Source organism: Streptomyces sp. NPDC001480, from assembly GCF_042894725.1.
Classification (GTDB): Bacteria; Actinomycetota; Actinomycetes; order Streptomycetales; family Streptomycetaceae; genus Streptomyces.
Genome location: NZ_JBIAVX010000022.1, coordinates 57,216 through 109,776, shown reverse-complemented (window position 1 = coordinate 109,776; position 52,561 = coordinate 57,216). Strand labels below are relative to the sequence as shown.

Below are 52,561 nucleotides of genomic sequence, written 5' to 3'. Positions count from 1 at the left end.
CCTCGGCGCCCCACCGGTCGGTGCCCGGGGCGAGTTCACGCATCGGCGTCCAGGGCCCCGGGCGGCCCTCGGGGTCCCGCAGGACCACGTTCGCGGCCACGGCGTCGTGCCCCTCGCGGAACACGGTCGCGGAGATCTCGAACGTTTCTCCAGTCACCGCCTTGGCGGGCCTGTGGCCGCGCTGGACCACGGGACGGACGTCGAGCACGGGGATACGGCCGACGACGGTACCCCCGGCGGGCTCCTGTGGGGAGAACTCCTGTGGGGAGGACTCCTGTGGGGAGGCCGGTGGGGCACCGGCCGGAACCCCGGCGTCAGCACCGGCCGGAGCCCTCGGCTTGGTGCTCTTCTTGCCAGCTGTCCTGCTGGTCGGCTTGCCGTTTGTCGGGGGTGGTGACGAGTGGTGCGTGGCGGGCATGACCGCTCCTGTCCGCGTCAACGAGGGTGTGGGCGGATGACTGTGGGGAGGTGGGTCCTGCGGGTCTACCTGTGATGCGCCTGGGGAGCGTACCGGAGGAGCCTTCCCACCCTATTCAGGTACGCAATCCGGCACTTTGTTAACTACTCACGCGTATGTCTACACACAAGTCCGGCCTCGAAGACACGGGTACCCCCGGTACCGTCGAAGTCGACGACGAGACGCACAACGAAGTGTGTCTCACACGCACTGCGTCCGAGGTGGAAGTGTGAAGGCGATCCGTCGGTTCACCGTCCGTCCCGTGCTCCCCGAACCCCTCCGGCCGCTCAGCGACCTGGCGCGCAACCTGCGCTGGTCCTGGCACGCGGAGACGCGCGACCTGTTCCAGTCCATCGACCCCGAACGCTGGGCCGTCTCCGGGGGCGACCCGGTCCGGCTCCTCGGCGGTGTGCGCCCCGGCCGCCTGGCCGAACTCGCCGAGGACCGCCGCTTCCTGCGCCGCCTGGCCGCGACCGCGGACGATCTGGGCGACTACATGACCGGCGACCGCTGGTACCAGACGCAGCCCCCGGGCCTGCCGGCCGCCGTCGCCTACTTCTCCCCGGAGTTCGGCATCACGGCCGCCCTGCCCCAGTACTCCGGCGGCCTCGGCATCCTGGCCGGCGACCACCTGAAGGCGGCCAGCGACCTGGGCGTACCCCTGATCGGTGTCGGACTCCTCTACCGGCACGGCTACTTCCGGCAGAGCCTGTCCCGGGACGGCTGGCAGCAGGAGCACTACCCGGTCCTCGACCCGCACGAGCTGCCGCTCGCCCTGCTCGACGAGGCCGACGGCACCCCCGCCCAGGTCTCCCTCGCCCTGCCCGGCGGCAAGCGGCTGCACGCCCGGATCTGGCTGGCCCAGGTCGGCCGGGTGCCGCTGCTGATGCTCGACTCCGACGTCGAGGACAACGACCACGGCGAACGCGGCGTCACCGACCGGCTGTACGGCGGCGGCAGCGAGCACCGGCTGCTCCAGGAGATGCTGCTCGGCATAGGGGGAGTGCGGGCGGTGCGCACGTACTGCCGGCTCACCGGCCACCCCGAGCCCGAGGTCTTCCACACCAACGAGGGCCACGCCGGCTTCCTCGGCCTGGAACGCATCGCCGAACTCCGCGACCAGGGCCTGGACTTCGACGCCGGCCTGGAAGCGGTCCGGTCGGGCACCGTCTTCACCACCCACACCCCCGTCCCGGCCGGCATCGACCGCTTCGACCGTGAGCTGGTCGCCCGGCACTTCGGCCCCGACGCGGAGCTGCCCCGCATGGACGTCGAGCGGATCCTGCGGCTCGGCATGGAGACCTACCCGGGCGGGGAGCCGAACCTGTTCAACATGGCCGTGATGGGGCTGCGCCTGGCCCAGCGCGCCAACGGGGTGTCGTTGCTGCACGGCCAGGTCAGCCGGGAGATGTTCGCCGGACTTTGGCCGGGATTCGACCCCGAGGAGGTGCCGATCACCTCCGTGACCAACGGGGTGCACGCCCCGACCTGGGTCGCCCCCGAGGTCCTCCGGCTGGGGGCCCGCCGGCTCGGGGCCCAGCGCACCGAGGACGCGCTCACCGTCGACGGCACCGAGCGCTGGGACGCGGTCGCGGGCATCGCGGACCAGGACATCTGGGAGCTGCGGCGCACCCTGCGCGAGCAACTGGTGGTGGAGGTACGGGAGCGGCTGCGGGCCTCCTGGCGCCAGCGCGGCGCGGGCACGGCCGAACTCGGCTGGATCGACGGCGTCCTCGACCCCGACGTCCTGACCATCGGCTTCGCCCGCCGGGTCCCGTCCTACAAGCGCCTCACCCTCATGCTCCGCGACCGCGACCGCCTGATGGAACTGCTGCTGCACCCGGAGCACCCGGTGCAGATCGTGGTCGCGGGGAAGGCCCACCCGGCGGACGACGGCGGCAAGCGCCTGGTCCAGGAACTGGTCCGCTTCACCGACGACCCGCGCGTCCGCCACCGCATCGTCTTCCTGCCCGACTACGGCATGGCGATGGCGCAGAAGCTCTACCCGGGCTGCGACATCTGGCTGAACAACCCCCTGCGCCCACTGGAGGCCTGCGGCACCTCCGGCATGAAGGCGGCCCTCAACGGCTGCCTCAACCTCTCGGTCCTCGACGGCTGGTGGGACGAGTGGTTCCAGCCCGACTTCGGCTGGGCCATCCCCACGGCGGACGGCGCGGGCACCGACCCCGACCGCCGCGACGACATAGAGGCCGCCGCCCTCTACGACCTCCTCGAACAACGGGTGACCCCCCGCTTCTACGAACGCGGCCGGTCCGGTCTCCCCGACCGCTGGATCGAGATGGTCCGCCAGACCCTGACCCTGCTCGGCCCGAAGGTGCTGGCCGGCCGCATGGTCCGCGAGTACGTGGAGCGCCTCTACACCCCGGCCGCGCAGGCGAGCCGTGCCCTCACCCCGTCCGCGGCGGAGGAACTGGCCGCCTGGAAGGCCCGGGTGCGTACCGCGTGGCACGGCGTGACCGTCGACCACGTCGAGACGACGGCCACCACGGCCACCGCCGAACTCGGCACCACCCTCGCCCTGCGCGTCCGCGTCGGCCTCGGCGACCTCTCGCCCGACGACGTGGAGGTCCAGGTGGTCTCCGGCCGCGTCGACTCCGAGGACCGCATCACGGACGCCGGCCTGATCGCCCTGAAGGCGGCGGGCGGCCAGGACACGGACGGCCGCTGGCTCTACGAGGGCCCCCTCTCCCTCGACCGCACCGGGCCGTACGGCTACACGGTCCGGGTCCTGCCGACCCACCGACTCCTCGCCTCCGGAGCGGAGTTGGGGCTGGTGGCGGTGCCTTCGGAGGAGGGGGTTGAGGGGGCGGGGGTGCTGCTTCGGTGACGCGCTGACGCGCTGACGCGCACGCAAGCCGGTCCGAGTTCCCCCTGTTGATGCGTGCATGCCTGTCTGGGATGCACACCGGCAGGGGTGGATGTGGATCGGGAGACCGGTGGGGCGGTTGCCTTTGTCCGTTGCGTGCCTCCTGCATCTTCCGCCGTGACATCAAAGGCAAACGCCCGACAAATCCGTGCCCTTACTCTGTTCACCCGCTCCGGCACGACTGGGGACGCGCGGGTGTCGAAAGTGGAGGACAAGAACGGCAACGCCACCACCATCGCCTACTCCGGTGACTTCCCCGCCAAGATCACAGCCGCGTCGGGACGGACCCTGACCGTCAAACTCCGGCTCCGGCTACGACGGCGCCGGCAACGAAACCTCCGCCGCGAGCCCCACCGGAACCCGCACCACCGAGAACTGGACCCCCTTCACCCAGCTCGCCGCGTACACCCAGTCCGGCGCCACCACGAACCAGACCTACGCCGGCGTGGACAACACCCAGCGCCTGACCCGCGACAGCGCCACCCTCACCAACGCCGCGGTCGGCCTCACCGGGCAGAGCGCCTCCGGCACGGCCACCGGTTCTACATCAAGGGCGACCCAGCCGACTGCGTTGACGCAGTCGCCGACACAGGGATCAGCGTCTTCGCGGACAAGTGTCGCCGACCAAGGAAGCGGCCTATGAAGACTCCGCGAGCTGCATCCGAACCTTCGGTCTGCCTCCAAGGAGGGAGTTCCAGTGCACACGTCCTGCGAAACTATGTTGGCGCATAAGGGACTTGACGGTGTGCCGACCTGGTTGTCGTTCGGAATGGTCATCCTGGCCTTCGTCATCTTCGGAGTCACACAGGCACGCAAAAAGGAAGTAGAACCTGAGGTTCTTCAGTGTGCGGTGCCTGCAAAGGGTGTCCCCCATCGGCCGTGGCAGAGGCCGCCGCCACGATGACCACCGCGTCGACGGTGGAACGCCGACGTACACAGCGTGGAGACCCGTGCGGCCTCATGACCACCCGCCCCGTGCCAGACTCGGGCGCGTGGCGATCGATTACGACCTTGACTGTGCGACGCGGTCGACGGTGGACGAGGTCGCGGGTCGTCTGCTTGCCATCGGCAGGGGTGTTGGCGTGTTCGACGGGTCGGTCACCCGCGACGGGCTGATGGAGGGGACAGGCACCCGGCTGGACACCTGGGTTCGTGTGCTCAGGCACGGGCCGTGTCATCCGTGGCATCCCGTCGTCGCGGGGCTCGGCTTCACCCCGACGGTCACCGTGGCGTTCCGGATGGCCAAGGGGGTGGAGGTGAGCGAGCAACAGGACGATATGTTGCGGCTGGTCATGCCCCTGCTGGCCCAGGTCGACGGGGACGCCGTGATGCACTTCCAGTTCGAGGAGGTCTGGCTGCTGCGCCGCAACGGTCAGCTGACGTTGAACGAACAGGACGTCCTCTGGCGCCCTCAGCGGCTGGCCCTGGTGCCCGGCCCCTACCGCAGGCAGACCCACATCATGGACGACTGACCATGAATGACTGACCGCGGACGGAAAGCCGCCGACGGTGGATGGCCCCCACAGGAGACCCGAGCCCCTCGGCCGACTGGAAACGGGTGGTGCGTGGGTGGGAGGTCAGTCCTCCGCCGCCACCAGCCGCCGCAGCGCCACCCCGCACCGCCGCGCGTACGCGTGCTGCAACCCCCGCGTAGCCGCCCCGCCCGCCCGCGCGTACCACTTCGCCGCCCGGCTGTACGCCGCCACCGTCAGCCAGACCGTGCCGTCCCCCGTGCGGTCGACGATGAAGGCCTCCTCGCCGCACTCCGGGTGGCCGGGGAGGGTGCCGTAGGCCCAGCCGGCGCGGCGGTGTTCCTCGACCGTCCAGATGATGCGGCAGGGGGCCTTTATGACGCCGGCAAGGGTTACCGTGACGTCCACGTCAGGGGCGGCGCGGTCGGCCGTGGCGTCGAGGCCGACGCCTATCGCGCGGTGCATCTCCCAGGTGAGGACCGCCTCGGCGGCGCGGCGGAACACCGGCTCGCCCTCGCCTATGCGCGTGCGCACGTGGAGCGGGTGGAAGCCGGGCGGGCAGGCGGAGAGGTCCTCGCGGGTCGCGCCGACCGGCTCGTAGGTGAAGGACGCCGAAGACATGGGACCCAAGAGTAGGGCGGCCCCCGGGAGCGAGTTCGTCCCGGGGGCCGCCACTGTCAATTGGTTAGGCGTCAGCTGACGTTGACCGCCGACCAGGCCGCGGCCACAGCGTTGTACTCGGTGCTGCCGGAGCCGTAGAGCGCGGCGGCCGCCGAGAGGGTGCCGGTGCGCGCCGACTTGTAGTTGGTCGTCGACGTGAAGTACGTCGTCAGCGCCTTGTACCAGATCTGGAGCGCCTTGGCGCGGCCGATGCCGGTGACCGTGGAGCCGTTGGACGTCGGGGAGTTGTACGCGACCCCGTTGATCGTCTTCGCGCCGCTGCCCTCCGAGAGGAGGTAGAAGAAGTGGTTCGCGACGCCGGACGAGTAGTGCACGTCCTTGTTGCCGACGGAGGAGGACCAGTAGTCCGCCGAGCCGCCGTCCTTGCTGGGCTTGTCCATGTAGCGCAGCGGGGAGCCGTCGCCGTTGATGTCGATCTTCTCGCCGATGAGGTAGTCACCGACGTCGGAGGAGTTGTTGGCGTAGAACTCGACGCCCGTGCCGAAGATGTCGGAGGTCGCCTCGTTCAGGCCGCCGGACTCGCCCGAGTAGTTCAGGCCGGCGGTGTTGGCGGTGACGCCGTGGCTCATCTCGTGGCCGGCCACGTCCAGCGAGGTGAGCGGGTGGGTGTTGCCGTCACCGTCGCCGTAGGTCATGCAGAAGCAGCTGTCGTCCCAGAACGCGTTGACGTACGAGCTGCCGTAGTGCACGCGGGAGTAGGCGCCGACACCGTTGTTCTTGATGCCGCTGCGGCCGAAGGTGGACTTGTAGAAGTCCCAGGTCTCCTGCGCGCCGTAGGCGGCGTCGGCGGCCGCCGTCACGTCGGTGGAGGAGCTGGAGGCGGCGCCGGTGCCCCACGTGTTGGTGGTGTTGGTGAACAGCGTCCCGGTGCCGGAGCTGGTGCCGTGCTTCAGGTTGTACGTCTTGTGGCTGCCGCGCGAGGCGTCGGTCAGCGAGTACGTCGAGCCCGACAGCGAGGTGGTGAGGCTGACGGTGCCCGAGTACAGGGTCTTGCCGGTACCGGTCGCGTTCTCGATGCCCTGGTACTCGAAGAGCTTCTTGCCCGTGGCGGCGTCGGTGATGACGTGCAGCTGGTTCGGGGTGCCGTCGTCCTGGAAGCCGCCGACGACCGTCTCGTAGGCGAGGACGGGCTTGCCGGAGCCGGCCCAGATCACCTTGCGCGCGCCGTCGGCCGCGGTCTTGGCGGAGCCGAGGGTCTTGGCGGCGGTCAGCGCCTGCTTCTCCGCCTTGGACGCGGTGATCTGCGGCTTGAGCGAGGCCACCTTGATGGCCGACTTCACGGCCTTGGTGACGCCCTCGGTCTTGCCCGCCTTCGAGGTGTGGACGACCAGGTCGCCGCCGAGCACCGGCAGGCCCGCGTAGGTGCGCTCGTAGCGGGTGTGGACGGTGCCGTCGACGTCCTTGACGACGTCCTTGACGACCAGCTTCTCCTTGGCGCCGAGGCCTATGTGCTGGGCGGTCTCGGTGGCGCCGGCCTGCGCCTTCTGGATCAGGGTGGTGCGGGCGGCCGCGGACAGCGAGGTCGGGGCGGCGGCCAGGGTCTTGGCGGCGCCGGCCGGCTGGGCGGAGGCGCTGGTGGTCAGACCGGTGGTGAGGAGGGCTCCGGCCGCGACAGCGGTGGCGATGGCCAGAGTGGTGCGCTTGTGACGCGCGTAGAGGGGGCTCACTCAAGCTCCTTCTCGTGGGGGAGTCCGGGTCAGCGTGGGGTTACTGACCGGAGTGTGGCGTTGTGAAGTTGCTGTGTTGTGCGGCGGGTGAAGGAAGAGTGACACCAGGGCCGCGTACATGTCATGACCCTGAAGTGATGTTGGCTGAAAACCAGTTGTTCGGTGAATGTTGCGCCCATGTGAACGGGCGCCGCCCGGGGGAGTCGAACCTCCCGGACGGCGCCCTGCGCGTGGTGCCCTGGGCTGGGTCTACGGGAAGGTCAGCTTCCAGCTGTTGATCGTCCCGACGTCCTGTGCGGCCTGGTCCTGGACCTTCAACTTCCAAGTGCCATTGGCCGATTCGGAGGATGCGTTCACCGTGTAGGTGGCGTTCACGTTGTCCGCCGAGTCCGAGGAACTGAAGTTCTTCAGGCGGTACGAGGTGCCCGACGGGCCGACCAGATCGATCACCAGGTCACCGCGCCAGGTGTGGCTGATGTCGACCGTCACCTGGAGGTTGCTTGGCGCGTTTCCGCTCCTGCCCGAGACGGTGATGTTCGAGGTGACCGCGGGCCCGTTGTCCGGGATCGACACGGGTGTGGTGTTCTCGTACGAGGTGCCGCCACCACCACCGCCACCCGAGCGCGAGCCGACCGCGATGGCCGCCCAGGCGTCCTGCACCGCCTTGTACTCGGTGCTCGTGGTGCCGTACAGCTCACCGGCCGCCGCGAGGGTGCCGGTGCGGGCGCTCGCGTAGTTGGTGGTGGAGGTGAACTTGGTGGTCAGCGCCCGGTACCAGATCTGGAGCGCCTTGTCCCGGCCGATGCCGGTGACCGGAAGTCCGTCCGCCGTGGGCGAGTTGTAACTGACGCCGTTGATGACCTTGGCGCCGCTGCCCTCGCTCAGCAGGTAGAAGAAGTGGTTCGCGGGGCCCGAGGAGTAGTGCACGTCGAGGCCGCCGAGACCCGAGTACCAGCTGTCCTTGGACGCGCCGTCCTTACTCGGCTTGTCCATGTAGCGCAGCGGGGTGCCGTCGCCGTTGATGTCGATCTTCTCGCCGACGAGGTAGTCACCGACGTCGGCGGAGTTGTTCGCGTAGAACTCCACGCCCGCGCCGAAGATGTCGGAGGTCGCCTCGTTCAGGCCGCCGGACTCGCCGCTGTAGTTCAGACCCGCGGTGTTGGACGTGACGCCGTGGCTCATCTCGTGGCCGGCGACGTCGAGCGCGGTCAGCGGGTCGGCGTTGCCGGAGCCGTCGCCGTAGGTCATGCAGAAGCAGCCGTCGTCCCAGAAGGCGTTGACGTACGAGTTGCCGTAGTGGACCCGGGAGTAGGCGCCGACGCCGTTGTTCTTGATGCCGTTGCGGCCGAAGGTGGACTTGTAGAAGTCCCAGGTCTCCGCGGCGCCGTAGTGCGCGTCGGCGCCCGCCGTGGCGGCGTTCGACGTGGTGCCGTTGCCCCAGGTGTCGCTGGTCTGGGAGAACAGCGTGCCGGTGCCGGAGCTGCCGTGGTTGAGGTTGTACGTCTTGTGGCCGCCGCGCGCCCCGTCGGTGAGGGTGTAGTTCGAGCCCGACTGGGTGGTGGTCAGCGTGACCTGGCCGCTGTACTGGGTGTTGCCGATGCCGGTCTCGATGCCCTGGTACTCGTAGAGCTTCTTGCCGGTGGCGGCGTCGGTGATGACGTGCAGCTGGTTCGGGGTGCCGTCGTCCTGGAAGCCGCCGACGACCGTCTCGTAGGCCAGGACGGGCTTGCCGCTCGCCGCCCAGATCACCTTGCGGGGGGCGTTGGCGGCGGCCGGCTTGACGGCGCCGAGGGCCTTGGCGCGCTGGACGGCCTGCTTCTCGGCGCTCGTGGCGCTCACGGCCGGGGTGAGGCCGGCGACCTTGAGGGTGGCGTTCGTCGCCTTGACGACGGACTCGGTGGCACCGGACTTCGCGGTCTCGACGACGAGGTCGCCGCCGAGGACGGGCAGGCCGGCGTAGGTGCGCTCGTAGCGGGTGTGGAGCGTGCCGTCGCCGTCCTTGACGACGTCCTTGACGACCAGCTTCTCCTTGGCGCCGAGGCCTATCGACCGGGCCGTGTCGGCCTTGGCGGCACTGGCGTCGCGGAGCAGCTCGGCCCGCTGGGAGGGGGTGAGCCTGACCGCCGCGTGGGACGAGTTCGCCTTGCCCGAGGTGGACTTGGCCGGGGTGGCACTGGCGGCGCCGGACTGGACGGCCGCGGCGATCAGTGCGGTGACGCCGGCGAGGGCGACGGCGGCGGTGCGACGGGGGGTGATGTGGGAGGTGCGTCTGCGCGAGGAATTGCTTCTCAACACGGACTCCTTCTGCGTGGCCGCGGGTCACGCGACCAGGGGAGATCACAGCGGTGAAACTGTGGGGTTGCTGTGAAGCGACAGTGGGAAGGGTGGCAGCGGCGCGCGTGTCTGTCAGGAGCGCGTCAGGAATTTGGCCGGAATCGGTTCGTTGACCGGATATTCGCGTTCGATATACGAACTGTTCACTTCTGTCCCCCGTGCCACGTGCGCCACAGCGCCGCGTACGCGCCGCCGGCCGCCACCAGCTCCTCGTGCGTACCGAGTTCGGTGAGGCGGCCGTCCTCCATCACCGCCACCCGGTCGGCGTCGTGCGCGGTGTGCAGACGGTGCGCGATGGCGATGACCGTACGGTCCTTGAGCACCGCGGCCAGGGCGCGCTCGGTGTGCCGGGCGGTGGCCGGATCCAGCAGGGCGGTGGCCTCGTCCAGGATCAGTGTGTGCGGGTCGGCCAGGACCACCCGGGCGAGCGCGAGCTGCTGGGCCTGCGAGCCGTCCGTGGCGTGACCGCCCGCGCCCAGGCGGGTGTCCAGGCCGTCCGGCAGCTCACGCACCCAGACGTCGGCGCCGACCGCGGTGAGCGCGGACCACAACTGCTCGTCGACCGCGGCAGGTTCGGCGATGAGCAGGTTCTGACGGACCGTGCCGAGGAAGACATGGTGCTCCTGGGTGACCAGCACGACCTGGCGGCGCAGCCGTTCCGGCTCCAGCGCGGCGACCGGCACCCCGCCCACCGTCACCGTGCCCGAGCCCGGCGCGTCGACACCCGCGAGCAGCCTGCTCAGCGTCGTCTTGCCAGCACCGGACGGACCGACCACCGCCAGCCGCTCCCCGGGCCGCACGGTCAGGTCGACCCCGCGCAGCACCTCGCCGCCGCGCTCGTACGCGTACCGCACCGCGCGCACGTCGATCCGGTCGTCCGCCGGTTCCGGGCAGGCGCCCTCCGCCTCCGTACGGGGAGCCCGCGCCAGCCCCTCCACCCGGGCGAACGAGGCGCCGCTGGACTGGAGTTGCTCCACCCGCATGAGGATCTGGTCCAGCGGCTCCGTGAACTGCCGCAGGTACAGCGCGGCCGCCACCACCGCGCCGACCCCCACCATGCCGCGCTCGTGCAGCCACCCGCCGATCAGCAGCACGCCCGCCACCGGGACGGTGTACGTCACCTCGACCGCCGGGAAGAACACGGTCCGCAGGCGGAGCGTGTAGAAGCGGGTGCGGCGGGACTTCTCCAGGGCGTCCCGGCTCGCCGCGATCCGCCGCTTCCGCAGCCGGAACGCCTCGACGGTCCGGGCTCCGGCCGCGGTCGACGCCACGATCTCGGCGACCTCGGAGGTGGCCGCCCCCTCGGCGAGATAGCCGTCCCGGGCCCGGCGCAGGTACCAGCGCAGCGCCAGCCAGATCGGGGTCAGGCCGAGCACCCCGAACAGGCCCAGCAACGGGTCGAGGGCGAACACCGCGCCGAGCACGAACAGCGCCTGCGCGGTGCACACCAGCAACTCCGGGCCGACGTCCCGCAGCGTGCTGCCGACGGTCGCCACATCGGCGGTGCCGCGCGCGGTCAGGTCACCGGTACCGGCCCGCTCCACCGTCGACGCGGGCAGCCCCAGCACCCGGTCGACGTACTCCTCACGCACCCGGGCCAGCGTCCGCTCACCGAACCGGTGCCCCACGTACCGCGCCCAGCGGGCCAGCAGCAGCTGGGCCAGCGAGCAGAGCAGGATCCACAGCGCCAGCCGGTCCACCGCTCCGGCTCCGTGTCCCGCCCGCACCTCGTCGACGATCCGCCCGACCAGCCACGGCCCGGCGAGCCCCGCCACGGCCGCCAGCGCGTTGAGTACCAGCGTGGCGGCGAACGCCCGCCCGTCGGCCCGCACCAGCCGCACGGTCGCCCGCCGCACCCCCGCCCGGTCCGCGACCGGCAGCAGTCCCTCACCCGTCGTCACCGTACGGCCTCCTCGGCGGTCTCCCCGGCAATCTCCGGGGCGGTCTCCTCGACGTCCCGGGCCACCAGCGCCCGGTACGCCGGCTCCTGGTCGAGCAGCCGCCGGTGCGGCCCGCTCGCCACCACCTTGCCGTCGACCAGGAACAGCACCTCGTCCACCCGGTCCAGCACCAGCGGCGAGGTGCTCGTCACGACCGTCGTACGGCCCTCCCGCGCCTCCCGCAGCCGCTCGGCGACGGTGGCCTCCGTGTGCGCGTCCAGTGCCGAGGTCGGCTCGACGGCGAGCAGCACCTCCGGGTCGGCCAGCAGCGCCCGCACCAGCCGGATCCGCTGCCGCTGCCCGCCGGAGAGGCTGCGGCCCTGCCCGGCGACGGCCGAGTCCACCCCGTCCGGCAGCCCGCGTACGACGTCCTCGGCGGCGGCCGCGTACACCGCCCGGCGCAGCGCGGCCCCGTCGGTCGTGCGCTCGGCGGCGACGACCTCCCGCAGCGGCCCGGCGAACAGGTCCGCCTCGTTGTCGGCGACCAGGATCCGGGCCCGGACCTCGGCCAGCGGGACGGCGTCGAGCGGTGTCCCGCCCCAGGTGACGCCGGTGGGGCCGTACCGGCCCAGGCGGTCGACGACGGCGGCGGCCTCGGCGGGCCGGGCGGCGACCAGCGCGACGAACCGGCCCGGCGCCACCCGTACCCCGGACGCCGGGTCGTGCAGCTCCGCGGGACCGTCCGGCGCGGGCCGTGTGCCCTCGTCCGGCTCCGGCTCCAGCCGCAGCAGCCGTACGACCCGGCGGGCGGCCACCACGGCCCGGTTCAGCTCGTAGGCCATCTGCACGAAGAACGCCACCGGACCGATCAGCACCGCCACATAGCCGTACACGGCCACCAACTCGCCGATGGTCAGCTCACCCTGCGCCGCCAGCCGGGCCGCGAGCCAGGTCACCACCGCCAGGAACAGCGTGGGCAGGCCCACCCCGAGGGCCTGCACCCAGCTGGCCACGGCGCCCACCCGGTAGCCCTGCGCGCGCAGCCGCTGCGAGTCCTTCCGGAAGGCGTCCGCGAACAGCCCCTTGCCGCCGAGGCCGTTGAGCACCCGCAGCCCGCCCGCGAGGTCGCCGATGCGCGCCGCCAGCACGCCCTGACGCTCCCGGTACTCGCTCTCCGCACCCTGGAGCCGCAGCGTCAGCGGCCCGGTGAGCAGCGCGATCACCGGCACCCCGAGCAGCACCACCGCGGCCAGCGGCGCCGAGATCGACAGCAGTAGCCCGGCCACCACCAGGTAGACCACGATCGAGCCCGCCCCGGGCCCCACCACGGTCAGCGCCTGCGCGATCGTCTGCACGTCCCCCACACCGATCGTCACGATCTCCCCGGCCCCGGCCCGGCGCGGCAGCGCGGCCCCCAGCCGGACCGCGTGCCCCACGACGACCTTGACCGTGCGGAAGTTGGCGTCCATCCGCACCCGTGTCATCGTCCGGTGCCGCATGATGCTCAGCCAGGCGTTGAACGCCCCGACCACGAACAGCACCACCGTCCACCGGGCGAGCGCGCCCATGTCGCCCGGCACCAGCCCGTCGTCGATCGCCCGGGACATCAGATAGGGCGCCGCGGCCATCAGCGTCATCCAGACGCTGCCGAGCAGCGCCCCGGCGAGCGACCGGCCGGGCTGGCACCGCACCAGCCACCACAGGTACCACCAGCCGCCACGACAGTCGGGCGTCCCCGGATCCTCGTAGGCGTCGATCATCCGTCCCCCGTTCTCTCGGCCCCGTACTCAGGGCCCCGTTACGCCAGGCTGTCCCGCCACGCCCGGTGCAGATCCGCGAACCTGCCCGTGCCCGCGATCAGTTCGGCCGGTTCGCCGTCCTCGACGATCCGGCCGTGCTCCATGACCAGTACCCGGTCGGCGATCTCCACCGTGGACAGCCGGTGCGCGATCACCACCGCGGTACGGCCCCTGAGCACCGTCGACATGGCGCGCTGCACCGCCCGTTCGCCCGGGACGTCCAGCGAGCTGGTCGCCTCGTCCAGGATCAGCACCGCCGGGTCGGCGAGCAACGCGCGTGCGAACGCCACCAGTTGGCGCTGCCCGGCGGAGATGCGCCCGCCCCGCTTGCGGACGTCGGTGTCGTACCCGTCGGGCAGGGCGCTGATGAACTCGTGCGCGCCGATCGCCTTGGCCGCCCGCTCGATCTCCTCCCGGGTCGCGTCCGGCCGCCCGATGGCGATGTTCTCGGCGACCGTGCCGGAGAACAGGAACGCCTCCTGCGTCACCATGACCACCCCGCGCCGCAGTTCGCGAGCGGACAGCTCGCGCAGGTCCACGCCGTCCAGCAGGACCCGCCCGTCGGTGGGGTCGTAGAACCGGGCCAGCAGCTTCGCCAGCGTCGACTTGCCCGCGCCGGTCGAGCCGACCACCGCGACCGTCTGCCCGGCGGGGATGGTCAGGCCGAAGCGGGGCAGCACCTCGCCGCCGGTGCGGTAGGCGAAGCGGACGCCGTCGAAGACGACCTCGCGGCCGGGGTGCTCGCCCTCGACGACCGGGAGGTCCCTGGGCTGCGACGGCTCCGGCACGGACGGCGTCTGCGCCAGCAGGCCCGCGATCTTCTCCAGGGAGGCCGCCGCCGACTGGTAGGAGTTCAGGAACATGCCGAGGCGGTCGATGGGGTCGTACAGCCGGCGCAGGTACAGCACCGCCGCCGCCAGCACGCCCAGCGCCAGCGAACCGGAAGCGACCCGGTAGGCGCCCCACAGCACGATTCCCGCGACGGCCGTGTTGGCCACCAGCCGGGAGCCGACCACATAGCGGGCCATCTCCAGCAGGGCGTCGCCGTTGGTCCGCTCGTGCCGCCGGTTCAGCACCCGGAACTCGGCGTCGTTGACGTCCTCCCGGCGGAAGGCACGGACCGGCCGGATGCCGTTCATCGTCTCCACGAACTTCACGATCACCGCCGCGATCGCCGTGGACCGGACCCGGTACACCCGCCCCGCGCGCCGCTGGTAGAGCCGGATCAGCAGGTACAGCGGTACGAAGGAGGCCACCGCGACCGCGCCCAGGCCCAGGTCCAGCCAGAGCAGCATCGCCGCGATGTACACGAAGGACAGGACGACCGTGACGAGTTCCTGGAGGCCCTCGCTGAGCAGCTCCCGCAGCGACTCGACGTCCGTCGTGGACCGTGAGATGAGCCGCCCGGAGGTGTACCGCTCGTGGAAGTCGATGCTGAGCGCCTGCGCGTGCCGGAAGATACGGCCGCGCAGATCCAGCAGCACGTCCTGGTTGACCCGGGCGGAGGCCTCGATGAACGCGAACTGGAGCCCCCCGGAGACCAGCGCGCACAGCAGGTAGCCGACACCCACCGCGATCAGCGGCCCGTGGTCGCCGTGGTCGCGCAGCGCCGGTACGGCCCGGTCGAGGGCGTACGCCACCAGCAGCGGCCCGGCCTGCACCGCCGCCTGCTGGAGCAGCAGCAACAGCGTGGTGCCCGCCACCCGGGCCCGCATCGGGGCGAGCAGCGACCGCAGCAGGGCGGCCGTGGCACCGGGCGGGGTGGGCAGTACGTCGCGGTCGAAGGGGTCGTCGGCGGCGGGCGGGCGGGGGAGTTCCTCCTCCTCGTCGGGTGCGGGGGCCGACGTGGTGGGGGCGGCGGTCATCGTCCGTCCTCCTCTTCCCTGGGTTCGCCGGGCTCCGTGCCGGACATCAGGTGGGCGTACTCGGGGTTGGAGCGCAGGAGTTCCTGGTGGGTGCCGACGGCGGCGATACGGCCGCCCGAGAGCAGGGCGACCCGGTCGGCGAGCAGCACGGTGGAGGGGCGGTGGGCCACGATCAGCGCGGTGGTGTCGGCGAGGACCCGGCGCAGCGCGGCCTCCACGGCGGCCTCGGTGTGCACGTCGAGGGCGGACAGCGGGTCGTCCAGGACCAGGAACCGGGGACCGCCGACCACGGCCCGGGCCAGCGCGAGGCGTTGCCGCTGGCCGCCGGACAGGCTCAGGCCCTGCTCGCCGACCTGGGTGTCGGTGCCCTGCGGCAGGGCGTGCGCGAACTCGGCCTGGGCGACGGCGAGCGCCCGCTCCAGCTCCGGGGCACCGGCGTCGTCACCCGCTCCCATGAGAACGTTGTCGCCGACGCTCGCCGAGAACAGCGTGGGTTCCTCGAAGGCGACGGCGACCTGGGAGCGCAGCCGGGCGCGGGACATCGCGGTGATGTCCACGCCGTCCAGCGTGATCCGGCCGGACGTGACCTCGTGCAGCCGGGGGATCAGCGCGGTGAGGGTGGTCTTGCCGCTGCCGGTCGCTCCGACCAGGGCCATCGACTCGCCGGGGCGGATGTGCAGGTCGATGCGGTCCAGGACGGGCGGGGAGCCGGGCGGGGCGTCGGGGTAGCGGAAGCGGACGTCGTGGAACCGGATGCCCTCGTCCCCGGCGGCCGGCGCGGACCCGTCGGCGCCCTCGGACTCCGGTTCCTCGTCCAGCACCTCGAAGTACCGCTGCGTGGCCGTCGCCGCCTCCTGGCTCATCGCCAGCAGGAAGCCGATCGAGTCCACGGGCCAGCGCAGGGCGAGAGCCGTCGACAGGAACGCCACCAGCGTCCCCGCCGACAGCTGACCGTCCGCCACCCGTACGGCCCCCCACACCAGCGTCACCCCGATGGCCAGCTCCGGCAGGGTGACGATCACTCCCCAGATGGCCGCCAGCAGCCGGGCCTTGCGCAGCTCCGTCCCGCGCAGCGTGCCCGACAGCTCCCGGAACACCCGCGCCTGGCTGCGGTGCCGTCCGAAGCCCTTGATGATCCGGATCCCGAGGACGCTCTCCTCCACGACCGTCGTGAGGTCCCCGACCTGGTCCTGGGCGCGCCGCGCCACCTGCGCGTACCGCCGTTCGAAGACGAAGCAGGTGACCATCACGGGCACGGCCGGGCCCAGGATCACCAGTCCCAGCACCCAGTCCTGCATCAGCATGATCACCACGCCGACGAGGATCGTCACCGAGTTGACCAGCAGGAAGGTCAGCGGGAAGGCCAGGAACTGGCGCAGCAGCATCAGGTCGGTGGTGGCCCGCGACAGCAGCTGGCCGGAGGCCCAGCGGTCGTGGAAGGCCACCGGCAGCCGTTGCAGATGCCGGTACAGCCCCGCTCGCAGCTCCGCCTCGATGTGCGACAACGGCCGCGCCACCAGCCACCGCCGCAGCCCGAACAGCAGCGCCTCCGCGAGCCCGAGCAGCAGCAGGTACAGCGCGCCCAGCCACACCCCCCGCGGATCCCGGTCGGCCACCGGCCCGTCCACCATCCACTTCAGGACGAGCGGGATCACCAGCCCCGTACAGGAGGCGACGACCGCGACGAACGCGGCGGCGGACCACCGTGCCCGCGCGGGCCGTACGTACGGCCACAGGCGCAGGAGAACACGGACGGCGGAACGGTCTTGGGCGGTGGTTGCACGTGTCGTGGGCATCACCGCGAGCCTACGGACCGGCACTGACGACGCCCACCGAGTTTCGGCCGGGGGGAGGTCGTCCGTTAGTCCTACGACCTGCGCGTTCGGTGGGTCGTACCGTCGCATCAACCGATCGGATGATGCGGGCTCGAGCGTGACGGCCGATGCGGTCCGGTGCCCAGTGCGTGGACCCGCGCGCCCGCCGGGACACCTGGCATCGCCACCTGTACGCCAAACTCGGCGTCAACGACCGGGCGGCGGCGGTCGCGGCGGCCTACGACCGGGGCATCCTGGGCTAGTACCGCAGAGGCCGGCGCCCGCTCAGCCGGCCACCCTCAGCAGCAGCACCGCCCGCCCCGGCACCGTGATCTCCGTGCCCGCCTCGTGCACCACCGCCGGGGCCTCGCCCTGCTCCTCGCGCGAGGTGTCGACGACCACCTCGTACCGCTCCGCCCACGGCGGGCCGGGCAGCACGAAGGGGGTGGGGGCGTCGCCCGCGTGGAGGACGGCGAGGAAGCTGTCGTCGAGGACCGGAAGGCCCCGCTCGTCCCGGCCGGGTATGTCGCGTCCGGAGAGGTACATGGCGAGGGTGGCGGCGGGCGCGTACCAGTCGCCCTCGGTCATCTCCGTGCCCCGGGAGGTGAACCAGGCCAGGTCCCGCAGGCCGTCCGCCGACTGGGAGCTGCCGGAGAAGAAGGCGCGGCGGCGCAGCACCGGATGGCGGTGGCGCAGGGCGATCAGACGGGAGGTCAGATCGAACAGGGGGCTCCAGTCGGGGTCGGCCAGGAGGGACCAGTCGAGCCAGCTGATCTCGTTGTCCTGGCAGTAGGCGTTGTTGCTGCCGCCCTGGGTGCGGCCCAGTTCGTCGCCCGCCACCAGCATGGGGACCCCGGTGGAGAGCAGGAGGGTGGTCAGCAGGTTCCGCAGCTGGCGGCGGCGCAGGGCCCGTACGCCCTCGTCGTCCGTGTCGCCCTCCGCCCCGCAGTTCCAGGCACGGTTGTCGTTCGAGCCGTCCCGGTTGCCCTCGCCGTTCGCCTCGTTGTGCTTGCGCTCGTAGGACACCAGGTCGCGCAGGGTGAAACCGTCGTGCGCGGTGATGAAGTTGACGGAGGCGTAGGGACGCCGGCCGCCCCAGGCGTACAGGTCACTGGAGCCCGACAGACGGTAGCCGAGGTCGCGTACGTCGGGCAGGGCGCCGCGCCAGTAGTCGCGGACGGCGTCGCGGTAGCGGTCGTTCCACTCCGTCCACAGCGGGGGGAAGGCCCCCACCTGGTAGCCGCCCGAGCCGATGTCCCACGGTTCGGCTATCAGCTTCACCCGGCGCAGCACCGGGTCCTGGGAGATCACGGCGAGGAACGGGGAGAGCATGTCGACGTCGTGCATGGAGCGGGCCAGCGCGGCGGCCAGGTCGAAGCGGAAGCCGTCCACGCCCATCTCCGTCACCCAGTAGCGCAGGGAGTCGGTGATCAGGCGCAGCACCTGGGGCTGGACGACGTGCAGGGTGTTGCCGCAGCCCGTGTAGTCGGCGTAGCGGCGGGCGTCGTCCTGGAGGCGGTAGTAGCCGCGGTTGTCTATGCCCTTGAGCGAGAGCGTGGGGCCCAGCTCGCCCGCCTCGGCCGTGTGGTTGTAGACCACGTCGAGGATGACCTCGATGCCGGCCGCGTGCAGCGCCCGGACCATGCGTTTGAACTCGCCGACCTGCTGGCCCGTCGTACCGGAGGCCGCGTAGGCGGCGTGCGGGGCGAAGTAGCCGATGGAGTTGTAGCCCCAGTAGTTCCTCAGGCCGCGGCGCAGCAGGTGGTCCTCGTGCGCGAACTGGTGGACGGGCAGCAGCTCGACGGCCGTGACGCCCAGCTTCACCAGGTGCTCGATCGCGGCGGGGTGGGCCAGACCGGCGTACGTGCCGCGCAGTTCCTCCGGTATGCCGGGGTGCAGCTTGGTGAAGCCGCGTACGTGCAGCTCGTAGATGACCGAGTCCGCCCACGGGGTCTTGGGGCGGCGGTCGTCGGCCCAGTCCTCGTCGTCGTGCACCACGACGCCCTTCGGGACGTGCGGCGCCGAGTCCCGGTCGTCGCGCACGGTGTCCGCGACATGCTGCTCCGGCCAGTCCCGTACGTGCCCGTACACCTCCGCCGGCAGAGTGAACTCCCCGTCCACCGCACGCGCGTACGGGTCGAGGAGCAGCTTCGCCGGGTTCCAGCGGGCGCCGATCCACGGGTCCCAGCGGCCGTCCACCCGGTAGCCGTACCGCTGACCGGGCATCACGCCGGGGACGAAACCGTGCCAGATCTCGTGCGTCAGTTCGGTCAGGCGAACGCGCGTCTCCCGCCCGCCCTCGTCGAACAGGCACAGCTGGACCGCCTCCGCACCGGCCGCCCACAGCGCGAAGTTGGTGCCGGCCACACCGTCCGGACCGACCCGGAAGCGCGCGCCCAGCGGGGTGGGCGCGCCCGGCCAGACCGGCACGGTGGGCGGCGCGGCGCGCCGGCTGCCGTTCACCACTGCGGCGCGCTGTTCCGCCACTACCTGCTGCTCGGCCGAGCTGGTCACGGGTCAGCCTCCTGCGGCTCGTGGAACGACGTGGAAACGGGCACGCGGGGTCCCGCCGTGTGCCCCGTCGCGTCGTCCTCCCCACTGTTCTGCCCAGCGCTAGCGTCGCACTCACGTTTCCCCAGGGCGGTGACGATCGTTGAGCCCCCCGTGAGGCATCCACAAGGGCGCGCACGGCGCGCGGGCGTCGCGTTGGCCGCGGTACTGACATGGGCCGGACTGCTGGCCGGAGCCACCGGCTGCGGCCCGGACATCACGGACGACATCGGCATCGACCGGGTCCTGGGCAAACCCCCGGCCCCCAAGGACACCATCCGCGTATCCCCGGACGACGGCAGCAAGGACGTCCGCTCGGACCAGCGGCTGCGGGTACGGGTGCCCGGCGGACGCCTGGAGTCGGTGACCGTACGCCGCTCCCAGGACGCCCAGGAGACCCCGGTGCCCGGCCATCTGACGGCCGACGGCACGGCCTGGGAGCCGGACGAGCCCAAGCTGGCGCTCGCCGCCAGGTACACCGTCGACGCGGTGGCGCTGGACCGCGACGGGCACCGCTCGGCCCGGCACACCACCTTCACGACGTACGTCCCCGACGAGCGGTTCATCGGATACGTCACCCCCGAGAACCGCGCCACCGTCGGCACCGGGATGATCGTCTCCCTGACCTTCAACCGGGAGATCGAGAACCGGGCCGCCGTCGAGCGGGCCGTCCGCGTCACCGCCCAGCCCCCGGTGGAGGTCCGCCCGCACTGGTTCGGCAAGGGCCGCCTGGACTTCCGGCCCGAGCACTACTGGAAGCCCGGCACCCGGGTCACCGTCGACCTGCGGCTGCGCGACGTGGAAGGGGCGCGCGGGGTGTACGGATTGCAGTACAAGACGGTCGCCTTCACCATCGGCCGCAGCCAGGTCTCCCTGGTGGACGCGGCCGAGCACACCATGCAGGTGCGCAGGGACGGCGCACTGCTCGCCACCGTGCCCATCACGGCCGGCGCCCCCGAGCACACCACCTACAACGGGAAGATGGTGGTGATGGAGATGCTCGACGTCACCCGCATGAACAGCCGCACGGTCGGCTTCGGCGGCGAGTACGACATCCCCGACGTCCCGCACGCCATGCGGCTCACCGACTCCGGCACCTTCCTGCACGGCAACTACTGGGCCCCGGACGCCCCCGGGAACGTCAACGTCAGCCACGGCTGCGTGGGCCTGAGGGACGTCAAGGGCGGCGGTTCGGACACGCCCGCGGGCTGGTTCTTCGACCGCAGCCTGGTCGGGGACGTCGTCGAGGTCGTGCACAGCAATGACAAAAAGGTCGCTCCCGACAATGGCCTCGGCGGGTGGAACATGGGGTGGAAGGAGTGGAAGGCGGGCGGCGCGGTCGGTTGACGTACCGTTCAGTTGATGTTGCGACGAAATGGTGACCTTCGGCTGACACGATCCCCAAAACCTTGCGGTTAATATGCGCCGATGCGTGCGTGGGGCGCGCCGGGGTGCGGGTCCGACCAGGCCCGGGGAGGGGAGAAAGACTTGAACGTGCGGCCGATATCGGGGGCGTCGGTTGGGGGCCGACGGGGCCGGAGGAAGTGGCCGGTGCTCATAGCCGGCGTCCTGCTGATGTCCGTCACCGCGTGCGGTGGGGGCGACTCGGACTCGGGGGCCGGGTCCGGGTCCGGGTCCGGTAAGGGCAAGGGCTCCTCCGGGCAGAGCAAGCAGTCCGAAGCCGTGGTGACCATCTCGCCCAAGTCCGGTGCCACCGAGGTCGACACCAGCGGCGCCCTCAAGGTCAGCGCCGGCAAGGGCAAGCTGACCGAGGTGGAGGTCAAGGACGACAAGGGCACCGCGGTCTCGGGCACCATCACCGGTGGCGGCACCGGCTGGAAGCCCTCCACCCACCTGGCCGCCGCCACCAAGTACACGGTGCACGCGGTCGCCAAGGACTCCGAGGGCCGTGCGGCGGCCGAGGACTCCAGCTTCACCACGCTGACCCCGAAGAACACCTTCGTCGGCTACTTCACTCCCGAGGACGGCTCCACGGTCGGCGTCGGCATGCCGTTCTCCATACGCTTCACCCGGGGCATCACCAACCCCGGGGACGTGCGGAAGGCCGTCCAGATAAAGACCGAGCCGGCCGTCGACGTCGAGGGCCACTGGTTCGGCAACGACCGTCTGGACTTCCGGCCCGAGAAATACTGGAAGTCGGGCACCAAGGTCACCGTCAAGCTGAACCTCGACGGCGTCGAGGGCCGCGACGGCGTCTACGGCAAGCAGTCCAAGACGGTGAAGTTCACCATCGGCCGCAACCAGGTCTCCGTCGTGGACGCCAAGAAGCACACGATGAAGGTCACCCAGGACGGCAAGGTCGTCAAGACCATCCCGGTCACCACCGGCAAGCCCGGCTACGACACCTGGAACGGCCAGATGGTCATGAGCGAGAAGCTCACCGTGACCCGCATGAACGGCGAGACGGTCGGCTACGGCGGCGAGTACGACATCAAGGACGTCCCGCACGCCATCCGCCTGACCAACTCCGGCACCTTCATCCACGGCAACTACTGGGGCGGCGGCGCCTTCGGCAACTACAACGCCAGCCATGGCTGCGTGGGCCTGCGCGACGTCAAGGGCGGCTACGACAGCGGCGTTCCGGCGGCCTGGTTCTTCAACCACTCGATGCTCGGTGACGTGGTGGTCGTCAAGCACTCCAACGATCGCACCGTGGACCCGGACAACGGGCTCAACGGCTGGAACATGTCGTGGGACAAGTGGAAGGCGTGAGCCCCCGCTGACCGACGTACGGGCCCGGTGCTGTGACGGACGGCACCGGGCCCGCTCGCGTCGGTCCCCGTGCCGTGCCGAGTGTGATGGACCGCACCGGAGCAGCCGCCGTTAGTCCCCGTGCTGCGTCTGCCCGGGGACAACCCCCGGACCCGGCCGAGTGTGATGGACCGCACCGGAGCAGCCGTCGTTAGTCCCCGTGCTGCGTCTGCCCGGGGACAACCCCCGGACCCCCGGCCGAATGTGATGGACCGCACCGGAGCAGCCGTCGTTAGTCCCCGTGCTCCGTCTGCCCGGGGACAACCCCCGGACCCCCGGCCGAGTGTGATGGACCGCACCGGAGCAGCCGCCGTTAGTCCCCGTGCTGCGTCTGCCCGGGGACAACCCCCGGACCCCCGGCCGAGTGTGATGGACCGCACCGGAGCAGCCGCCGTTAGTCCCCGTTAACCTGCCTGCATGACCGTCTCTCTCGAAGTCGCCGAAGGCGTCGGCACCCTCCGTCTCGACCGCCCGCCCATGAACGCCCTGGACGTCGCCACGCAGGACCGGCTCAAGGAGCTCGCCGAGGAGGCCACGCGCCGCGACGACGTGCGCGCCGTGGTGATCTACGGCGGCGAGAAGGTGTTCGCGGCGGGCGCGGACATCAAGGAGATGCAGGCCATGGACCACACCGCGATGGTCCTGCGCTCCCGCGCCCTCCAGGACTCCTTCACCGCCGTGGCCCGCATCCCCAAGCCGGTGGTCGCGGCCGTCACCGGATACGCCCTGGGCGGCGGCTGCGAACTGGCCCTGTGCGCCGACTACCGCATCGCCGCCGACAACGCCAAGCTCGGCCAGCCGGAGATCCTGCTCGGTCTGATCCCGGGCGCGGGCGGCACCCAGCGGCTGCCCCGGCTGGTCGGCCCCTCCAAGGCCAAGGACCTCATCTTCACGGGCCGCATGGTGAAGGCCGACGAGGCGCTGGCGATCGGCCTGGTGGACCGGGTGGTCCCGGCCGCCGAGGTGTACGCCGAGGCGCACGCCTGGGCCGCGAAGCTGGCGCAGGGCCCTGCGATCGCCCTGCGCGCGGCGAAGGAGGCGATCGACACCGGCGTGGAGACCGACCTCGAGACCGGTCTCGCCGTCGAGCGGAACTGGTTCTCGGGCCTGTTCGCCACCGAGGACCGTGAGCGGGGCATGCGCAGCTTCGTGGAGGAGGGGCCGGGCAAGGCCAAGTTCCTCTGACCCGGATCCCCCGATGGGGCGGTTTACAGGAACCTTAAAGCAACCTTAAGCCTGTCTTGTCGGGGGTTTCCGGCGCTTGCCCGGGAGTGTGTCGTAGTCGCAGGTCGGACTGGGTGGTGACGGCTCCATGCTGCCCCTGGCATATGCCGACCGGCTTCTGTGGGACGGGAGCGCGCGGGGGGCGTATTCCTCCGGAACGGCCCCGGAGGGCGCCCCGGACGGCCATGATGGGGGCATGGCGGGGCTGGAGGGCATCGAACAGCCGCGGGGACACGGCCGTGCGACCGCGGCGCGCTGGTCGCCCGCGGTCGAGGACGAACAGGCGCTCAAAGCAGTCGAGTTGTTCGGCAATCCGGCGGAGGCCGAGGTTCCGCTCCCGTCCCGCCCGGAGTCGGCGGCCACCGCGCGCCGGCTCGCACAGGTCGTCGTCCTGCGGCAGTGGGCGCTCACCCCGAAGACGGCGGAGGACGTCGTCCTGCTCGTCTCCGAACTCGTGGGCAACGCCGTACGGCACACCGGCGCCCGCGTCTTCGGCCTCCGCATGCGCCGTCGCCGCGGCTGGCTCCGCGTCGAGGTCCGCGACCCCTCCCGGGGGCTGCCCTGCCTGATGCCGGTTCAGGAGATGGACATCAGCGGCCGGGGCCTGTTCCTGGTCGAGAAACTGTCCGACCGCTGGGGTGTGGACCTCCTGCCGCGCGGCAAGACCACGTGGTTCGAGATACGGGTCGCTGACCGCTAGGTTCGGCCGATTCCGGGTGCGACCGCGACCCGGAAACCTTCCCCCCCATCGGGCTGATGTGCGCGTTTCTTACCGTGCGCCTCTTGAGGCGAGGTGGTCCGGGCGGGCGCGGGGCTCGCCGTTCGGGCGGACGAGGGGCTTTCGCGACCAGGCCCTGGGTCCGGCCTGCCGGCTCCGCCGACGCCCCGGAAACACCCTCACCCGAATGAGGCTAATGTGCGCATTTCTTACCATGCGCCCCTTAAATGGTGTGGGTGACCACCACCAACCGACGCGGGGCGCTCCGGGCGGGCGCCGGGCTCGTCGCCGGGGGCGCGCTCGCCGTCGGCTGCGGGGAGACCGGCGCCCCCGCACACCCCGCCGCGTCCGCCACGCGGCCGCGTGCTCCCGGTCGTTCGGCGGCCACACCCCCGCCGGCCCCGCCCCCGCGCGCCTTCCCCCGGCACCCGGTCCAGATCACCCACGGCCCGCGCACCGATGCCGCCGTCGCCCTGACCTTCCACGGCCAGGGCGAGCCCGCCCTCGCCCGCCGCCTGCTCACCGAGGCCGAACGGCAGGGCGCCCGGATCACCGTCCTCGCCGTCGGCAGCTGGCTCGACGAGCACCCCGACCTGGCCCGCCGGATCCTGGACGGCGGCCATGACCTGGGCAACCACACCCAGCGCCACCTCGCGATCAACGCCATGTCCGAGGCGGGCGCCCGCGCCGAGATCACCGCCTGCGCGGACCGCCTGAGGCGGCTCACCGGATCCATCGGCACCTGGTTCCGGCCCTCGCGCGCGCCCACCGCCTCCGCACTGGTCACCCGGCTGGCTCAGGAGGCCGGCTACCCGCACGTGCTGTCGTACGACGTCGACTCGCTGGACTACACCCGGCCCGGCGCCCCCGCCATCACCCGCACGGTCCTGGACCAGGTCCGCGCGGGCTCCGTGGTGAGCCTGCACTTCGGTTATCCCGACACGGTCGTCGCCCTCCCCGCCGTACTCCAAGAACTCGGCCGCCGCGGGCTGCGCGCGGTCACCACCACGGAGCTGCTGAGCTGATGCATCCCACCCACGCCGCCCGCGCCCTGGCCGCCGCTTGCGCCCTCGCCGCCCTGACGCTGCTGTCCGCGTGCGGCGGAGGCGGGCAACACAAGGAAGAGACCCCGGACAGCACGGCGCCCGTCCGGCCGTCCGTGCAGAAGGCGCAGGCCGACGGGCTGCCCGGGATGCCTCCCGTGCTCGACCCGGCCGATGTGTACGCCGCCGACCGCCCGGGCCGGCTCTCGCCGGTGGTGCGGGACTTCCCGTCCCGGGTCTACGTGCCCAACACCAACTCCGACACCGTCTCCGTGATCGACCCGAAGACGTACCGGGTCATCGACACGATCCCGGTGGGCCGGCAGCCCCAGCACGTGGTGCCCTCCTGGGACCTGAAGACGCTCTGGGTCAACGACGACAAGGGCAACACCCTCACCCCCATCGACCCCCGGACCGGGAAGGCGGGCAAGCGGGTCGACGTCCACGACCCCTACAACCTGTACTTCACGCCGAACGGCCGGTACGCCATCGTCATGGCCTCCCTCGACCGTGAGCTGGTCTTCCGCGACGCCCACACCATGAAGAAGGTGAAGGCCCTCCCGGTCGCCTGTGCCGGCGTCAACCACGCGGACTTCTCCCTCGACGGCCGGTACTTCATCGTCTCCTGCGAGTTCAGCGGCGACCTGCTCAAGGTGGACACCGAGCGGATGGAGGTGATCGGCAAGCAGAAGCTGCCGCTCGCCGGCGCCATGCCGCAGGACGTCAAGGTCTCACCCGACGGCAAACGGTTCTACGTGGCCGACATGATGGCGGACGGCGTGTGGGTCCTGGACGGCGACACCTTCGCCAAGCCCGGCTTCCTGGCCACCGGCAAGGGCGCCCACGGGCTGTACGTCAGCCGCGACTCCCGCGAGATGTACATCTCCAACCGGGGTGAGGGCAGCATCTCCGTCTTCGACTTCACCAAGGACAGGCTGACGAAGAAGTGGCGCCTGCCCGGCGGCGGCAGCCCCGACATGGGCGGGGTCTCCGCGGACGGCAAGGTCCTGTGGCTGTCCGGCCGTTACGACTCCGAGGTGTACGCCATCGACACCGGCACCGGCGACCTGCTGGCCCGCATCCCGGTCGGCAGCGGCCCGCACGGTCTGGCCGTCTACCCCCAGCCGGGCCGCTACTCGCTCGGCCACACCGGCATCTTCCGCTAGGGCCTGTCCGGCTCCTTGAGTCTCCACCCGCTGGAGGGTCCAGACTCGCGGTGTGAGCGCAGACCGCACCACCCTCTTCACCATCGGCGAGCTGGCCCGGGCCACCGGCCTCACCGTGCGGACCATCCGCTACTGGTCCGACGAGGGCGCCCTGCCCCCGGTGGCCCGCTCCTCGGGCGGCTACCGGCTGTACGACGCCGGGTCCGTCGCCCGCCTGGAACTGATCCGCACCCTGCGTGAGCTGGGGCTCGGGCTCGGTCATGTGCGCCGGGTACTGGCCGGCGAGACGACGGTCGCGGAGGTGGCGGCCGCGCACGTCACCGCCCTGGACGCGCAAATCCGGTCCCTGAAGGCGACCCGGGCGGTGCTGTCCACGGTGGCGCGACGCGGATCGAGCGCGGAGGAGACGGCCCTGATGAACCGGCTGGCGCGGCTCTCGGCGGCCGAGCGCAGGCGGATCATGGAGGAGTTCGTGGCGGAGATGCTCGACGGACTCGACACCTTCGACCCGGAGATCCGGGAGCGGATGCTCCGCTCGGCCGTGGACCTGCCGGACGACCCGACGTCCGAGCAGGTCGACGCCTGGGTGGAGCTGGCCGAGATGATCCATGATCCGGAGTTCCGGGCGCAGATGCGCAAGGCGACCGAGTTCAACGCGGCCGACCATGGGCCGGAGGCGCCCGCGGGCGCCTCGCTCTGGTTCGTCAAGCGCCTCATCGAGCTCGCTGCGGACGCGCGCGGCCGGGGGATCGCCCCCGAGGCTCCCGAGGCGGACGCGGTGCTGCGGGAACTGTTCGGCGACGCCGACCGGAGTGCCGTGCGCGAGCGCCTGTGGACGGTCACCCACGACCGGCTCGCCTGTTACCGGGAACTGCTGGCCCGGGTGCGGGGTGAGCCCCTGCCCGCGCACCGGGAGGAGTTCGCCTGGGTGGTCGCCGCACTGGACGCTCACGGGGCCGGTTACGCTGACCAGCGGCAGTGAGCCAGCAAGACCAGAGAAACGCGACAAAAGGGGCGGATCGGTGGCGGACATCGAGGAAGCACGCAAGCAGTTCCAGCGGATCGATGCGGACGGTGACGGTTTCATCACCGCCGCCGAGTTCAAGTCCGCCCTCGCCCAGGGAGGCGACTGGAACGTCACCGACACGGTGGCCGAGGCCGTCATCAAGACCCGAGACCTCAACGGCGACAAGGTCCTGTCCTTCGACGAGTTCTGGGCCTACCTGAACAAGTGACGCGAGCCTGAGGGGGGGCGCCCGGCCGGGCGCCCCCCTTTCGGCTACCGGACCGCCCGGCTCACCGCGGCCAGCACCGCGCGCACCGAGGCCGTCTCCGGCGAGGGACCCTCGCCCGCGCCCCAGGCCGTGGCGCCGTTCACCCGGCACTCGGCGTAGGCGACCGTCCTCTCCGCGACGGTCCTCCCCACGGGCGCGATCGGGTGCCCGGCCCGCTCCAGCACCTCCACGTCGAACCCGGCACCGGCGAGCGCGTCCAGGACACCGGACAGCGGGGCCGTCCCCGCGTGGTCCCCGACTCCCCGCGGGCCTTCCACCATGTACGTCGCCCGGAAGAGGTCGTAGAGCTCCTTCGGTGCCACCTCCTGTCCGGTGTCGTCCGTGACCTCCTGGACCACCCGCGAGAAGTCCGGCCGCATGCGCTCGGGCAGGTCCAGTCCGTGGTGCGTGCGCAGCAGATAGGCCATGCCGCCCTTGCCCGACTGGGAGTTGACGCGGATCACGGCCTCGTACGAACGGCCCACGTCGGCCGGGTCGATCGGCAGGTACGGCACCGCCCAGGGGGCCGAGTCCTCCGCCAGGCCCGCCCGCGCCGCCCGCACGGCATGGCGGGCCAGGCCCTTGCTGATCGCGTCCTGGTGGGTGCCGGAGAACGCCGTGTACACCAGGTCGCCCGCGTACGGGTGCCGCGGGTGCACCGGCAGCCGGTTGCAGTGCTCGACCGTCTCCCGGACGGTGTCGATGTCCCGGAAGTCGACCATCGGGTCCACCCCCTGGGCGTGGAGGTTGAGCGCGAGGGTCACCAGGTCGACGTTGCCGGTGCGCTCCCCGTTGCCGAACAGGCAGCCCTCCACGCGCTGCGCCCCGGCCAGGACGGCGAGTTCGGCGCAGGCGACGCCGGTGCCGCGGTCGTTGTGCGGGTGCACGGAGAGGATCACCGAGTCCCGGCGGGACAGGTTGCGGTGGGCGTACTCGATCTGGTCGGCGTAGACGTTCGGGGTGGCGATCTCGACCGTCGCCGGGAGGTTGTGCGTCACCGGGCGGTCCGGGCTCGCGTCCCACAACGCGGTCAGTCCGTCGCAGAGTTCCAGGACGAAGTCGGGCTCGGTGAGGTTGAAGGTCTCCGGCGAGAACTGGAAGCGGAGACCGGCCCTGTCCCCGGCCCGGCGGGCCATGTGCTCCGCCGCCTCCCGCACGGTGCGCCACACCTCGCCCCGGTCCCGCCCGAGGACCACCTCGCGCCACACCGGGGAGGTCGCCACGTACAGGTGCACGACGGCCCTCGGCAGCCCCTCGATCGCCTCGAAGGTCCGGTCGATCAGGTCTCGCCGGGCGGGGGTGAACACGACGGGCGTCACGTCGTCCGGCACGGTGCCCGCGGTCACCAGGTGCCGGACGAAGTCGAAGTCCGTGCGGCTCGCGGACGGATAGCCGACCTCGATCTCCTTGAAGCCGACGGAGACCAGCAGGTCGAACAGGCGGCGCTTGCGCGGGGTGTCCATCGGCTCGGCCAGGGCCTGGTTGCCGTCACGCAGGTCCACGGGGACCCAGAGCGGGGCGCGCTCGAAGCGGGCGGACGGCCAACTCCGGTCCAGGCTGGGTACGTTCACCCGCTCCTGGAAGGGACGGTAGCGGTGGGACGGCATCGGGCTCGGACGCTGGGGGTTCCAGGACGGATGAGGGGCGGTCGTGGTCATCGTCTGCTGCTGCCTTCGGCTCGGTCGGACGGTGACCGGCAGCACGGCGACCCGCGGCGGGGTGCCGGTCGCGTCAGGCCCCGCCGCGGCAGCCGAGGAGAAGGAGACCGCGAAGCGTCATGCGGGGTACGCTAGCGACTCCTCAGCTCCTCAGACAAGTGAGAATCTCCCCGCAACCCTCCTACCGCGCAGACAAGTTGGTGCATCACCGATGACGCTAGGTCCGCTGGGCCCCGTCCGCCCCAGCCCGTTGGTCGAACAGGCGGCCCAGCGGCTGCGCGCGCAGATCACCGGCGGCCACTGGCCGGTCGGCACCCGGCTGCCCGGCGAGACCACCCTCGCGAAGGAACTCGGCGTCGGCCGCTCCACCGTCCGCGAGGCGCTGCGCGCCCTGGCCGGGGCGGGCCTGGTGCGGGCCCGGCACGGCGCAGGGGTCTTCGTCATCGCGACCGAACCCGCCGAGGACTGGCCCACCAGGCTGCGCCGTGCCCAGGTGAGCGACGTCTACGAGGTCCGGACGGCCGTGGAGGTGCAGGCGGCCCGGCTGGCCGCGCGCCGCCGCACCCCGCAGGACGTCACCGCGATCGAGGCGGCGCTGGCGGGCCGCCGCGCCGCCGCCACGGCGGACGACGCGGCCTTCGTCGACGCCGACATCGCCTTCCACGCGGCCGTGGTCGCCGCCGCCCACAACCCCGTCCTCACCGACCTGTTCACCGAGTTCACCCCTGTCCTGCGCGCGGGCCTGGTCGACCTCCTCGCCCTGACCGGCGTCCGCGCCCAGGACCCGAACACCGGTGACGACGCCCACGAGGCCCTGCTCAGGGCCGTGAGGGACGGCGACGCGGAGACCGCCGCACAGGTGCTGCACGCGGAACTGGAGGACCCGTTCGCGCACTGACGGGCCGGCCGGTGCTTCCGCGGTGGTGATCCCACGGTTGCCGTAACCCGTGGAATAGCCCACGCGCCCCCGTGGTTGTCGCCGCACGACAAGCGCATGCGCGTGCATCAACCCGGAAGGGTCTGTCATGAAGATCGGCATCATCGGCGCGGGCAACATCGGCGGCAACCTCACCCGGCGGCTCACCGCCCTCGGTCACGACGTCTCCGTCGCCAACTCGCGCGGTCCGCACACGCTCACCGAACTGGCCGAGGAGACGGGGGCGACCCCCGTACCGGCCGAGGAGGCGGCGCACGGCGCGGAGGTCGTGGTCGTCACGGTTCCCCTGAAGGCGGTCCCGGGCCTGCCCAAGGGGCTGCTCGACGGGGCGGCGGACGGCGTCGCCGTGATCGACACCGGCAACTACTACCCGCAGCAGCGGGACGGCCGTATCGCGGCGATCGAGGACGACGGCCTCACCGAGAGCCGCTGGACCGAGCGCCAGATCGGGCACCCCGTGATCAAGGCCTTCAACGGCACCTACGCCCAGGACATCCTCGACCGCCCGCGTCCGGCCGGTGCCCCCGACCGCATGGCCCTGCCGGTGGCCGGGGACGACGCGGCGGCCAAGGCGAAGGTCCGCGCGCTGATCGACGAACTCGGCTTCGACACGGTCGACGCCGGCGGCCTCGACGAGTCCTGGCGCCAGCAGCCCGGCACCCCGGTGTACGGGCTGCGAGAGGGCGTGGACGGCGTGCGGAAGGCGCTGGCGGAGGCGTCCCAGGAGCGGCCGGCGGACTTCCGGGGGTAGGACTCCGCTGACTCGGGTCGGGAACTACCGACCCACCACCCGGGCCACGAACGCGTCCAGCACCCCGGCCCCCACCTCCACCGGACGGGTCCGGTCCTGCCAGTCCACGATCGTGTGGGAGCGGGCCGCCGTCCGCAGGGACAGCACCCGGTCCCGGGAGCCCTTGCCGTCGCGGAGGTCCAGCGCGGCGAGGGCGGCCCGGGCCCAGTCCCTGGCGCAGGCCAGCCAGGGAGCGGCCGGGGCGCGCAGCGCGGCCGGGACCGTGTCCGGGGCCGAGGCGAGGACGGTGAGCCGCTCGCGCAGGGCCCGCTCGGCCTTCGGTCCGCCCCGCCAGTACGCCGCCGTCAGCGCCGCCAGCTGCGGTGCCTGCCCTGCGTCCAGTCGTGAGGCCCGGTTGACGTCGGCGAAGGCGCGCAGCGCCGTCAGGGCCCGCCCGTCTCCGCCGGCCAGCACGGCCAGGCCCGCGTCGAGCGCGTCGGCGGGCCGGTAGGCCGTGGGGTTCCAGGCGTACGCGGCCATCGAGAACAGCGCCGGGTCGGAGGCGGCGGCCTGGGGCATCGGGTTGGCCAGCAGGCCCGCGACCGCTCCGGGCAGCCCCGCGTCCCGGCCGGTGTACGGGCCCAGCAGCAGGTGCTGCGCGGTGTAGTCGTTGACCGGGTAGTTGTCCCACACCAGCACCGCGTGCCCGTACCGCCGGCCGGCCTCGCGGGCCTGGTCGGCGTGGATGCTCGGCGAGACGATCCGCGGGCCGGTCCACATCACCGAGACGCCCCGGTCCAGCCGGTCCGCCAGCGCGGACTTGTACGGACCGGCCGCCGACCCGTCGTACTCGGTGGGCACCGTGAGCAGCGGGGCGGCGCCCGGGTGGGCGTCGAGGAACTCCCGCCGCACCCGGTTCAGCAGGTCCGCCTGCGCCCGCCCGACCGCGCCCCGCCCGCTGCCGTACACGGTCGCGTCGCGCGCGCAGTTCCAGCGGTCGATGTCGATGTCGTCCAGCGGCACGGCGAAGGCGCGCACCCCCGCGTCCCACAGCTGCCGGAACTTGCCGACCAGCGCGGCGGTGTCCGCGGCGGAGGAGTAGCAGACCGACAGGCCGGGGGAGAGGGCGTACACGAGCAAGACGTGGTCGGCCTCCGCCCGCCCGGCCAGGGCGCGCAGCTCGGCCAGCCGTGCCTCGGGGTAGCGCTCGCGCCAGCGGGCGCGCAGGTAGGGGTCGTCCTTGGGGCCGTAGACGTAGGTGTCGAGTTTGAAGCGGGCGGCGAAGTCCAGCTGTTCCAGGCGCTCCCGCTGGGTCCAGGGCTTGCCGTAGAAGCCCTCGACGATACCGCGGGCCGGGGTGGCGGGCCAGTCGCGGACGCGGAGGGCGGGCAGCTCGGTGCGGGCCGCCGCCGAGCCGACCGGGCGGACCAGCTGGGCGAAGGTCTGGGCGGCGTGGAACGCGCCGGCCGCGTCCGCCCCGGCGAGGACGGCGCGGGGCCGGCCGTGGTCGGTGCCGACGGCGAGGACGTATCCGCCGGCGGTCAGCTCGCCCGGCCCGTCGGCCCCCAGCGCCGACAGCTCCTTCGGCGTACCGCCCGTCGTCACCGTGACCAGCAGCTCCCCGGACCTGGGCGCGTCCCCGAGGCGGACCTGACGGGCGCCGCCCGCGCGCAGCGCCCGGGTGACGGCGTCCAGCGTGGAGGCGTCGGTGCCGGCGTCGGAGCGCACCGCCACGCCGCGGCCGATCCGCACGGAACCGGCGTCGCGGCGCACACTCCGCGGCGCGGGCCACAGGGCGGGCGGTCCCGCCGGGTCGCCGCCCGCGCGCGTCACGGCCGAGCCGCCGCCCGCCGAAGCGGCCGGGACCGCCGCCGAGGCGCCCGCCGGGCCGTCCGGGCCGCCGCAGGCACGGGCGGACACCACGATCACCAGACCGAGCACGAAGCCCAGCAACAGTTGCGACGGGACGCGGAACTGACGCACCCGGGCCCCCTCCACCGTCTGTCTGAGCATTGCCATCGACCATGCCATTGACAGTGAACTACCACTTGGGGCACGAATTATGACGGAACGACAGTTTCCGTTCGGGCGGTTTCCGTTTTGTCGGTGCGAGATCATACGCGTCCGTGTGACGTTGTGTCGGAATCATTGGCGAACACATCGGCAAGAGGGCATTGTGCGCCAAATGGCGTAGACACTGCCGCAAGCAGGTTCTATCCAGATATGCGCGGGGCGCACGCGAGCCCTGCTCCGGCACAGGAGGTCGCACATGCTGGTTCCGGACGATCCGATCACCCACTGGATCGTGCTCCTCGACATCGAGGACTTCAGTCTGCGCCCGGAGACCACGCAGGCGACGCTGCACCAGAGCATGCACCAGGTGGTCGCGTTCGCGCTGCGACGCGCCGGACTGGACCTGGACACCTGCCCCTGGCAGGACCGCGGGGACGGCATGCTGCTGCTGATCCCCGTCGGCACCAGCCCCACCCGGCTGCTGCGTGAGCTGGTGCGCGGCCTGGAGGACGCCCTGGTGGCGCACAGCGGCCAGTACAACCACGACCACCGGATGCGGCTGCGGGTCGGACTCAACCAGGGGCTGGTGATCCAGCAGGGGCAGCTGTGGACCGGCAACGCCATCAACGACCTGGCCCGGCTGGTCGACGCGGGCCCCGTCAAGCAGGTGCTCGCCCGGGCCGGCCGGGCCCACCTGGTGGTGGTCGTCTCGGAGGACGTCCACCAGAAGGTGGTGCTGGGCGGCTACCCGGGCATCGACCCGGCGGCCTACCTGCCCGCCGACTTCGTCACCAAGCACGGCGAGCCGCGCCGGGGCTGGGTCACCGTACCCGGCTACCCGGCGCCGCCCGGACTTCCCGCGGACTCGGGGGAGCCGCCACGTGACAGCAGACCCGGGGACACCCCCGGCACGGGCGGCCGCGCGGGAGCGGCAGGCGGCGGGACCGAACCGGGGAGCCCGGTCCCGCCGCCGGCGCCGTACATCAGCGGCGTGACGAACAGCCAGATAGCCGTGGGGGACGGCGCGACGGCCGTCAACGGGCCCTATGTCAACGGTCCCTACGTCCACGGTGACTACGTGAACGGCGACAAGACCGTGTACCACTACGGACACCCGGCCCCGCCGCACCGCACCCGTCCCGCGGACGGCTCATGAGCACTCCCTCCGCGCCCCCGCCCACCACCGCACAGCCCACGACGACCACCGCACCCACCGCGAGCACGGGAGCCCCGCAGCCGCAGAGCGGGGGCGCGCCCCCGCCGAACGGCGGCAGCGGCGCACCCCCGCCCGCCCCGGGCAGCGGCGGCGACGGGGGCGCCCCCCAGCCGGGCAACGCCCAGTCGGGCACCCCCCAGTCGGGCGGCGCCCAGCAGGGTGACAACCAGCAGGCCGCGCCCGCCGACAGCACCGCCGACGCAGGCAACACCGCCCGCGACGCCACCGCCCGCGCCGGTCAGGGAAGCCTGCGCGCCGGACTGCTGCGCACCGCCTGGACCCACATCGGCGGCGACCGCGTCGAGGGTGACAAGATCGTCATCCACGCCGACGGGGAACGCGGCGTCGTCCTGCGCGCCCTGGCCGCCGGCGTCGTGGACACCGTCCGGCGCACCTTCCAGGCGCCGCCCCGCTGGGACGACGTCGTCGCCGACGCCTGGCGGCGCCGCTCGGTCGTGCTGCGCGGTCCCGGTGGCGCCGGCAAGACCGCCGCGGCCGTACGACTGCTGATCTCCGCCCAGGCCAAGGCCTTCTACCTGCTGGACTCGGTCGCCGAACTCACCCGGCTGACCGAACTCAAGCAGCTCGGCCGCGGCGCGGGCCTGCTGCTCGACCGGCCCGTGGACCTCGGCGAGTTACGCGGCTCCCAGCTGGCCGGCCTGGAGGACCTGCTGTTACAGGCCGAGGCCCACCTGGTGCTGACCGCCGGACCGGAGGCCGAACTCGGCCAGGGCGTCGGCGAGTACGTCCAGCGAATAGGCCGCCCCGACATCCTGCACGACGTGCTCCTGGCCCACCTGGCGCACCGGCTCGGCGAGGACGACGCCGAAGAGGCCCTCGCCGCGGCGGGCCTGCGGGACCTGTGCGAGGAACTCCTGGACCTCGGTGCCTCCTGCCGTGACGCCGCCCGGCTGGCCGAGGTCATCGGGCACGAGCACGGCGCCGGCCTCATCGACCTGGAGCGGGTCCGCGCCCGGATGGACCAGACCGGCGGCGAGAGCCCCGAGGAATGGTTCGAGGGGCTCGGTGACACCGGGCTGCGCACCCACGCCGTCGCACTCGCCGTCCTCGGCGGACTGCCCCAGGAGTACGTCGCCATGGCCGCGAGCACCCTCCTGGACCGCTTCCGCAGCGACCGCGGTGTCCTGCGGGCCAGCGTCGAGCACGGCCCCGTGCCCCTGCGCCAGGACCCCTTCAGCCAGTCCCGCCGGATGCTCGACGAGAAGCTGCGCGCCCGCACCGTCACCGCGGTCACCCGGGGCGACAACGGCTGGCTGCCCTGCACCGTCGCCGAGTACCGCGACCCCGACTACCCGGCGCGGATCATCCGGCACGCCTGGTCGCAGTACACCATCCAGGGCGAACTCCTCGACTGGCTGGCCGATCTGGTCGACAAACCCTCGCAGCAGGTGCGCAGCTTCGCCGGGACCGCGCTCGGCCTGATCGCCACCGAGTCCTTCGACGCCGTCAGCGCCCTCGTCCTGCCCGGCTGGATCCGCGACCAGGCAAGCGGTGAACAGCGCCGCGAGGCCGTCGCCTACGCCCTGCGCGTCTGCGCCCGCGACCCCGACCTGCGGCCCGGGGTGCGCGCCCTCGTCGAAGGCTGGTACCTCGGCGGGCCCTGGGAGTTCCAGGCCGCCGCCGCCCGCGCCTACGGCCTGTGCCTGGGCGGCGCCGACCTGCCCACCGCCCTCCAGGCCCTCACCCGGCTCGGCACCGTCGACTCCGTCCAGGTCGCCGTCGCGATCGGTGACGCCGTCGCCGACCTGATGGAGGAGGACGTCCGGGCCAACGCCCCGGCGGTGCTGCGCGCCCTCGCCGAGATGGCGCTGGAACCGAAGAGCCGCCACACCGGACACCTCGCCTTCCTGATCCTCGCCAACGCCCTGGTCACCGACGAACCCCCGGCCGGCGGCCTGCCCGGGCGCAGCCGCCCCACCCTGCTCAGACTGGCCGCCGACAGTCCGCCCGGCGGGGAACTGCGCCGCCTCATCGGCTACCTGTGGGCCGAGGCCATCAGCGGCGAGGTCTACTCCGAACCGTCCGGGATCGTCCTGGACGCCTGGGCCACCCAGGCGGAGAGCGACCCCGAGCTGCTGGCCGACCTCGTCCGCGTCCTGGTCGACGACGTCGCCGCCCGCTCACCGCGCGTCGGCCTGCTCCTCCAGCGCCACGCCGCCCACTGGACCGACCGCGACCGCTTCCGTCCCCTGCCCCGCTCGGCGGCCGTCATCGGCGCCGCGCTGCGGGCCGCGCCGTCCGCTCGACCCACTCAGCCAGGAGGTGACCGGTGAACGACCCGGTCTCGTTGATCGTCAACCGGACGCCGGTGCCCCGTATGGCGGTCGGCCCCACCAAGGCGACCGAACCGCACCTCGCGGTCGTGTACGCCACCGCGTCCGGTGAGGTCGAGTGCTTCGAGGGCCGTCCGATGACCCCCTCGCAGCAGGTGTTCTCCAAGTACCGCATGCGCTACGAGATCGATCTGCGCCCCCGGCAGCGCAGCGCCGTCCTCGGCCGCAACCCGCTGGTCTCCCGCGACGGCGTGCACGCCTTCGAGGTGAAGGTCGACTTCGCCTTCCGCGTCGACAGCTGGGAGGGCGCCAAGGCCGTGGTGCGCTTCGGCATCGACAACCCGCTGCCCCTGGTGCACAACTACCTCACCAGCCTCTTCCACGGCGCCGGACAGCGGTTCGCCATCGAGGACTCCTTCGGCCTCCAGCACTACCTCAACCAGAAGTGCGCCCAGCAGGTCACCCTCGCGGAGGGCCTGATCGTGTACGGCTGCCAGGTGACCGTACAGCCCGACGACAAGTCCAAGCTGTACCTGGAGTCCCTGATCGAGGCCGGCCGGCGCGAGACCCTCGGCCAGGCCGAGCACGTACCCAACATGGGCGAGGTCCTGCGCCAGGGGCAGCTCGACTCCAAGAAGCAGGAACTGGAGATAGAGGCCACCGCCCGGCAGGCGGCCGCGCTCCAGAGCACCCTCACCACCAGCGAGGGGCTGATCCGGCACTACCTGATCACGCACCCGGAGGACGCCGCAGGCGCCTTCGAGATGATGCGCAAGCTGGAGGAGGCCCGCTTCGCCACCACGGAGCTCCAGAACCAGCGCGCCCTCGGTCTGCTCCAGCTGATGGCGGAGAAGAACCTCGTGCAGGCCGGCGACCTGGACGCGACGCGGCAGCTGCTGACCGACGCGGTCGGCCGGGCCACCGGCGGCGAGGCCCAGCTGCCGCCCGCCGGCACCCCGCAGCTGACCGGCGCCCGGCCCTGGGACGCCCCGCCGGCCCAGCTGAACGCCGCGCCCGCCGGTCAGGCGTACACCCCGACGCAGCCCCAGCCCCAGCCCACCTACGCCCCGCCCCGGCCCACGGCCCCGGCCGCCACCGCCCCCTACGGCGCGGGCCCCGGCTCCACCGTGGTCGGCGACCCCGTCCAGCCCTCCGCCGGACGGCCCGCCACCCCCGCCTACACCGCCCTGATCTACCTGGTCCTCGACGAGTCCCTGGACCGCACCTGCCTGGAGGAGCTCAACCGGGGCCTGAGCGACCTGCACTCCGCGCTCTCCGCCGCCCCGGAACTCTCCACCGCGCTCAGGCTGTCCGTCCTCGGCATGGCCGCCACCACCGAACCCCGGCTCCAGCTCGAGACGGTCACGTCCGGCACCCGCACTCCCATCCTCACCGGGCGGCCGGGACTGTCGTACGGGCACGCCTTCCAGCTGCTGACGACCGTCCTCGGGCAGGACGTCGGCGTGGTCAAGGGCGAGGGCGCGCAGGTGCTGCGGCCCATCGTCCACTTCGTCACCGGCGGAGCGCCCGAGGAGGGCGAGGGCTGGCGCGAGGCCCACCGCACGCTGACCGACACCACCGGCAACCCGGCGGCGCCGCACGTCATCGCGCTGGGCCTGGGCCGCGCCGACACGTTCGCGATCCGCGGTGTGGCCACCCGGCCCGAGTTCGCCTTCATGGCACCGCCCAACCAGGACGCGGTGTCCGCCGCGCACAGCTGCGCCGCCTTCCTGCGGGACAGTGTCGTCGGCTACGCCCGCCGGATCGCCGCCGGCGACCCGCAGTTCGCGGTCGGTCCGCCCGACGGCTTCCGGCGGGCCGAGGACGCGTTCTGACCCGCCCGGCCCGGTCCCACGAACCACACAGTCCCCACCACGCAAGAACGGAAAGACGATGATGGAAAGCAACCGGGGGCACTTGCTCCCCATCTACGTCCTCGCCGACGAGTCCGGCTCGATGACCGACTACATAGACGAGCTCAACGACGGTCTGCGCTCGCTGCACCAGGCGCTGCTCGGCGAACCGATGGCCGCCGCCAAGGTGCGCTTCTCGGTGCTCGGCTTCTCCGACGACGTGGTCGAGCGGGTCCATCTGGTCGACCTGCGCAGCGCCAACGAGTTCCCGCGGCTGCGCACCCGCGGCATGACCAGCTACCGCAACGCCTTCGAGGACCTGATCGTGCGCATCCCGGGCGATGTGAACGCCCTCAAGCGCGAGGGCTACCAGGTGCACCGGCCGGCCGTGTTCTTCCTCAGCGACGGACTGCCCAACCACCACGAGGACTGGCAGGACGCGCACCGCCGCCTCATCGACCGGGGCATCACCCTCGGCGCACCCAACATCATCGCCTGCGGCATCGCCGACGCCGACGCGCAGACCATCAACCAGGTCGCCACCCAGCCGCAGTTCGGCTTCATCGTCAACAAGGGCGTCGACGTCGGCAGCGCCATCGCCAAGTTCTGCGCGGCCCTCACCCAGAGCGTGGTCCGCTCCGGACGGTCACTGAGTTCGCCGTCCCCGGAACTGGTGGTGGACAAGCCGGAAGGCTTCACCGTCGCGATCGATGTGATCTGACATGGTCCCGTTCTCACGCCGCCGGTCCGACGACGACCCGAAGGAGCGGCGGCCCGTTCCGGCGCCGCCCGGCCCGGTCCCGGACCTGTACTCCAGGGAACCCGCCGGATCCGGCCCGGCCGACCGGCCCGGCGAGCAGACCTGGCCGCCCGGCCTGCTGCCCGTCCGGGCACCGGCGGCCGTGACCGCGCCCGCACCCCCGCCGAGCGAGCTCGCCGACGGCTGGCGGCCCCTGTCCGTGGACGGCGCCTACCCCGCCTTCGACCACAGGCCGCCCACGGGCGGGCTGTCGTACCGCCCCGACACCGTCTGCGACGGCTGGTCGACCAGTGCGCTCGACCTGCGGCTGGCCTCGGTGCGCGGCTACGCCCACCGGGCCGAGGGCAAGCCCCGCGAGGACGACGCGGCGGCGGCCTGGGACGAACAGACCGGGGCCGTCGTGTTCGCCGTCGCCGACGGTGTGTCCGACGCGCGCGAACCGCACATCGGCTCCCAGCTGGCCTGCCGCAGCGCGGTCGACGAACTGCTCGCCCAGGTGCGGGCGGGCGGCGGATTCGTCACCGACTGGAGCAGGCTGCTCGGCACCGTCCACTGGCAGCTGGTCGAGCAGGCCCGCCGCATCCTGCGGGCGCAGGACACCCCGAGCGTGGACGACACCGCCGCGCTGCTGGCCACCACCCTGGTCGCGGGGGTGGCCACGCCCACCGAGGACGGGGTGCGGGTGGTCCTGGTGTCGGTGGGTGACTCCGGGGTCTGGGTGATCAAGAACCAGGAGGTGTACCCGCTCAAGGGCGGGAAGTCGTTCGGCGCGGACGGACTGCTCTCCTCGGCCGTCCGGCCGATGCCGTACGTGCCCGCCGACTTCGATCCGTTCGAGTACCTCCTGGACCCGGGCAGCGTCCTGCTGGTCGGCACGGACGGCTTCGGCGATCCCGTCGGTGACGGACGGGGCGCCGTGGCCCAGTTGTGCGTCCAGGAACTGTCCCGGCCGCTGCCGCCGCTGGGCTTCGCGTACGCGCTCGACTTCTACCGCGAGACCTTCGACGACGACCGCACACTGGTGGCTCTGTGGCCGCGCGGAGGGGCGCCGGGAGCGGTGCGATGAACGACGTCAGAGTGCCCTGGACGTCCGCCGCCCAACTGGGCGACTACACCGCGCACCGGCTGGGCGGCGGCGGCCAGGGCATCGTGTACGGGGTGCCGGACCCGCAAGGGAAGTTCCCCGGGCAGTCCCTGGTCTACAAGGAGTACCTGCCGAACGTCCCGTACGACGAGGACGTGCTGTACGACATGGTCTGCTTCCGCCAGCTCCTCGACCCGGCCGAACGCGCCTTCCTGGACGACCGTCTGACCTGGCCGACGGTGCTGGTGTACCGGGACGACACGCCCACCGACCCGCGGCCCTCGCGGAACCCGCGGACCACGGTGACCGGCTTCCTCATGCGGCGCGTCGGCCCGGAGCACGAGCTGCACAGCCCCGTCCTGAACGGGGTCAAGCAGCAGGCGATGGAGTTCCTGCTCAACGACGACTCCTACAGCACCCACATCGGGCTGCCCGTCGACGACGCCCAGCGGCTGGAGCTGCTGCTCGATCTCGCCCGCACCGTCGAACGGCTGCACGGCCACGGTGTGGCGGTGGGCGACCTCTCGCCCAAGAACGTCCTGTTCACCCTGCGCGGGCAGGCGCGCTGCCTGCTCATCGACTGCGACTCCATGCGCTACGCGGGCAAGGACGTGCTCGCGCAGGTGGACACCCCGGACTACGAGGTGCCGGCCCCGGAGAAGGCCACCGCGACGGTCGCCACGGACTCCTACAAGTTCGGGCTGCTCGCCGCGCGGGTCTTCAGCCGCAGCCAGGACAGCAGGGACCTCACCCCGCTCAGGGCCGTCTCCACCCAGCTCGCGAACCTCGCGGCGCGCGCCCGGAACCAGGATCCGCAGCGGCGTCCCCGGCTCGCCGAGTGGATACCCGTGCTGGAACTGGAGCACGGCCGCGTCAAGCGCACCCCGCCGCCGGCCGCCGTCCCGCAGCCGAATGCGTGGCAGCCGCCGACCCAGACCGCGCAGACCCCCGTCGTCACCCCGCTGCCCCGCCCGCGGCCCACCGGCTCGGCGGCCAACCGATGGGTCGGCGGGCTGCTCGCCGCGGTGCTGATCGGGGTGGTCGGCGGCTTCGCGGCGACACACGTGGCGGGTTCGGCCGGCGCCGGCGACTCCTCGTCCTCGTCGGCCACGGGCACGCCCACCGAGCGCACGTACGTCGGAGGCGACCCGGCGACCGACGAGCCCTCCCCGGACCCCGGCGACGCGACCACGCCCTCCGGCCTGGCCGTGGCCTCCGGGGCCACCGTCGACTACTCCCAGGTCGCCGACGACGATGCCGCCGAGGACGTGGCCCAGATGTTCGCCCGCTTCTTCGGCGCGATCAACGAACACCGCTACGACACCGCGCTGAAGTACTACGACCCGGACACCAGCGTGGTCGACCTCGGCACCACGGCCGGCCGCGACAAGTGGAAGGGGGTCATGTCCACCACCAAGGACAGCGACTTCGTGCTGGGCGGCCTGTCCTCGGACGGCCCGTACACCCTGGCCACGCTGAACTTCACCAGCCACCAGGACCCGGGCTACGGACCCAAGGGCAGCCCCGACGACACCTGCGACCAGTGGTCGATCACCTACCAGCTGACCCATTCGGACGGCTACCGGATCTACCAGGCGTCCAAGGACGGGGTGAGCTACACGACCTGCTGAGGCCCCCGCCCGGGCTCATCCGCCGAACGCCTGCCGCTTCAGCTGGTCCGCCGACCGCACCAGCAGCGCCTGACGTCCCGTCACGATCCAGCCCTGGGACCGCCACTGCTCCAGGACACGGCTCACCGTGCGCCGTGAGGTCAGCAGCAGACCGGCCAGGTCGTCCTGGGAAAGGGCCAGTCCGATGCGGTGGCCCGTGCCGTCGGGGTCCGGGTGGCCACAGCGCTCGACCAGGTCCAGCAGGAGGACGGCGAGCCGGGCCGGCACCGGCTCGGTGATTCCGGCGCGCTGGAGGTCGGCCTCGCGCAGGCGTTGCGAGAGGGTCTGCTCCAGGGCCGCGGCGACGCCCGGGCGGGACCGGGCGAGCACCTGGAAGCGGGTGGCGGGCAGGTTCAGCAGGTCGGTCGAGGTGGCCGTGACCAGGGAGGCCGAGCGGCGCCCGCGCTCCACCGCGGCCTGCTCGCCGAGGAGTTCGCCGGGGCCGCGCAGCGCGAGCAGGGCGCGGTAGCCGGCGTGCGACTGGGCGACCACTTTCACCCAGCCGTGCAGCAGGACGACCAGGTGGTCCGAGTCCTCGCCCTGGGTCAGGAACTGCCGGTCCGTCGGCAGGGACATCCGCGTCGCCGCCCGCAGCAGCGCGGCCCGGTCGCCCGGGTCGAGGGCCTCCCAGAAGGGGGCGGGGTGGATGGTCACGGCGCCTCACCTCCCTCGACGTACACCGGTGCACCGGAACGGCATCAGTGTGGCCCCGCCGCATCCCCGTGAAACCTGCCCCGGCCGACGAATTCGAGCACGACGATCACACGACACCCGCGTGCCTCCTGTTCCCCCAGGGGCTACCGCTCAGTAACCGCTTGCCCCTACGCTGCCGCCAACTCCGTGACGACGAAGGGGATTTCACGTGCGTACGGTCAGACGGCTGGCGGCGCTGCTCGGTGCGGCCGCGATGGTACTGATGGGACCCGGCAACGCCCACGCGGCGTCGGGGAAGTTGTCCGAGACGACGGCGATCGGTACGCACAACGCGTACGACAAGTCCAAGTACACCTATTTCGCTCAGGCGTTGGACTCGGGAGCCTCGCTGCTCGAACTCGACGTCTACGCCGACAGCCTCAGCCACCGCTGGCGGGTCAGCCACAGCAACCCGCTGGGCAACGACAACAACTGCGAATACGCCAGCACCCCGAGCGACCTTTACAGCAAGCAGCGCAACCAGGACCTCGGCAGCTGCCTGGACAACATCGCCGCCTGGAACCAGCTCCACCCCGACCACCCGCCGATCGTCTTCAAGGTCGAGATGAAGGTCGGCTTCAACAACAACGCCGGCCTCGGCCCCGACGAGTTCGACTCGCTGGTCGCCTCGAAGCTGGGCAGCAGCGTCTACAAGCCCTCCGACCTGCTGGGCTCCACGTACTCCACGCTGGACGCGGCGGCCAAGGCGAACGCGTGGCCGAGCCGGGACGCCCTGAAGGGCAAGTTCCTCTTCGAGCTGATCCCCGGCACGGTGGAGGAGTCCAACCCCTTCGACAGCTACTGGACGGACGAGGAGTACGGCGACCACCTGCGGGACCTGCATGCGGCCGGGAACATCTCCGCGGCCCAGGCCTTCCCCGCGGTCCTCGGCGCGGCGAGCGGCGACCCGCGTACCAGCCGCTACGACGCCTCGATCCGGCCGTGGTTCGTGTTCTTCGACGGTGACGCGACCTCGTACGTCGACAACGGCTACGCCACGTCCTTCTACTCCGCGAACCACTACATCCTGATCATGACGGACGCCGCCGGCGTGTCCCCGGCCATCTCCTCGACCGATCCGACGGACGCCGAGGTCGCGGCCCGGCTGTCCCTGCTGGCCGCGGACCACGCCAGCATCATCACGTCGGACTGGTCGGCGAAGTCGGCATCGGTGCTGGGGTCGGTGACGGCCCGGGGTTGACCGGGCACATCCGGCAATTCGCGGGGTGGCGCCGGATCGGGCGTGCCAGGGTGGGGCATAACCCAGTCAACTCGTGTCACCCCACTGGCACTTCAGGAGTCCCCCCATGTTGCACGGCATCGACGTGAGCGCGTTCCAGTCCTCCTCGTACGACACCAGCGGCCTCTCCTTCGTCTTCATCAAGGCGACGGAGGGCCGTTCGTACGTCAACCCGAGGCTCTCCGCCCAGACGAAGCACGCCCGGGACGCCGGTCTGGTCGTCGGCTTCTACCACTTCCTGTGGCCCGGCGACCTCACCGCCCAGGCCGAGTACTTCCTCCGGCACGCCCCCGAGAAGGCGGGCGACATCCTCGCCGTCGACTGGGAGACGACCAGCGAGGGAACGCACGCGAGCAACGCCGACAAGGACCGCTTCATCCGGAAGCTGAAGGCGCTGCGGCCGCACAACCGGGTCGTGCTCTACGCGAACCGGAACTACTGGCTGAACGTGGACATCACCTCGTACACCGGTGACGGTCTGTGGATCGCCGACTACGTCACCGCGGGCAAGCCCCGGATCAAGGCCGGCTGGCGATTCCACCAGTACAGCAGCGAACCCCATGACAAGGACGTGGCCGACTTCGCGAGCAAGGCCGCCCTCGTGAAATGGGCCAAGGACGTCTGACCCCGGCGCGCTGAGAGGAGCGCCCGGGGGTACCCGGAAGCCATGAAGCTGCATCTTCCGGGGCGGAAAGACTCTCACGGCAGCGACGAGGTCCCCTCGCCCGAGGAGGCGGGGCCCGGCCCCGAGGTCGAGCGGCGCGCACCGGACGCGCCGACGAAACTGCCGCGGCACGCGTGGAAAGCGGTACTCAAAGGAAGCCTGCGGGAGTTCCAGGACGACGAGCTGACCGACCGGGCCGCGGCGCTGACCTACTACGGCGTGCTCTCCCTCTTCCCCGCCCTGCTGGTGCTCGTCTCGCTGCTCGGGATCACCGGCAGGTCGGTCACCGACAAGGTGCTGGCCAACCTCCGGCAGCTCACTCCGGGCTCGGCCCGGGACATCATCACCCGGGCCGTAGAGCAGTTGCAGAACAACTCCGGCACCGGTTCGGTCGTGGCCGTCGTCGGCATCCTGCTGGCTGTGTGGTCGGCGTCCGGGTACGTCGCGGCGTTCATCCGCACGGCGAACCGGGTCTACGACATGCCCGAGGGCCGGCCGATGTGGAAGATCCTTCCGGTGCGCGTCGGGCTGACGGTCGTGCTGATGGTGCTCGCGGTGGCCAGCGCGCTGATCGTGGTCTTCACCGGCGGGCTGGCCCGCCAGGCCGGCAGCGCCCTCGGGATCGGCGACACCGCGCTGACGGTGTGGTCGATCGCCAAGTGGCCCGTCCTGGTGCTCCTGGTCACCATCATGATCGCGATCCTGTACTGGGCCGCCCCGAACGCCAAGGTGAAGGGCTTCCGGTGGATCACCCCGGGCAGCTTCCTCGCCCTGCTGATCTGGATGATCGCCTCCGCCGGTTTCGCGTTCTACGTCGCGAACTTCGGCTCGTACAACAAGACCTACGGCACCATGGCCGGGGTCATCGTCTTCCTGGTCTGGCTGTGGATCAGCAATCTCGCCATCCTGCTCGGCCTGGAGTTCGACGCCGAGACGGTCCGGCAGCGGGCGATCACCGGCGGCCTGCCCGCGGAGAAGGAGCCCTACACCGAGCCCCGCTCCACCCGGACGTGGGACGAGGGGGACCTGCGCCGACTGGACGACGGGCCCTGAGGGGGCCCTGAGGAGGGCAGGTCCCGCCGTGATCCGGTCCGAGAGCGGCAAGAATCACCTATCAGGCGCCATTAGTCGCAATACCAGGATGTTGCGGGCACCTTCTCTGGCACGTTACGCCTCTGCCCTTTCTCTCCACGGAGGCGACGCGTGCCAGAGGTCTCGTTCTATCCCAGGTGGTCCGACCGGCTGATACGCCAGCTCGACGCCTTCGTGGCCCGCAGGTCCAAGGCGAGCAGGGTGCCGGCCCTGGTGCTGTCCAGACAGGACGGCGGGGACGTGGCGGCGGCCCGTCGTCTGGTCCGGGAGTACAAGCGCCGGCTCGCGCAGCAGGACGGGAACCAGCACAGCCAGGTGCCGCACGCCGTCGTCACCGACGGCGGGCGCGGGGGCGGGTTCGCCGAGGCGATGGACGGCGTGGCACAGCAGCTCCAGCTGACCATGCCGTCGGGGCACCTCAGCCTGCCGCACTTCCACACCTGCCGGGCCGTGCTGGACCAGCGGAGCGGCGTCGGAGACGTCCGGGCCCAGCAGCAGCCGATCCTCGACGGACTGCACACGGAGCTGCTGGGCCGGCGGGCGGTGCTCGCGGCCGGCGACCGGATCGCGCGCTCCTTCGGGCAGCACTTCCTGACCGGCTGGCTCCAGAGCTTCGTAGCGGCGCTGACCGTCGGCTTCCCCCGGTTCTGCTACCGGTTCCACCTGCGGCACTGGGGCCTGCGCTGGGTCGCCGAAGAACTCGGCGCGGCCTGTTTCCTGGACGCCGCGCTCTCGTTCTGCCGGGACGGCCGACTGGACCGGGACGACCCGCGAGTGCGCCGCATCCTGCTGCGTGCGCTGCTCACCGATCTGCGCAGGGCCACCCGGTGGAGGTCGCGCCTGAGCCACCTGTGGGCCCGGCGCCGGTGGGCCGTCGTCGTCATGATCCCCGAGATCCACGACGTGAACGGGCCCGGCCGCACCCTGCTCGGCACGTTCGAGGAACTCGCCCGCGACCAGCCGACCCAGCCCCTGCTCATCCTGGCCGCCTGCTCGGGACCGCCACCGGAGTACGCCGTCCCGCTCGACGCCGACCTGACCCGGCCGAACGGCATCGCCGACCAGGTCTTCACCGTCCTCACCGAGGGCAGCGACGAACCCGTACGCCTGGTCACGCTGCCCGCCGAGGACGACGACGCGGAACGCACGGCGGAGACCTGGCTGAACAACCACCCGAGCGTCACCGCCCGCAGGGACAAGCCCGTCGACTGGCTCCGCCCGACCGCGCTGCCGCTCCTGGCCACCGCCACCGCCGGCGTCCTCCTGGCCCAGCACTTCCTCTGGGCGGCCCCGCCGCGCCCCCACAAGGCGCCGTCCCCCTGCGTGACGGTCTCGACCGGTGAGCGCGTCGGCGTGACCGACGGAAAGCAGTGCGACCTGGCGGTCCCGGGGGAGCGCGGGAAGGAGCTCAGAGAGCTGGAGCGGCAGGTCGCGAAGGAGAACGCCAAGATCACCGACGGCAGGTTCCGGACGCTCGTCTTCCTCGCGCCCCTGAGCCTCCAGACCGGCGTCTACGACGACCCGCCGATCGGTCTGCAGATCCTGCGCGGCGTCATCGCCCAGCAGCACAAGCTCAACAGCGAGAACCGCCAGAACAAGATGCCGATCCGCCTGCTGATCGCCAACACCGGCCAGTACTTCGCGTACGGCTCGAGCATCGGCAATGGCCCGGACGTCACCCAGATGATCATCCGCCGCAAGGCCGAGGAGCACATCGTCGCGGTCCTCGGGATCACCCAGAGCCGCCCCGAGTCCCTGGAGGCGGCCCGGGAGCTCGACAGGAAGGGGATCCCGGTGATCGCCAACGGGGTGACCGGCAGCAACATGGTCGGCCCCGGCTCCCCGCCGCGCTACTTCCAGGTCACCACGCCCAACGCGCGGGTCGCCTCGGTCCTGGCCGACTTCATCCACAACGCACCGACGGTCCGGGCCCTGACCAGCGACGGACCGCACCCCGTGGTGGTGTACGACTCGACCGACACCTACTTCAGCACGGACCTGCGGAACCTGTTCGCCGACGCCTACCGCAAGTACGGAAAGACCGACGAGGTCGAATTCAGCGAGAAGCCGGGGACGAGGACACCGGAGGACATCGCGACCGAAGTGTGCGACAAGGTCACGGCCGCCCACGGCGTCATCGTCTACCTGGGCCGCTCAGGAGTCCTGCCGAGCCTCCTCAACGCCATGCAACGGGCCGGCGGCCAGTGCCAGCCGTCGCACGGCACCATCCCGCTGATCGCCGAGAGCGCCCCCATCGGCTTCCAGGTCGATCCGGAGGGGACGGCGCGGGCATACCCGTACATGACGATCTTCTACGAGACGGCGAACGCGCCCACACAGGACCCACGGGACCCCTACGCCCAGTTCACCCGCGACTTCGCCACGGTCTTCGGCCACCGCGGCGCCGACGCCGACGCCGCCGGCGGCTTCGACACCGTCGGCATCGTCACCAAGGTCGTCGAGAACCTGCTCCCCACCTCCCGCAACGGCAACGTCACATCCGACGACATCTACCTCTGGCTGACCGCACACGGCGTGTCCCAGTACCCCGGAGCGTCCGGCGTGCTCCGGCTGGACGGCCAGAACAAGTTCCCGCCCGACAAAGCGATGTTCATCCGCGAGATCACGCAACCGGACGGCACGGCCGTCACCTTGCTCAGCTGCGGGATCCTCCCCAACCGGCAGAACCCCGCCACCTGGGGAACCCCACCGCACACCTTCCCCTGCCCGCGGCACTGAGACCTCGGTACTGGGGCCTCGGCGACGAGCCCTCAGCACTCGATGATGTTCACCGCGAGCCCGCCCCGGGCCGTCTCCTTGTACTTGACGGACATGTCGGCGCCGGTGTCCTTCATGGTCTTGATGACCTTGTCGAGGGACACCTTGTGGGAGCCGTCGCCGCGCATCGCCATGCGGGCGGCGGTGACGGCCTTGACCGCGGCCATGCCGTTGCGCTCGATGCACGGGATCTGGACCAGGCCGCCCACGGGATCGCAGGTGAGGCCGAGGTTGTGCTCCATGCCGATCTCGGCGGCGTTCTCCACCTGCTCGGGGCTGCCGCCGAGGACCTCGGCGAGGGCGCCGGCCGCCATGGAGCAGGCGGAGCCGACCTCGCCCTGGCAGCCGACCTCGGCGCCGGAGATGGAGGCGTTCTCCTTGAAGAGCATGCCGATGGCGCCCGCGGCGAGCAGGAAGCGGACCACGCCCTCCTCGTCGGCGCCGGGGACGAAGTTGACGTAGTAGTGCAGGACGGCCGGGATGATGCCGGCCGCGCCGTTCGTGGGGGCGGTGACCACCCGGCCGCCGGCCGCGTTCTCCTCGTTCACGGCCATCGCGTAGAGCGTGATCCACTCCATCGCGCGGGCCAGCGGGTCGCCCTCGGCGCGCAGTTGCCGGGCGGAGACGGCGGCCCGGCGCCGTACCTTCAGACCGCCCGGCAGGATGCCCTCGCGGGACATGCCGCGCGCCACGCAGGACTGCATCACCCGCCAGATGTCGAGCAGGCCCTCGCGGATCTCCTCCTCGGTGCGCCAGGCCCGCTCGTTCTCCAGCATCAGGGCGGAGATCGACAGGCCGGTGTCCTTCGTCAGGCGGAGCAGCTCGTCGCCGGTGCGGAAGGGGTACTTCAAGACCGTGTCGTCGAGCTTGATGCGGTCCGCGCCGACCGCGTCCTCGTCGACCACGAAACCACCGCCGACCGAGTAGTACGTCTTGGCCAGCACCTCGGCGCCCTGCGCGTCGTACGCCCACAGGGTCATGCCGTTGGCGTGGTAGGGGAGGGCCTTGCGGCGGTGCAGGACGAGGTCGTCGTCGAAGGAGAACGCGATCTCGTGCTCGCCCAGCAGCCGAAGGCGCTTCGACGCCTTGATCGCCTCGATCCGGTCGTCCGCCGTCTCCACGTCCACCGTGCGCGGCGAGGCGCCCTCCAGACCGAGCAGCACCGCCTTCGGGGTGCCGTGGCCGTGGCCGGTCGCGCCGAGGGAGCCGTACAGCTCGGAGCGTATGGACGCGACGGACTCCAGCAGCCCCTCGTTGCGCAGGCGCAGGGCGAACAGACGGGCCGCGCGCATCGGGCCGACGGTGTGGGAGCTCGACGGGCCGATGCCGATCGAGAACAGGTCGAAGACCGAGATGGCCACGGGAACTCCTCCGAAAAGGGCGGGGGCACACGCCGTCGGGTGCCCCCACCAGGGAACTACTTGTTCAGACCGGGGTAAAGCGGGTGCTTGTCGGCAAGCGCCTGGACCCGGCCCTTCAGCGCCGCCGCGTCGGCGGCCCCGAAGGGAGAAGGCGCCTTGAGCGTCTCCGCGATCACGTCCGCGACCTCGGCGAAGTCCTCGGCCGTGAAGCCGCGGGTCGCCAGGGCCGGCGTACCGATCCGCAGACCGGAGGTGACCATGGGCGGACGGGGGTCGTTCGGGATCGCGTTCCGGTTGACCGTGATGCCGACCTCGTGCAGCCGGTCCTCGGCCTGCTGCCCGTCCAGCTCCGAGTCGCGCAGGTCGACCAGGACCAGGTGCACGTCCGTACCGCCGGACAGGACGCTCACCCCGGCCTCGCGGACGTCCGCCGCGCTGAGCCGCTCGGCCAGCAGACGCGCGCCCTCCAGCGTACGACGCTGGCGCTCCTTGAAGTCCTCCGAGGCGGCGACCTTGAAGGAGACCGCCTTGGCCGCGATCACGTGCTCCAGGGGGCCGCCCTGGAAGCCCGGGAAGACGGAGGAGTTCAGCTTCTTAGCGAAGTCCTTCTTCGCCAGGATGATGCCGCCGCGCGGGCCGCCGAGGGTCTTGTGGGTGGTGGAGGTGACCACGTCCGCGTGCTCCACCGGGTTCGGGTGGAGACCGGCGGCGACCAGGCCCGCGAAGTGCGCCATGTCGACCCACAGGTACGCCCCGGCCTCGTCGGCGATCCGGCGGAACTCGGCGAAGTCCAGCTGCCGCGGGTACGCCGACCAGCCCGCGATGATCACCTTCGGCCGGTGCTCCTTGGCCAGCCGCTCCACCTCGGCCATGTCGACCAGGCCGGAGTCGTCGACGTGGTAGGCGACCACGTTGAACTGCTTGCCGGAGAAGTTCAGCCGCATGCCGTGGGTCAGGTGGCCGCCGTGCGCCAGGTCCAGCCCGAGGATGGTGTCGCCGGGCTGGGCCAGCGCGAACAGGGCGGCCTGGTTGGCGGAGGCACCGGAGTGGGGCTGCACGTTGGCGTACTCGGCGCCGAACAGCTCCTTGACCCGGTCGATGGCGATCTGCTCGGCGACGTCGACGTGCTCGCAGCCGCCGTAGTAGCGGCGGCCCGGGTAGCCCTCGGCGTACTTGTTGGTGAGGACCGAGCCCTGCGCCTCCATGACCGCGAGCGGCGCGAAGTTCTCCGAGGCGATCATCTCGAGGGTGGACTGCTGGCGGTCGAGCTCGGCGTCGACCGCGGCGGCGATCTCCGGGTCGAGTTCGTGCAGGGACGTGTTCAGGACAGTCATACGGCTACGACTCCTCAGCCGGCGTTCTGGGCGGTGTACTCGTCGGCGGAGAGCAGGTCGGCCGGCTCCTCCGTGACGCGGACCTTGAACAGCCAGCCACCCTCGAAGGGGGCGGAGTTCACCAGCGACGGGTCGTTGACGACGTCCTCGTTGGTCTCGGTGACCTCGCCGGTGACCGGCGAGTACAGGTCGGACACCGACTTGGTCGACTCCAGCTCGCCGCAGGTCTCACCCGCGGTCACCGTGGAGCCGACTTCGGGGAGCTGGGCGTAGACGACGTCGCCGAGCGCGTTGGCCGCGAACTCGGTGATGCCGACCGTCGAGACGCCGTCCTCGGCGGCCGACAGCCACTCGTGCTCCTTGCTGTAGCGCAGCTGCTGGGGGTTGCTCATGGCCTGAATTCTCCTGTACGCGCGGGAGCGCTGATGAAGGGGGGACTGCTGTTGACGCGTGTGATCAGCGGGAATGTGCGCAGGGTCACGTCCGGACGCCGGGACCCGCGCCCAGTGTCTACTTCTGGCGCTTGTAGAACGGCAGCGTCACGACTTCGTACGGTTCGTGGCTGCCCCGGATGTCCACGCCGACACCGGGCGTGCCCGGCGCCGCGTGCGCCGCGTCGACGTAGGCCATGGCGATGGGCCTGCCCAGGGTGGGGGAGGGCGCACCGGAGGTGACCTCGCCGATCACCGTGCCGCCGGCGACGACCGGGTACCCGGCGCGCGGCACCCGGCGGCCCTCGGCGACCAGGCCGACCAGGACGCGCGGCGGGTTCTGCTCGGCGCGCGCGGCGGCCTCGGCCAGCGCCTCGCGGCCCACGAAGTCGCCCTCCTTCTCGAACTTCACCACCCGGCCGAGCCCGGCGTCGAAGGGGGTGAGCGAGGTGGTGAGCTCGTGCCCGTACAGCGGCATGCCCGCCTCCAGGCGGAGCGTGTCCCGGCAGGACAGGCCGCAGGGCACCAGCCCGACGCCCTCGCCGGCCCTGCTCAGCGCCTGCCACAGTTCGACGGCGTGCTCGGGCTTCACGAAGAGCTCGAAGCCGTCCTCGCCGGTGTAGCCGGTGCGCGCGATGAGCGCCGGGACGCCGGCGACCGTGCCGGGCAGGCCGGCGTAGTACTTCAGGCCGTCGAGGTCGGCGTCGGTGAGGGACTTCAGGATGCCGGGGGACTCGGGGCCCTGGACGGCGATCAGGGCGTAGGCGTCCCGGTCGTCGCGGACCTCGGCGTCGAAGCCGGCGGACCGCTCGACGAGCGCGTCGAGGACCACCTGGGCGTTGGAGGCGTTGGCCACGACCATGTAGGTGGCATCGGCCAGCCGGTAGACGATCAGGTCGTCCAGGATGCCGCCGTCGGCCCGGCAGATCATGGTGTAACGGGCGCGCCCGACACCGACCGAGGCGATGTTCCCGACGAGGGCGTGGTTCAGCAGTCCGGCGGCCTGGGGGCCGGTCACGGTGATCTCGCCCATGTGGGAGAGGTCGAACAGCCCGGCCCTGGTGCGCACGGCGAGGTGCTCGTCGCGCTCGGAGCCGTAGCGCAGGGGCATGTCCCAGCCGGCGAAGTCGGTCATGGTCGCGCCGAGCGA

The 52,561-nt window shown here is 71.8% G+C and carries 38 protein-coding genes and 1 pseudogene (1 of these 39 running past the window's edge); 23 read left to right on the top strand and 16 right to left on the bottom strand.

All coding sequences use genetic code 11. The annotated features are described in order from the left end of the window. Positions 1 to 418: maltotransferase domain-containing protein (locus ACFY01_RS39600; RefSeq protein ID WP_390740635.1), on the bottom strand; the 418-nt coding region annotated here is incomplete at its 3' end. 268 nt (positions 419 to 686) lie between these two features. Between ACFY01_RS39600 and ACFY01_RS39595 the strand changes: the two genes are divergently transcribed. Beyond that, positions 687 to 3,305, top strand: coding sequence for a glycosyltransferase family 1 protein (locus ACFY01_RS39595; protein ID WP_390740634.1), 2,619 nt, complete (start codon positions 687 to 689; stop codon positions 3,303 to 3,305). Between the two features lie 1,031 nt (positions 3,306 to 4,336). Continuing rightward, positions 4,337 to 4,816 carry a SitI3 family protein gene (locus tag ACFY01_RS39590; protein WP_390740633.1) on the top strand — a complete coding sequence of 160 codons (480 nt, stop codon included), beginning with the start codon at positions 4,337 to 4,339 and terminating at the stop codon, positions 4,814 to 4,816. 105 nt (positions 4,817 to 4,921) lie between these two features. Here the strand turns inward: ACFY01_RS39590 and ACFY01_RS39585 are convergent, their stop codons facing one another. The 7 genes from ACFY01_RS39585 to ACFY01_RS39555 all read right to left on the bottom strand — a co-directional run bounded on the left by ACFY01_RS39585 (position 4,922) and on the right by ACFY01_RS39555 (position 16,838). Further along, complete coding sequence (locus ACFY01_RS39585) at positions 4,922 to 5,437, bottom strand: DUF1990 domain-containing protein (RefSeq protein WP_390740632.1); 516 nt, start codon at positions 5,435 to 5,437, stop codon at positions 4,922 to 4,924. A 71-nt stretch (positions 5,438 to 5,508) separates the two neighbouring features. Further along, on the bottom strand, positions 5,509 to 7,164 hold the full coding sequence (locus tag ACFY01_RS39580) for a M4 family metallopeptidase (RefSeq protein ID WP_390740631.1): 1,656 nt from the start codon (positions 7,162 to 7,164) through the stop codon (positions 5,509 to 5,511). Positions 7,165 to 7,413: 249 nt separating this feature from the next. Further along, positions 7,414 to 9,456, bottom strand: a complete 2,043-nt coding sequence (locus ACFY01_RS39575) for a M4 family metallopeptidase (RefSeq protein WP_390740630.1) — start codon at positions 9,454 to 9,456, stop codon at positions 7,414 to 7,416. Positions 9,457 to 9,641: 185 nt separating this feature from the next. Continuing rightward, positions 9,642 to 11,399, bottom strand: a complete 1,758-nt coding sequence (locus ACFY01_RS39570) for an ABC transporter ATP-binding protein (protein ID WP_390740629.1) — start codon at positions 11,397 to 11,399, stop codon at positions 9,642 to 9,644. Beyond that, positions 11,396 to 13,138, bottom strand: coding sequence for an ABC transporter ATP-binding protein (locus tag ACFY01_RS39565; RefSeq protein ID WP_390740628.1), 1,743 nt, complete (start codon positions 13,136 to 13,138; stop codon positions 11,396 to 11,398). Before ACFY01_RS39565 ends, ACFY01_RS39570 begins: the two co-directional genes overlap by 4 nt. Positions 13,139 to 13,176: 38 nt before the next feature. Further along, complete coding sequence (locus ACFY01_RS39560; RefSeq protein WP_390740627.1) at positions 13,177 to 15,042, bottom strand: ABC transporter ATP-binding protein; 1,866 nt, start codon at positions 15,040 to 15,042, stop codon at positions 13,177 to 13,179. Then, positions 15,039 to 16,838: an ABC transporter ATP-binding protein gene (locus ACFY01_RS39555; protein ID WP_390740626.1), complete on the bottom strand. Its 1,800-nt coding sequence runs from the start codon at positions 16,836 to 16,838 to the stop codon at positions 15,039 to 15,041. The genes ACFY01_RS39560 and ACFY01_RS39555 overlap by 4 nt, the downstream gene beginning before the upstream one ends. Before the next feature lie 203 nt (positions 16,839 to 17,041). On the opposite strand from ACFY01_RS39555, the pseudogene ACFY01_RS39550 reads away from it, so the two are divergent. Beyond that, positions 17,042 to 17,119, top strand: a pseudogene (locus ACFY01_RS39550) (DNA-binding response regulator); the annotation flags it as partial. Positions 17,120 to 17,141: 22 nt separating this feature from the next. Here the strand turns inward: ACFY01_RS39550 and glgX are convergent. Further along, entirely contained in the window at positions 17,142 to 19,370 is a 2,229-nt protein-coding gene (gene glgX / locus ACFY01_RS39545) for a glycogen debranching protein GlgX (protein WP_390740625.1), read from the bottom strand. 150 nt (positions 19,371 to 19,520) lie between these two features. Between glgX and ACFY01_RS39540 the strand changes: the two genes are divergently transcribed. The 8 genes from ACFY01_RS39540 (at position 19,521) to ACFY01_RS39505 (ending at position 27,564) form a co-directional block, all read left to right on the top strand. Continuing rightward, positions 19,521 to 20,753 carry an Ig-like domain-containing protein gene (locus ACFY01_RS39540; protein ID WP_390740624.1) on the top strand — a complete coding sequence of 411 codons (1,233 nt, stop codon included), beginning with the start codon at positions 19,521 to 19,523 and terminating at the stop codon, positions 20,751 to 20,753. Between the two features lie 141 nt (positions 20,754 to 20,894). Next, positions 20,895 to 22,139, top strand: coding sequence for an Ig-like domain-containing protein (locus tag ACFY01_RS39535; protein WP_390740623.1), 1,245 nt, complete (start codon positions 20,895 to 20,897; stop codon positions 22,137 to 22,139). 456 nt (positions 22,140 to 22,595) lie between these two features. Then, on the top strand, positions 22,596 to 23,363 hold the full coding sequence (locus tag ACFY01_RS39530; protein ID WP_390740622.1) for an enoyl-CoA hydratase/isomerase family protein: 768 nt from the start codon (positions 22,596 to 22,598) through the stop codon (positions 23,361 to 23,363). A gap of 235 nt (positions 23,364 to 23,598) precedes the next feature. Further along, positions 23,599 to 24,102, top strand: a complete 504-nt coding sequence (locus ACFY01_RS39525) for an ATP-binding protein (protein ID WP_390740621.1) — start codon at positions 23,599 to 23,601, stop codon at positions 24,100 to 24,102. 245 nt (positions 24,103 to 24,347) lie between these two features. After that, positions 24,348 to 25,145, top strand: coding sequence for a polysaccharide deacetylase family protein (locus ACFY01_RS39520; protein ID WP_390740620.1), 798 nt, complete (start codon positions 24,348 to 24,350; stop codon positions 25,143 to 25,145). After that, positions 25,145 to 26,329 (top strand): hypothetical protein, encoded by a 1,185-nt coding sequence (locus ACFY01_RS39515; RefSeq protein ID WP_390740619.1) that lies wholly within the window; start codon positions 25,145 to 25,147, stop codon positions 26,327 to 26,329. Before ACFY01_RS39520 ends, ACFY01_RS39515 begins: the two co-directional genes overlap by 1 nt. 52 nt (positions 26,330 to 26,381) lie before the next feature. Further along, the gene (locus ACFY01_RS39510) at positions 26,382 to 27,311 is read left to right on the top strand and encodes a MerR family transcriptional regulator (protein ID WP_390740618.1); all 930 of its coding nucleotides are present in this window, start codon (positions 26,382 to 26,384) and stop codon (positions 27,309 to 27,311) included. Positions 27,312 to 27,351: 40 nt separating this feature from the next. Beyond that, the gene (locus ACFY01_RS39505; protein ID WP_390740617.1) at positions 27,352 to 27,564 is read left to right on the top strand and encodes an EF-hand domain-containing protein; all 213 of its coding nucleotides are present in this window, start codon (positions 27,352 to 27,354) and stop codon (positions 27,562 to 27,564) included. A gap of 44 nt (positions 27,565 to 27,608) precedes the next feature. On the opposite strand, the gene ACFY01_RS39500 is transcribed toward ACFY01_RS39505, so the two are convergent. Continuing rightward, positions 27,609 to 29,261, bottom strand: coding sequence for a 2-isopropylmalate synthase (locus tag ACFY01_RS39500; protein ID WP_390740616.1), 1,653 nt, complete (start codon positions 29,259 to 29,261; stop codon positions 27,609 to 27,611). A 211-nt stretch (positions 29,262 to 29,472) separates the two neighbouring features. Between ACFY01_RS39500 and ACFY01_RS39495 the strand changes: the two genes are divergently transcribed. Both ACFY01_RS39495 and ACFY01_RS39490 read left to right on the top strand, forming a co-directional pair. Next, positions 29,473 to 30,159: a FadR/GntR family transcriptional regulator gene (locus ACFY01_RS39495; protein ID WP_390740615.1), complete on the top strand. Its 687-nt coding sequence runs from the start codon at positions 29,473 to 29,475 to the stop codon at positions 30,157 to 30,159. A 127-nt stretch (positions 30,160 to 30,286) separates the two neighbouring features. Continuing rightward, positions 30,287 to 30,949 (top strand): NADPH-dependent F420 reductase, encoded by a 663-nt coding sequence (locus ACFY01_RS39490; RefSeq protein ID WP_390740614.1) that lies wholly within the window; start codon positions 30,287 to 30,289, stop codon positions 30,947 to 30,949. Positions 30,950 to 30,973: 24 nt separating this feature from the next. Here ACFY01_RS39490 and ACFY01_RS39485 read toward each other — a convergent pair whose 3' ends face one another. Further along, positions 30,974 to 32,941 carry a beta-N-acetylglucosaminidase domain-containing protein gene (locus tag ACFY01_RS39485; protein WP_390740613.1) on the bottom strand — a complete coding sequence of 656 codons (1,968 nt, stop codon included), beginning with the start codon at positions 32,939 to 32,941 and terminating at the stop codon, positions 30,974 to 30,976. A 256-nt stretch (positions 32,942 to 33,197) separates the two neighbouring features. Here ACFY01_RS39485 and ACFY01_RS39480 point away from each other — a divergent pair, with 256 nt between their 5' ends. From ACFY01_RS39480 to ACFY01_RS39455, 6 genes are read left to right on the top strand one after another with little or no spacing between them, the layout of a single operon-like run. Continuing rightward, positions 33,198 to 34,097: a hypothetical protein gene (locus tag ACFY01_RS39480; protein ID WP_390740612.1), complete on the top strand. Its 900-nt coding sequence runs from the start codon at positions 33,198 to 33,200 to the stop codon at positions 34,095 to 34,097. Next, positions 34,094 to 36,451: a hypothetical protein gene (locus ACFY01_RS39475; RefSeq protein ID WP_390740611.1), complete on the top strand. Its 2,358-nt coding sequence runs from the start codon at positions 34,094 to 34,096 to the stop codon at positions 36,449 to 36,451. Before ACFY01_RS39480 ends, ACFY01_RS39475 begins: the two co-directional genes overlap by 4 nt. Next, positions 36,448 to 38,286, top strand: coding sequence for a hypothetical protein (locus tag ACFY01_RS39470; RefSeq protein WP_390740610.1), 1,839 nt, complete (start codon positions 36,448 to 36,450; stop codon positions 38,284 to 38,286). The genes ACFY01_RS39475 and ACFY01_RS39470 overlap by 4 nt, the downstream gene beginning before the upstream one ends. Positions 38,287 to 38,344: 58 nt before the next feature. Then, entirely contained in the window at positions 38,345 to 39,025 is a 681-nt protein-coding gene (locus ACFY01_RS39465) for a VWA domain-containing protein (protein ID WP_390740609.1), read from the top strand. Between the two features lies 1 nt (position 39,026). Continuing rightward, the gene (locus ACFY01_RS39460; protein ID WP_390740608.1) at positions 39,027 to 40,130 is read left to right on the top strand and encodes a protein phosphatase 2C domain-containing protein; all 1,104 of its coding nucleotides are present in this window, start codon (positions 39,027 to 39,029) and stop codon (positions 40,128 to 40,130) included. Next, positions 40,127 to 41,779 (top strand): hypothetical protein, encoded by a 1,653-nt coding sequence (locus ACFY01_RS39455; RefSeq protein WP_390740607.1) that lies wholly within the window; start codon positions 40,127 to 40,129, stop codon positions 41,777 to 41,779. Before ACFY01_RS39460 ends, ACFY01_RS39455 begins: the two co-directional genes overlap by 4 nt. 15 nt (positions 41,780 to 41,794) lie before the next feature. Here the strand turns inward: ACFY01_RS39455 and ACFY01_RS39450 are convergent, their stop codons facing one another. Then, positions 41,795 to 42,472: a Crp/Fnr family transcriptional regulator gene (locus tag ACFY01_RS39450; RefSeq protein ID WP_390740606.1), complete on the bottom strand. Its 678-nt coding sequence runs from the start codon at positions 42,470 to 42,472 to the stop codon at positions 41,795 to 41,797. Between the two features lie 208 nt (positions 42,473 to 42,680). On the opposite strand from ACFY01_RS39450, the gene ACFY01_RS39445 reads away from it, so the two are divergent. The 4 genes from ACFY01_RS39445 (at position 42,681) to ACFY01_RS39430 (ending at position 48,246) form a co-directional block, all read left to right on the top strand. Next, complete coding sequence (locus ACFY01_RS39445) at positions 42,681 to 43,712, top strand: phosphatidylinositol-specific phospholipase C domain-containing protein (RefSeq protein WP_390740605.1); 1,032 nt, start codon at positions 42,681 to 42,683, stop codon at positions 43,710 to 43,712. A gap of 106 nt (positions 43,713 to 43,818) precedes the next feature. Continuing rightward, complete coding sequence (locus tag ACFY01_RS39440; protein ID WP_390740604.1) at positions 43,819 to 44,376, top strand: GH25 family lysozyme; 558 nt, start codon at positions 43,819 to 43,821, stop codon at positions 44,374 to 44,376. Between the two features lie 42 nt (positions 44,377 to 44,418). Continuing rightward, positions 44,419 to 45,468: a YihY/virulence factor BrkB family protein gene (locus ACFY01_RS39435; protein WP_390740603.1), complete on the top strand. Its 1,050-nt coding sequence runs from the start codon at positions 44,419 to 44,421 to the stop codon at positions 45,466 to 45,468. 150 nt (positions 45,469 to 45,618) lie between these two features. Next, complete coding sequence (locus ACFY01_RS39430; RefSeq protein ID WP_390740602.1) at positions 45,619 to 48,246, top strand: ABC transporter substrate-binding protein; 2,628 nt, start codon at positions 45,619 to 45,621, stop codon at positions 48,244 to 48,246. A gap of 32 nt (positions 48,247 to 48,278) precedes the next feature. Here the strand turns inward: ACFY01_RS39430 and ACFY01_RS39425 are convergent, their stop codons facing one another. The 4 genes from ACFY01_RS39425 to gcvT form a co-directional block, all read right to left on the bottom strand. Then, positions 48,279 to 49,646 carry an L-serine ammonia-lyase gene (locus tag ACFY01_RS39425; RefSeq protein ID WP_390740601.1) on the bottom strand — a complete coding sequence of 456 codons (1,368 nt, stop codon included), beginning with the start codon at positions 49,644 to 49,646 and terminating at the stop codon, positions 48,279 to 48,281. 56 nt (positions 49,647 to 49,702) lie between these two features. Next, on the bottom strand, positions 49,703 to 50,980 hold the full coding sequence (glyA, locus tag ACFY01_RS39420) for a serine hydroxymethyltransferase (protein WP_390740600.1): 1,278 nt from the start codon (positions 50,978 to 50,980) through the stop codon (positions 49,703 to 49,705). A 14-nt stretch (positions 50,981 to 50,994) separates the two neighbouring features. After that, positions 50,995 to 51,372, bottom strand: a complete 378-nt coding sequence (gene gcvH / locus ACFY01_RS39415) for a glycine cleavage system protein GcvH (RefSeq protein WP_361812680.1) — start codon at positions 51,370 to 51,372, stop codon at positions 50,995 to 50,997. A gap of 118 nt (positions 51,373 to 51,490) precedes the next feature. After that, on the bottom strand, positions 51,491 to 52,561 hold the 3' portion of the coding sequence (gene gcvT, locus ACFY01_RS39410) for a glycine cleavage system aminomethyltransferase GcvT (protein WP_390740599.1). It continues 48 nt past the right edge of the window; 1,071 of the gene's 1,119 nt are visible here — the last part of the coding sequence; its start codon lies beyond the right edge, outside the window; it ends in the stop codon at positions 51,491 to 51,493.

What these genes read in the sequence shown, in the direction of transcription:
- ACFY01_RS39585 (WP_390740632.1), bottom strand. Translation starts at nt 5,437, where the DNA reads ATGTCTTCGGCGTCCTTCACCTACGAGCCGGTCGGCGCGACCCGCGAG.
- ACFY01_RS39565 (WP_390740628.1), bottom strand. Translation starts at nt 13,138, where the DNA reads ATGATCGACGCCTACGAGGATCCGGGGACGCCCGACTGTCGTGGCGGC.
- ACFY01_RS39560 (WP_390740627.1), bottom strand. Translation starts at nt 15,042, where the DNA reads ATGACCGCCGCCCCCACCACGTCGGCCCCCGCACCCGACGAGGAGGAG.
- ACFY01_RS39555 (WP_390740626.1), bottom strand. Translation starts at nt 16,838, where the DNA reads ATGCCCACGACACGTGCAACCACCGCCCAAGACCGTTCCGCCGTCCGT.
- ACFY01_RS39530 (WP_390740622.1), top strand. Translation starts at nt 22,596, where the DNA reads ATGACCGTCTCTCTCGAAGTCGCCGAAGGCGTCGGCACCCTCCGTCTC.
- ACFY01_RS39525 (WP_390740621.1), top strand. Translation starts at nt 23,599, where the DNA reads ATGGCGGGGCTGGAGGGCATCGAACAGCCGCGGGGACACGGCCGTGCG.
- ACFY01_RS39520 (WP_390740620.1), top strand. Translation starts at nt 24,348, where the DNA reads ATGGTGTGGGTGACCACCACCAACCGACGCGGGGCGCTCCGGGCGGGC.
- ACFY01_RS39515 (WP_390740619.1), top strand. Translation starts at nt 25,145, where the DNA reads ATGCATCCCACCCACGCCGCCCGCGCCCTGGCCGCCGCTTGCGCCCTC.
- ACFY01_RS39500 (WP_390740616.1), bottom strand. Translation starts at nt 29,261, where the DNA reads ATGACCACGACCGCCCCTCATCCGTCCTGGAACCCCCAGCGTCCGAGC.
- ACFY01_RS39495 (WP_390740615.1), top strand. Translation starts at nt 29,473, where the DNA reads ATGACGCTAGGTCCGCTGGGCCCCGTCCGCCCCAGCCCGTTGGTCGAA.
- ACFY01_RS39490 (WP_390740614.1), top strand. Translation starts at nt 30,287, where the DNA reads ATGAAGATCGGCATCATCGGCGCGGGCAACATCGGCGGCAACCTCACC.
- ACFY01_RS39485 (WP_390740613.1), bottom strand. Translation starts at nt 32,941, where the DNA reads ATGCTCAGACAGACGGTGGAGGGGGCCCGGGTGCGTCAGTTCCGCGTC.
- ACFY01_RS39480 (WP_390740612.1), top strand. Translation starts at nt 33,198, where the DNA reads ATGCTGGTTCCGGACGATCCGATCACCCACTGGATCGTGCTCCTCGAC.
- ACFY01_RS39475 (WP_390740611.1), top strand. Translation starts at nt 34,094, where the DNA reads ATGAGCACTCCCTCCGCGCCCCCGCCCACCACCGCACAGCCCACGACG.
- ACFY01_RS39465 (WP_390740609.1), top strand. Translation starts at nt 38,345, where the DNA reads ATGATGGAAAGCAACCGGGGGCACTTGCTCCCCATCTACGTCCTCGCC.
- ACFY01_RS39460 (WP_390740608.1), top strand. Translation starts at nt 39,027, where the DNA reads ATGGTCCCGTTCTCACGCCGCCGGTCCGACGACGACCCGAAGGAGCGG.
- ACFY01_RS39455 (WP_390740607.1), top strand. Translation starts at nt 40,127, where the DNA reads ATGAACGACGTCAGAGTGCCCTGGACGTCCGCCGCCCAACTGGGCGAC.
- ACFY01_RS39440 (WP_390740604.1), top strand. Translation starts at nt 43,819, where the DNA reads ATGTTGCACGGCATCGACGTGAGCGCGTTCCAGTCCTCCTCGTACGAC.
- ACFY01_RS39435 (WP_390740603.1), top strand. Translation starts at nt 44,419, where the DNA reads ATGAAGCTGCATCTTCCGGGGCGGAAAGACTCTCACGGCAGCGACGAG.
- glyA (WP_390740600.1), bottom strand. Translation starts at nt 50,980, where the DNA reads ATGACTGTCCTGAACACGTCCCTGCACGAACTCGACCCGGAGATCGCC.
- gcvH (WP_361812680.1), bottom strand. Translation starts at nt 51,372, where the DNA reads ATGAGCAACCCCCAGCAGCTGCGCTACAGCAAGGAGCACGAGTGGCTG.